Origin of the sequence: Bacillus sp. RO2 (genome assembly GCF_012911845.1) — a bacterium.
Lineage (GTDB): Bacteria > Bacillota > Bacilli > Bacillales > Bacillaceae_I > Sutcliffiella_A.
Map to the genome: position 1 here is coordinate 115,343 of NZ_JAAXCU010000043.1, position 57,671 is coordinate 173,013.

The 57,671-nt window shown below is 40.6% G+C and carries 58 protein-coding genes (1 of these 58 cut by a window edge); 50 read left to right on the forward strand and 8 right to left on the reverse strand.

Going from position 1 to position 57,671, the window contains the following annotated elements; translation table 11 throughout:
- From HF078_RS12275 to HF078_RS12360, 18 genes are all read left to right on the forward strand, one after another.
- A protein-coding gene (locus HF078_RS12275; protein ID WP_169291410.1) for an NADH-quinone oxidoreductase subunit D crosses the window boundary here: on the forward strand, positions 1-733 show its 3' portion. The gene continues 368 nt to the left of window position 1, outside the view; only the last 733 of its 1,101 coding nucleotides appear in the window; its start codon lies beyond the left edge, outside the window; it ends in the stop codon at positions 731-733.
- Positions 733-1,743, forward strand: a complete 1,011-nt coding sequence (nuoH, locus tag HF078_RS12280; protein ID WP_169291411.1) for an NADH-quinone oxidoreductase subunit NuoH — start codon at positions 733-735, stop codon at positions 1,741-1,743. Before HF078_RS12275 ends, nuoH begins: the two co-directional genes overlap by 1 nt.
- Positions 1,744-1,976: 233 nt before the next feature.
- On the forward strand, positions 1,977-2,396 hold the full coding sequence (gene nuoI / locus HF078_RS12285) for an NADH-quinone oxidoreductase subunit NuoI (protein WP_148987225.1): 420 nt from the start codon (positions 1,977-1,979) through the stop codon (positions 2,394-2,396).
- Positions 2,393-2,932: an NADH-quinone oxidoreductase subunit J gene (locus HF078_RS12290; RefSeq protein ID WP_169291412.1), complete on the forward strand. Its 540-nt coding sequence runs from the start codon at positions 2,393-2,395 to the stop codon at positions 2,930-2,932. Before nuoI ends, HF078_RS12290 begins: the two co-directional genes overlap by 4 nt.
- Complete coding sequence (nuoK, locus tag HF078_RS12295) at positions 2,929-3,243, forward strand: NADH-quinone oxidoreductase subunit NuoK (RefSeq protein ID WP_010200357.1); 315 nt, start codon at positions 2,929-2,931, stop codon at positions 3,241-3,243. The genes HF078_RS12290 and nuoK overlap by 4 nt, the downstream gene beginning before the upstream one ends.
- Before the next feature lie 322 nt (positions 3,244-3,565).
- Positions 3,566-5,434, forward strand: coding sequence for an NADH-quinone oxidoreductase subunit L (nuoL, locus tag HF078_RS12300; protein WP_169291482.1), 1,869 nt, complete (start codon positions 3,566-3,568; stop codon positions 5,432-5,434).
- On the forward strand, positions 5,431-6,969 hold the full coding sequence (locus HF078_RS12305; RefSeq protein ID WP_169291413.1) for an NADH-quinone oxidoreductase subunit M: 1,539 nt from the start codon (positions 5,431-5,433) through the stop codon (positions 6,967-6,969). Before nuoL ends, HF078_RS12305 begins: the two co-directional genes overlap by 4 nt.
- A 7-nt stretch (positions 6,970-6,976) precedes the next feature.
- A complete protein-coding gene (nuoN, locus tag HF078_RS12310) occupies positions 6,977-8,506 on the forward strand; it encodes an NADH-quinone oxidoreductase subunit NuoN (protein WP_169291414.1) in 1,530 nt (509 codons plus the stop codon).
- 205 nt (positions 8,507-8,711) lie between these two features.
- Entirely contained in the window at positions 8,712-8,942 is a 231-nt protein-coding gene (locus HF078_RS12315; protein WP_169291415.1) for a DUF1146 family protein, read from the forward strand.
- 206 nt (positions 8,943-9,148) lie between these two features.
- Positions 9,149-9,982: a YwmB family TATA-box binding protein gene (locus HF078_RS12320; protein ID WP_169291416.1), complete on the forward strand. Its 834-nt coding sequence runs from the start codon at positions 9,149-9,151 to the stop codon at positions 9,980-9,982.
- Between the two features lie 32 nt (positions 9,983-10,014).
- Positions 10,015-11,319: a UDP-N-acetylglucosamine 1-carboxyvinyltransferase gene (gene murA, locus HF078_RS12325; RefSeq protein WP_060664595.1), complete on the forward strand. Its 1,305-nt coding sequence runs from the start codon at positions 10,015-10,017 to the stop codon at positions 11,317-11,319.
- Between the two features lie 414 nt (positions 11,320-11,733).
- Positions 11,734-12,762 (forward strand): stage II sporulation protein D, encoded by a 1,029-nt coding sequence (gene spoIID, locus HF078_RS12330; protein ID WP_169291417.1) that lies wholly within the window; start codon positions 11,734-11,736, stop codon positions 12,760-12,762.
- Between the two features lie 257 nt (positions 12,763-13,019).
- Complete coding sequence (gene spoIIQ / locus HF078_RS12335; protein WP_169291418.1) at positions 13,020-13,859, forward strand: stage II sporulation protein SpoIIQ; 840 nt, start codon at positions 13,020-13,022, stop codon at positions 13,857-13,859.
- Positions 13,860-14,296: 437 nt separating this feature from the next.
- Complete coding sequence (locus HF078_RS12340; protein WP_169291419.1) at positions 14,297-14,893, forward strand: transposase; 597 nt, start codon at positions 14,297-14,299, stop codon at positions 14,891-14,893.
- Positions 14,894-14,951: 58 nt separating this feature from the next.
- On the forward strand, positions 14,952-16,568 hold the full coding sequence (locus HF078_RS12345; protein ID WP_169291420.1) for a gamma-glutamyltransferase family protein: 1,617 nt from the start codon (positions 14,952-14,954) through the stop codon (positions 16,566-16,568).
- A 154-nt stretch (positions 16,569-16,722) separates the two neighbouring features.
- Positions 16,723-17,286 (forward strand): chromate transporter, encoded by a 564-nt coding sequence (locus HF078_RS12350; RefSeq protein WP_169291421.1) that lies wholly within the window; start codon positions 16,723-16,725, stop codon positions 17,284-17,286.
- The gene (locus HF078_RS12355) at positions 17,286-17,813 is read left to right on the forward strand and encodes a chromate transporter (RefSeq protein WP_169291483.1); all 528 of its coding nucleotides are present in this window, start codon (positions 17,286-17,288) and stop codon (positions 17,811-17,813) included. The genes HF078_RS12350 and HF078_RS12355 overlap by 1 nt, the downstream gene beginning before the upstream one ends.
- Before the next feature lie 100 nt (positions 17,814-17,913).
- Positions 17,914-18,567: a pyroglutamyl-peptidase I gene (locus tag HF078_RS12360; protein ID WP_169291422.1), complete on the forward strand. Its 654-nt coding sequence runs from the start codon at positions 17,914-17,916 to the stop codon at positions 18,565-18,567.
- Positions 18,568-18,636: 69 nt separating this feature from the next.
- Here HF078_RS12360 and HF078_RS12365 read toward each other — a convergent pair whose 3' ends face one another.
- Positions 18,637-21,243 (reverse strand): calcium-translocating P-type ATPase, PMCA-type, encoded by a 2,607-nt coding sequence (locus tag HF078_RS12365; RefSeq protein WP_169291423.1) that lies wholly within the window; start codon positions 21,241-21,243, stop codon positions 18,637-18,639.
- Positions 21,244-21,536: 293 nt separating this feature from the next.
- On the opposite strand from HF078_RS12365, the gene HF078_RS12370 reads away from it, so the two are divergent.
- From HF078_RS12370 to HF078_RS12390, 5 genes are all read left to right on the forward strand, one after another.
- Positions 21,537-22,043 (forward strand): hypothetical protein, encoded by a 507-nt coding sequence (locus tag HF078_RS12370; protein WP_169291424.1) that lies wholly within the window; start codon positions 21,537-21,539, stop codon positions 22,041-22,043.
- 436 nt (positions 22,044-22,479) lie between these two features.
- Positions 22,480-22,662 (forward strand): hypothetical protein, encoded by a 183-nt coding sequence (locus tag HF078_RS12375; protein WP_169291425.1) that lies wholly within the window; start codon positions 22,480-22,482, stop codon positions 22,660-22,662.
- A gap of 106 nt (positions 22,663-22,768) precedes the next feature.
- On the forward strand, positions 22,769-23,071 hold the full coding sequence (locus HF078_RS12380; protein WP_169291426.1) for a DUF4212 domain-containing protein: 303 nt from the start codon (positions 22,769-22,771) through the stop codon (positions 23,069-23,071).
- Between the two features lie 158 nt (positions 23,072-23,229).
- On the forward strand, positions 23,230-24,882 hold the full coding sequence (locus tag HF078_RS12385) for a sodium:solute symporter family protein (protein WP_169291427.1): 1,653 nt from the start codon (positions 23,230-23,232) through the stop codon (positions 24,880-24,882).
- Positions 24,883-25,023: 141 nt separating this feature from the next.
- The gene (locus HF078_RS12390; RefSeq protein ID WP_169291428.1) at positions 25,024-25,194 is read left to right on the forward strand and encodes a hypothetical protein; all 171 of its coding nucleotides are present in this window, start codon (positions 25,024-25,026) and stop codon (positions 25,192-25,194) included.
- Positions 25,195-25,387: 193 nt separating this feature from the next.
- Here HF078_RS12390 and HF078_RS12395 read toward each other — a convergent pair whose 3' ends face one another.
- The gene (locus HF078_RS12395; protein ID WP_169291429.1) at positions 25,388-25,726 is read right to left on the reverse strand and encodes a BsuPI-related putative proteinase inhibitor; all 339 of its coding nucleotides are present in this window, start codon (positions 25,724-25,726) and stop codon (positions 25,388-25,390) included.
- Positions 25,727-25,877: 151 nt separating this feature from the next.
- Entirely contained in the window at positions 25,878-26,630 is a 753-nt protein-coding gene (locus HF078_RS12400; RefSeq protein ID WP_169291430.1) for a DUF4309 domain-containing protein, read from the reverse strand.
- 445 nt (positions 26,631-27,075) lie between these two features.
- Between HF078_RS12400 and spoIIID the strand changes: the two genes are divergently transcribed.
- Both spoIIID and mreB read left to right on the forward strand, forming a co-directional pair.
- Entirely contained in the window at positions 27,076-27,339 is a 264-nt protein-coding gene (spoIIID, locus tag HF078_RS12405; protein WP_010200304.1) for a sporulation transcriptional regulator SpoIIID, read from the forward strand.
- A 348-nt stretch (positions 27,340-27,687) separates the two neighbouring features.
- Positions 27,688-28,689 (forward strand): rod shape-determining protein, encoded by a 1,002-nt coding sequence (mreB, locus tag HF078_RS12410; RefSeq protein ID WP_169291431.1) that lies wholly within the window; start codon positions 27,688-27,690, stop codon positions 28,687-28,689.
- A gap of 27 nt (positions 28,690-28,716) precedes the next feature.
- Here mreB and HF078_RS12415 read toward each other — a convergent pair whose 3' ends face one another.
- The gene (locus HF078_RS12415) at positions 28,717-28,998 is read right to left on the reverse strand and encodes a hypothetical protein (protein ID WP_169291432.1); all 282 of its coding nucleotides are present in this window, start codon (positions 28,996-28,998) and stop codon (positions 28,717-28,719) included.
- On the opposite strand from HF078_RS12415, the gene HF078_RS12420 reads away from it, so the two are divergent.
- The 6 genes from HF078_RS12420 (at position 28,985) to HF078_RS12445 (ending at position 34,442) form a co-directional block, all read left to right on the forward strand.
- Entirely contained in the window at positions 28,985-30,994 is a 2,010-nt protein-coding gene (locus HF078_RS12420; protein ID WP_169291433.1) for an acyltransferase family protein, read from the forward strand. The two genes, HF078_RS12415 and HF078_RS12420, sit on opposite strands and share 14 nt — an antisense overlap.
- A gap of 408 nt (positions 30,995-31,402) precedes the next feature.
- Positions 31,403-32,224 carry a flagellar hook-basal body complex protein gene (locus HF078_RS12425; protein WP_169291434.1) on the forward strand — a complete coding sequence of 274 codons (822 nt, stop codon included), beginning with the start codon at positions 31,403-31,405 and terminating at the stop codon, positions 32,222-32,224.
- 27 nt (positions 32,225-32,251) lie between these two features.
- A complete protein-coding gene (locus tag HF078_RS12430; protein ID WP_169291435.1) occupies positions 32,252-33,094 on the forward strand; it encodes a flagellar hook-basal body protein in 843 nt (280 codons plus the stop codon).
- A gap of 201 nt (positions 33,095-33,295) precedes the next feature.
- The gene (locus tag HF078_RS12435) at positions 33,296-33,595 is read left to right on the forward strand and encodes a DNA-directed RNA polymerase subunit beta (protein WP_169291436.1); all 300 of its coding nucleotides are present in this window, start codon (positions 33,296-33,298) and stop codon (positions 33,593-33,595) included.
- Positions 33,596-33,675: 80 nt separating this feature from the next.
- Entirely contained in the window at positions 33,676-34,107 is a 432-nt protein-coding gene (fabZ, locus tag HF078_RS12440; protein WP_169291437.1) for a 3-hydroxyacyl-ACP dehydratase FabZ, read from the forward strand.
- Positions 34,108-34,226: 119 nt separating this feature from the next.
- On the forward strand, positions 34,227-34,442 hold the full coding sequence (locus tag HF078_RS12445) for a hypothetical protein (RefSeq protein ID WP_169291438.1): 216 nt from the start codon (positions 34,227-34,229) through the stop codon (positions 34,440-34,442).
- 55 nt (positions 34,443-34,497) lie between these two features.
- On the opposite strand, the gene HF078_RS12450 is transcribed toward HF078_RS12445, so the two are convergent.
- Positions 34,498-34,785, reverse strand: coding sequence for a hypothetical protein (locus HF078_RS12450; protein WP_169291439.1), 288 nt, complete (start codon positions 34,783-34,785; stop codon positions 34,498-34,500).
- Between the two features lie 476 nt (positions 34,786-35,261).
- On the opposite strand from HF078_RS12450, the gene HF078_RS12455 reads away from it, so the two are divergent.
- From HF078_RS12455 to HF078_RS12520, 14 genes are all read left to right on the forward strand, one after another.
- On the forward strand, positions 35,262-36,008 hold the full coding sequence (locus tag HF078_RS12455; RefSeq protein ID WP_169291440.1) for a YveK family protein: 747 nt from the start codon (positions 35,262-35,264) through the stop codon (positions 36,006-36,008).
- Positions 35,932-36,708: a CpsD/CapB family tyrosine-protein kinase gene (locus HF078_RS12460; protein ID WP_169291441.1), complete on the forward strand. Its 777-nt coding sequence runs from the start codon at positions 35,932-35,934 to the stop codon at positions 36,706-36,708. Before HF078_RS12455 ends, HF078_RS12460 begins: the two co-directional genes overlap by 77 nt.
- Before the next feature lie 90 nt (positions 36,709-36,798).
- Positions 36,799-38,634, forward strand: coding sequence for a polysaccharide biosynthesis protein (locus tag HF078_RS12465; protein ID WP_169291442.1), 1,836 nt, complete (start codon positions 36,799-36,801; stop codon positions 38,632-38,634).
- 17 nt (positions 38,635-38,651) lie between these two features.
- Positions 38,652-39,545 (forward strand): UTP--glucose-1-phosphate uridylyltransferase GalU, encoded by an 894-nt coding sequence (galU, locus tag HF078_RS12470; protein WP_169291443.1) that lies wholly within the window; start codon positions 38,652-38,654, stop codon positions 39,543-39,545.
- A gap of 198 nt (positions 39,546-39,743) precedes the next feature.
- On the forward strand, positions 39,744-40,364 hold the full coding sequence (locus tag HF078_RS12475; protein WP_169291444.1) for a sugar transferase: 621 nt from the start codon (positions 39,744-39,746) through the stop codon (positions 40,362-40,364).
- A gap of 47 nt (positions 40,365-40,411) precedes the next feature.
- The gene (locus HF078_RS12480) at positions 40,412-41,602 is read left to right on the forward strand and encodes a glycosyltransferase family 4 protein (protein ID WP_169291445.1); all 1,191 of its coding nucleotides are present in this window, start codon (positions 40,412-40,414) and stop codon (positions 41,600-41,602) included.
- Complete coding sequence (locus HF078_RS12485) at positions 41,603-42,622, forward strand: polysaccharide biosynthesis protein (RefSeq protein WP_169291446.1); 1,020 nt, start codon at positions 41,603-41,605, stop codon at positions 42,620-42,622.
- Positions 42,622-43,731, forward strand: a complete 1,110-nt coding sequence (locus HF078_RS12490) for a capsular polysaccharide biosynthesis protein CapF (protein WP_169291447.1) — start codon at positions 42,622-42,624, stop codon at positions 43,729-43,731. The genes HF078_RS12485 and HF078_RS12490 overlap by 1 nt, the downstream gene beginning before the upstream one ends.
- A 3-nt stretch (positions 43,732-43,734) precedes the next feature.
- Positions 43,735-44,862 carry a non-hydrolyzing UDP-N-acetylglucosamine 2-epimerase gene (wecB, locus tag HF078_RS12495; protein ID WP_169291448.1) on the forward strand — a complete coding sequence of 376 codons (1,128 nt, stop codon included), beginning with the start codon at positions 43,735-43,737 and terminating at the stop codon, positions 44,860-44,862.
- Entirely contained in the window at positions 44,862-46,073 is a 1,212-nt protein-coding gene (locus HF078_RS12500; protein ID WP_169291449.1) for a glycosyltransferase, read from the forward strand. The genes wecB and HF078_RS12500 overlap by 1 nt, the downstream gene beginning before the upstream one ends.
- Entirely contained in the window at positions 46,070-47,224 is a 1,155-nt protein-coding gene (locus HF078_RS12505; protein WP_169291450.1) for a glycosyltransferase family 4 protein, read from the forward strand. Before HF078_RS12500 ends, HF078_RS12505 begins: the two co-directional genes overlap by 4 nt.
- A gap of 155 nt (positions 47,225-47,379) precedes the next feature.
- On the forward strand, positions 47,380-48,681 hold the full coding sequence (locus HF078_RS12510) for an oligosaccharide repeat unit polymerase (RefSeq protein WP_169291451.1): 1,302 nt from the start codon (positions 47,380-47,382) through the stop codon (positions 48,679-48,681).
- A gap of 51 nt (positions 48,682-48,732) precedes the next feature.
- Positions 48,733-49,953, forward strand: a complete 1,221-nt coding sequence (locus HF078_RS12515) for a lipopolysaccharide biosynthesis protein (protein WP_169291452.1) — start codon at positions 48,733-48,735, stop codon at positions 49,951-49,953.
- A 58-nt stretch (positions 49,954-50,011) separates the two neighbouring features.
- On the forward strand, positions 50,012-51,178 hold the full coding sequence (locus HF078_RS12520; RefSeq protein ID WP_169291453.1) for a nucleotide sugar dehydrogenase: 1,167 nt from the start codon (positions 50,012-50,014) through the stop codon (positions 51,176-51,178).
- 150 nt (positions 51,179-51,328) lie between these two features.
- On the opposite strand, the gene HF078_RS12525 is transcribed toward HF078_RS12520, so the two are convergent.
- The gene (locus HF078_RS12525) at positions 51,329-51,523 is read right to left on the reverse strand and encodes an ankyrin repeat domain-containing protein (RefSeq protein ID WP_169291454.1); all 195 of its coding nucleotides are present in this window, start codon (positions 51,521-51,523) and stop codon (positions 51,329-51,331) included.
- Positions 51,524-51,698: 175 nt separating this feature from the next.
- Here HF078_RS12525 and HF078_RS12530 point away from each other — a divergent pair, with 175 nt between their 5' ends.
- Positions 51,699-52,313, forward strand: a complete 615-nt coding sequence (locus tag HF078_RS12530; protein ID WP_169291455.1) for a hypothetical protein — start codon at positions 51,699-51,701, stop codon at positions 52,311-52,313.
- A 149-nt stretch (positions 52,314-52,462) separates the two neighbouring features.
- Entirely contained in the window at positions 52,463-53,086 is a 624-nt protein-coding gene (locus tag HF078_RS12535; protein WP_169291456.1) for a hypothetical protein, read from the forward strand.
- Positions 53,087-53,563: 477 nt separating this feature from the next.
- Here HF078_RS12535 and HF078_RS12540 read toward each other — a convergent pair whose 3' ends face one another.
- Entirely contained in the window at positions 53,564-53,716 is a 153-nt protein-coding gene (locus HF078_RS12540; RefSeq protein WP_205831605.1) for a hypothetical protein, read from the reverse strand.
- Between the two features lie 786 nt (positions 53,717-54,502).
- Here HF078_RS12540 and HF078_RS12545 point away from each other — a divergent pair.
- The 3 genes from HF078_RS12545 to HF078_RS12555 all read left to right on the forward strand — a co-directional run bounded on the left by HF078_RS12545 (position 54,503) and on the right by HF078_RS12555 (position 57,117).
- A complete protein-coding gene (locus HF078_RS12545) occupies positions 54,503-54,718 on the forward strand; it encodes a hypothetical protein (RefSeq protein ID WP_169291458.1) in 216 nt (71 codons plus the stop codon).
- A 629-nt stretch (positions 54,719-55,347) separates the two neighbouring features.
- Positions 55,348-56,280 carry a S8 family peptidase gene (locus HF078_RS12550; RefSeq protein ID WP_169291459.1) on the forward strand — a complete coding sequence of 311 codons (933 nt, stop codon included), beginning with the start codon at positions 55,348-55,350 and terminating at the stop codon, positions 56,278-56,280.
- A gap of 18 nt (positions 56,281-56,298) precedes the next feature.
- Positions 56,299-57,117 carry an SAR2788 family putative toxin gene (locus HF078_RS12555; protein ID WP_169291460.1) on the forward strand — a complete coding sequence of 273 codons (819 nt, stop codon included), beginning with the start codon at positions 56,299-56,301 and terminating at the stop codon, positions 57,115-57,117.
- Positions 57,118-57,287: 170 nt separating this feature from the next.
- Here the strand turns inward: HF078_RS12555 and HF078_RS12560 are convergent, their stop codons facing one another.
- Positions 57,288-57,563, reverse strand: a complete 276-nt coding sequence (locus HF078_RS12560; protein WP_169291461.1) for a CPCC family cysteine-rich protein — start codon at positions 57,561-57,563, stop codon at positions 57,288-57,290.
- Positions 57,564-57,671: the final 108 nt, after the last annotated feature.

The window sequence follows — 57,671 nt, forward strand, 5'->3', positions numbered from 1 at the left end:
GGTAAGTCCGTTCCTATATGCGTTCCGTGAGCGCGAAATGATTATCAATCTATTAAATGAGCTGTCAGGAGCCCGTCTAACTTTCAACTACATGCGAGTCGGGGGCGTGAAGTGGGATGCGCCTGAGGGCTGGATCAAAAAAGTAGAAGAATTTGTTCCATATATGAGGGAGCAGCTGAAGGGCTACCATGACCTTGTGACAGGCAATGAAATTTTCATGAGCCGTGTGAAAGCGGTTGGCCGTTACACGAAGGAGGATGCGTTTGCGTACTCCCTGAGTGGTGCAAACCTCAGATGTACCGGAGTGAAGTGGGATCTTCGTAAAGATGAGCCTTACTCCATCTATGATCGCTTTGACTTTGACGTTCCAACACGTGAAGGCGGGGATGCATGGGCGCGTTACCACTGCCGCATGGAGGAAATCGAGGAATCCCTGAAGATCATCGAACAAGCTGTCGAACAATTCCCGCAAGAAGGCGAGATCATGGCAAAAGTGCCAAGGATCATCAAGGCGCCAAAGGGAGAGGCATATGTGCGCATCGAATCCCCGCGCGGTGAGATCGGCTGCTACATTGCCAGTGACGGAAAAAAAGAACCATATCGCTTAAAATTCCGCCGTCCGTCTTTTTACAACCTGCAGATCTTACCGAAACTTTTAGAAGGCGAAAACATGGCAAACCTGATCGCCATTTTAGGGGCAATTGATATTGTCCTCGGGGAGGTGGATGGCTAATGATGGAGAGCTTGTTGCATTCATCACCATCCTGGACGAACTTTTTCATCTTTTTCGGATTGGCAACGGCCTTGCTTCTTGCCGTCCTTGGCTTTGTAACGTACGGAATTCTTGCCGAACGTAAAGTCATGGGCTTCATGCAGGGACGTATGGGACCGAATCAGGTCGGGGGCTCCTGGGGCTTGCTCCAGACAGTAGCCGACGTGTTGAAGCTTCTTATAAAAGAAGACACCATCCCGAAACTCGCGGACCGACCGTTATACATTATTGCACCAGTTATCGCCTTCACACCGGCGTTCATGGTGCTTGCCACCATCCCGTTCACCGACCGCTTTCAATTTGCGGACATCGGGGTCGGCTTGCTCTACTACATCGCCATTTCCGGCATCACAACGGTTGGCGTCGTAGCGGCAGGGTGGGCATCAAACAACAAGTATTCGTTACTTGGAGGAATGCGTGCAGCGGCCCAGATGATTTCCTATGAAGTGCCGCTTGTCATGTCGGTAATCGGGGTTGTCCTCTTGGCAGGAAGCCTGAACTTAAACGAAATCGTTGCCGCTCAAAGCGAAACATTTTGGTTCATCATTCTGCAGCCGGTTGGATTCCTAATTTTCGTCATCGCTTCTGTCGCAGAGTTGAACCGTACACCATTTGACTTGCCAGAAGCAGAATCAGAGCTTGTCGCAGGGTACCATGTCGAATACTCCGGCTTCCGCTGGGCATTCTTCATGCTAGCAGAATATGTGTACCTGTTCGCGATGGCTTCCCTTACCACCGTCCTGTTCCTAGGCGGATGGCTGCCACCATTCGAGTTCCTCGGATTCATCCCGAGTGCCGTCTGGTTCGCACTAAAATTCAGCGTAGTCGTATTCGTGCTCATCTGGATCCGTGTCACCTTCCCGCGTCTGCGTGCAGACCAACTTATGGAATTCGGCTGGAAGGTATTGTTGCCGGTAGCACTAGCGAATATCTTTTTCTCAGCGATTATGAAGGAACTGTTTTTTAAATAGGGGGAGAGTTTTGGGCATTAAATATATGAATCGCCCGAAACTAGTGGAAAATCGCCCGTATTATTGAAAAGTCGCCCGAAACCAACGAGAAATCGCCCGTAAATCTGAAAAATCGGCGAAACCAACCGGGAATCGCCTGTAAAATCTAATTATCGCCCGATTCCCCAAATAGCTCGTATGACAGTTAGTCTCTTAATAAAAGAAAAGTAACGGAAGAATAGGGGTGAAGCGAAATGCGCGGTCTTGCAAAAGGTTTAAAATATACCCTACAAAACTTAACGAAGAAAAAAGTAACCTATGATTACCCAAACGAACCGCTTCCACTACCGGACCGGTTCCGCGGCATCCAGAAATTTTACCCGGAAAAGTGCATCGTCTGCAATCAGTGCTCCAACATCTGTCCGACAGACTGCATCCAACTTACTGGAAAAAAACATCCGGATCCAACGAAAAAAGGGAAAATCATCGACACATACGATATCAACTTTGAAATTTGCATCCTCTGCGACCTCTGCACAGAAGTCTGTCCGACAGAGGCCATCATCATGACCAACAACTTTGAGCTTGCCGAATACAGCCGCGATCGACTTTTCAAAGACCTGCAATGGCTCGACGAAAACGATACGAACATCAGAAGGGAGAATAAAGCATGACGATAACCGGTGAATTTATCGCATTTCTTTTCCTAGCAATCGCTGCGATCGCCGGTGGAGTGCTTATGCTGAACCTGACAAAGGTCGTTCACATGGTTGTAGCCCTAGTGTTCACCTTCATCAGCATCGCCGGCATTTACGTCATGCTCTCCGCTGAATTCGTAGCGGCCGTACAAATACTCATCTATTCTGGGGCCATCACCATTATTATGCTGTTCGGAATCATGCTGACCCGTCACAACGATGAATCCGAAACATCCGGACTTGGCCGAAAAATATTTGTCGGCGCAGGGGTGCTCGGCTTTGCAGCAGTCATGTACTTCGGACTGTACAGCCTTGATCTTGGATCACAAGATTCAGCCGACCTGCATGTGAACAACACCGAACAGATTGGTGTAGCCATCTATTCAAAATATGTCATTCCATTTGAATTGACCTCCGTGATCCTGCTCGTAGCGCTTGTAGGAGCCATCATTTTGGCAAGACGAGATGACGAAGATGCGGATGTTGTAAAAGAGGAGGCGACCAAGGAATGAGCGGAGTTCCATTATCAGCCTACCTGGTACTAGCACTTATTTTATTCTGTATCGGACTTTACGGTGCGCTCACCAAACGCAACACCGTCATCGTCCTGATCTGTATCGAACTCATGCTGAACGCCGTCAACATCAACCTTGTCGCATTCAGCAAATTCGGCATCGCACCGTCCATTACAGGGCAAGTATTCTCCCTGTTCACCATCACCGTCGCAGCAGCAGAAGCCGCAGTTGGCCTGGCTATCCTCATAGCCCTCTACCGCAACCGCCGCACCGTTAACATCGACGAAATGAATACGTTGAAGAACTAAAACCTTTCCGTTGATTCTAGTCTAGTGCGCAGAACATTAACGGTAATTAATGAATTTTATAAAAAAGATACTATGAATACAATTCCAGTTCCCCCTGATGATTGGAGTGCAAGGTGTGAGACTCCTGCGGGGGAGTAACGGTTGGTTGAGACCCCTGAAGCGTTGTGAGGAGGCTCAAGCACCGTCCCGCGGAAAGCGAACACTGGAACGGAAATCAACAGGGAGTTATCGAATTACCAAACTAAATTCTACCTCCGCAGCCAGCTTGCACAAAAACGCAGCCACCAACACAAACCTGCGTAAAAGAAGGGGACTTGATACGATGATGGAGAATGCCTGGATCATCCCGCTTTTTCCGCTGATCTCCTTTATCCTACTACTGCTTGTCGGCAAAAGAATGAAAGAATCGAGCGCATTCCTCGGAATCGCACTCATTGCTCTATCACTCATCTTTTCCCTCACAGCACTATGGGAGCGGTTTTCAGCACCAACCTTCAAAGCCACATTCGACTGGCTCCAAATAGGAGACGTCGTACTGACGGCGGGATATGAAGTCAATCAATTAAACGCCTTGATGCTTGTCGTAGTATCACTTGTGAGCTTACTCGTACATATTTATTCCAAAGGATACATGCATGGAGACGACCGTTTCCACGTGTTCTACGCCTATCTTGGCCTGTTTACCTTTGCCATGCTGGCACTTGTCATGTCACCAAACCTGCTTCAGCTCTATATTTTCTGGGAGCTTGTTGGAGTGGGATCATTCTTGCTCATCGGGTTCTATTTTTATAAAAATGAAGCAAAAGCCGCTGCCAAAAAAGCGTTCATCATGACACGTATCGGGGATGTCGGATTATTCATCGGGATCATCCTATTATTCTGGCAGGTCGGCAGCTTCGAATATGATGTTATTTTTGAAGCAGTCAATGCAGGAACAATATCTGCTGGAATGCTGACCCTCATTGCCATCCTTATTTTCATTGGGGCAATGGGAAAATCCGGTCAATTCCCATTACATTCCTGGTTGCCTGATGCGATGGAAGGTCCAACACCAGTGTCCGCCCTCATCCACGCCGCAACGATGGTTGCAGCAGGGGTGTACTTGGTCGCGAGCCTGTTTCCACTGTTTAATGCGAGTGAAACAGCGCTTATGACGGTCGCAATCGTTGGTGCATTTACGGCTATTTTTGCGGCGTCTATTGGCCTTGTACAAAAAGATATTAAGAGAGTGCTAGCCTACTCCACCGTCAGTCAGCTCGGCTTCATGATGCTTGCTCTCGGATCGGCAGGCTATGTGGCAGGGGTTTTCCACCTCACCACACACGCTTTCTTCAAAGCTTTGCTGTTTCTTGCAGCAGGAAGCGTCATCCATGCCGTCCACACGCAAAACATCGACGAGATGGGTGGACTTTGGAAAAAAATGCGCACCACTGGAATCTTATTTTTAATTGGAACCCTTGCGATCACAGGTGTTCCGTTGTTCTCCGGGTTCTTCAGTAAAGAGGAAATCCTCCTTGCTGCCTGGGTAAACGGAAATCCTTTTCTTTTCTTGCTAGCTCTGATTGCCGCATTTTTCACGGCATTCTATATGTTCCGTCTGTTCTTCTTAGTTTTCACCGGGGAAGCACGCGGGGACCAGCGTCATGTTCATGAATCGCCATCCGTCATGACTATCCCAATGATCGTGCTTGGCGTCCTTGCCGTCGTGGCCGGTTACATGAACACCCCTTGGTTCGGCCATTTTCTCGGAGACTGGCTGACAGAAGGGACCACTATGTATGGCGCGTCCCATATTAAGGGGCCAAAATGGATCATGGCAGCTGCCATTCTTGTATCAGTTGCCGGAATCGGAATCGCCTACCTGATTTACTTCCGACGCTCGATTGCGCGCGAAACATTCAGTCAAGGTGTACCGCATCTTTACAGCATTTTACGCAACAAATACTTTGTCGATGAAATCTACATTATGACATTCGTCTACGGAACAAAAGTAATCAGCCTGTTCCTGAAGTACATCGACGAGTTCCTTGTCCACGGAACGATGAAGGGGATTGCCGCGGCATCTCAACAAATCGGTAGACTAGGAGCGAAAGTACAGAACGGTCAAACCCAGACATACGGAGCAGTCGCGTTTGTAGGGCTCGCCATTCTCATCATCATTTTCGTCTTCACAGGGGGGTACATCGGATGAACAGCCTATTTCTGACAGCCTTAATCTTTGCCCCTCTTTTAGGTATCTTGGTTCTTCTTTTTACACCAAAAACAAATGTGGAAGCCATTAAAATGGTTGGGTTCCTAGCTACCTTGCCGTCCTTGATCCTCGCGCTCATCGCTTTCTGGCAATACAAAGCGGGAGCGGGGCTTGAGCAGTACGCGGTGAAACTAGAGTGGATCACTTTTGGTAATAAAGATCTGACCAAAGAAATTTACGGAGCTCAAGTCTATCAGCCGATTTCTTTCGAGCTTGGCATCAACGGCTTCTCGCTTGTCATGATATTACTGACGGCAGTGCTTTCGACCCTAGCAGCCATCGCAAGCATCCATATAAAAAAAGAATGGAAAGGCTATTTCATTCTCTTTCTACTTTTACAAATTGGAATGCTAGGGGTCTTTGCAGCGGAAAACCTGCTCTTATTCTTCTTTTTCTTTGAGCTCACCTTGATCCCGATGTTCTTCCTCATCGGTAAGTGGGGTTATTTTGAAAAAGAAAGTGCAGCCTACCGATTCCTTATCTACAACGGACTTGGTTCTGCCATTCTATTAATCGTTTTCGTTGTCCTTTTCACCAAAACAGGAACAATGAATATTGCGGAAATAACGGCCATGTTCACCGGCAACAGCGACACCATGTTCCTTGGCGAAGTTTCAGATGACCTACGCATGGGACTGTTGATTGCATTGCTTGTGGCATTCGGGATTAAGTTGCCAATCGTGCCGCTTCACAGCTGGATGCTGAAGGTTCACGTGCAAGCACCGCCATCCATCGTCATGCTGCATGCCGGGGTTCTTTTGAAAATAGGGGCATTCGGTCTCATCCGTTTCGGCGTTGGAATCTTCCCGGAACAATTCGACCAACTCGCTTTCATTCTAGCAATCTTGGGAGTTGTGAACCTCCTTTACGGAGCGTTCCTCGCACTCATCCAAACAGATTTCAAAATGGTGCTGGCCTACTCCAGTATCTCGCATATGGGAATCGTCCTGATCGGGCTTGCGGCCCTGAACGAAGCGGGAATCCAAGGCGCGATCTTCCAGGTGGTCTCCCACGGATTCATCGCAGCACTCTTGTTCTTTTTGATCGGAGTGATGTACGAACGCACGAGCACGACCGAAATTGGCAAGCTTGGCGGTCTCGCAAAAGCAATGCCACTTACAGCCGGCTTCTTCCTTGTTGGCGCCATGGCCTCACTCGGCCTGCCAGGCATGTCCGGATTTGTCAGCGAATTCCTTGCCTTTATGGGACTTTTCAATGACATGCCAGTGGTCGCAGCAGTCGGAACACTCGGAATCATCTTAACAGCGGCATACCTGCTTCGCGCCGTGCTCGGTATGACTTTTGGCACGAAAGCGGCAGGATATAGCGAGAAAGTAGTGGACCTGCGCGGGCTCGAATACATTCCCGTATTTGTCATGCTATTCTTCATCATCCTGATCGGAGTATACCCTAGCATTCTCGCACAACCGCTGCAAGACACCATTAACGCCATTATTTTAGGGATAGGGGGGTGAACAGGAGATGGATTTAGAAACCTTACTCAGCTTTGATTGGAGTGTCATGGCACCAGAATTCATCATCCTTGGTGTAGCAACCCTTCTCTCACTACTGGACTTATTTTTACCAAAAAAAATAGACAGGAGACTGCTTGGATGGCTAGGATTCGCCAGCATCCTGGCAGCCCTCGGATTCTTGGTGGGCATGTACGACAAGGGCCCGACAGAAGTCACCACGATTTTATACGAAACATACCGACTCGACAGCTTCGCGATGGCCTTCAAAACGTTGATTTTAGTAGGAGCCGCCTTCGTCACGCTTATGGCAATCAGCTACGAGCCAAAAGAAGGTATGGGGGAGTACAGAGGAGAGTTCTTCTACCTCTTGCTGCTAGGCGTCCTCGGGGCCATGATTATGTCCTCAAGCGGCGACCTCATAACATTGTTTGTCGGACTTGAACTATTATCCCTGGCTTCTTACATCTTGGCAGGCCTTCGCAAAAAGAACCTGCAATCCAACGAAGCGGCCATGAAATACGTAATCAACGGCGGAATCGCTACCGCCATTACACTGTTCGGAATGAGCTATGTGTACGGACTTACAGGCACAACCAACCTGCAGGAAATGTGGATATCACTATCGCAAATCAACGCTATTGACATGCAATACTTACTGGTCATTGCCTTCATGATGATGTTCGTCGGCTTGTCCTTCAAACTAGCAACCGCCCCATTCCACATGTGGGCACCGGACGTCTACCAAGGTGCGCCGACACCAGTAACGGCCTTCCTTGCAGTCGTGTCCAAAACAGCAGGCTTCATCATCGTCCTGCGCCTATTCGTGACACTGTTCTTCCCAACGCGCTCAGCAGAAGGCTCGTCCATGCTGTTCTCCATGGGGGAATTCATCGCGGTACTAGCCGTGGCATCCATGATCATCGGTAACTTCGTTGCTTTGCGTCAGCGCAACGTCAAGCGGATGTTCGCCTACTCTGGAGTCGCGCACGCCGGTTACTTGCTGGTGCCACTGGCCACCGTTAACTTCATCTTCATTTTTGAAGCAATGTGGTTCTACCTGGTTGCCTACTTGTTCATGAACATCGGGGCACTTGCGGTACTGCAAGTCGTCACCGCACAGGATGACTCAGAGGATTTAAGCCGATTCGCCGGACTGTACCAGCGCTCACCTTTGCTTGCGGTGTTAATGTCAGTGTTCCTGCTTTCGTTGGCAGGCATTCCGGGAACAGCCGGATTCATCGGAAAATTATCAATCTTCGTCGGTGCCATTTCCGAACCAACTAACGCCTATGTCCTGGCATCCGTCTTGATCCTAACCACCGTTGTTTCATACTTTTACTATTTCGGTATCATGACACAAATGTTCTTCCGCCCAGCCGCAAGCCAGGAAAAAATCCTCGTTCCCGTTGGAATCAGGATTACGGTTTTAGTTTGCGCGGTTGCTACATTGGCCCTAGGAATCTTCCCGGGCCTTGCCATAGACATGTTCGGAAGCAATTTTGATATTTTATTAGATATCTTCGAAACAGACAACTAACCGATTGTCACCGTTAAGAGGTATATGATTTAATAAGAAAGAAGGAGTTCCTATGCTCCTTCTTTTTTGCGGATTACTATAGGAAGAAACTAATGAAGTAAGGTATCTTGAGCTGGTGATTGGAGCTCAAGCACAATCCCGCGGAAATCAACAGCGGCGTATACCCTAAGCTTTAATTTGAAATAAAGAGGAGGCTGCTTTCACAATGATCGATTTCGGAGTACAAGCACTCGTCAGCATCATCTCCCACCTACTATTCATCAGCATCACCTGGTGGGCACTACAAGCCATCCAATACGAAAAATGGATGAAACCAAACAAAGTCGTCCAAATCAAACTGCTACTAATCCTCATCACCATCGCCATCGGATCCACAGTCAGCAACTTTTTCCTAGACTACCTGTTCCTATCTCAAAGACTGCCGATGATTTGGTGAAAATAAGTATAATTAAGCAAACGAACCAGGGGAGAGTCCTCTGGTTTTTTTGCTGCCGTCTACATAAGAACAAAAATTCCTGCCGGGGTCTGACCCCAAAAATAAAATATATATATAAACCACAAAAATTTTGACGAACATTTCTATGTATCTCTTACTTGCACATTGGCCACACTGACTAGTAACAAACAAAGGGGCGTGGGGATATGTTTAAGATGGAGAATGCGGGTAAGGGCTTGATTACTAATACTAAATATACAGAAAAAAAGTGGAAACTTTATATTAATAGATTGCTAGGACTATTTTTTATTTTCGTAATATGTTTTACTGGGGTAATTCTTGGGAATGAAAGAAGCAGAGCTCAATTACCAAACGATATCAGTACTGAGATACTTGAAATCGCAGAAGTTTTTCAGAAGGAGAAAATAAATGTTCAAGAATGGAAACTTTATGGGCGGAAGAACGTCTATAAAATTAGGGATTTAGTCACTTTTCAAAAAGAGGTAAATCGTTTAAAACAGAGTATGGGCCATCTTAGTTGGAACGTGATGGAAGAAGAGGATCAATGGAAGGCAGTTGGAACTTATTATAATGACTTACTAAAGCAAGAAGAGACTCTTCAGCTCATCACTAACCACACAAACTCATCCCAAACATCGTATTTATTATATGAGGTAACTGGATATGGTTGGGAAAAGCCTGTAGCAACAGAAATAATAAACAACTTCCATTCTAATCTTACCAAAATTTCTCATGAAGACTTTGAAATATTTAGTTGTATGACTGGCGATTTCAGTGCTAAAATTGAAGATGGTTTGCAAAATACGACAAATATTTTGCTAGACGCATTTTCAGCACAAATAGTTGAAGAGATTCAGGAAGATACCTTTGTATCCGTTTCAGCATATACTGATGCATGGAATAATGTTCTTCCGACAAATCAGGGTAAGATGAACTTACAAATTGGGTTACGAACACAAGGAATGGGCGATAAGACTACCGTGATTGTAGGCACGCCAATTATTACTGTTGAATATTAATATATAGAATAAAAGACGCGGAGGGGAACGTTTTGGAAAAAATCATCGTCCGCGGCGGACAAAGGTTAACAGGTACTGTTAAAGTAGAGGGAGCAAAAAATGCAGTACTACCTGTCATCGCCGCAACTTTATTAGCTAGCAAAGGCAAATGCGAAATCTTAGATGTACCTGAGCTCTCCGACGTTTATACGATTAACGAGGTTTTGCGATATTTGAATGCCGATGTTGATTTTGAAAATAATCGTATAATTGTCGACGCAACAAGAGAGCTTCATACGGAAGCACCGTTTGAATATGTAAGAAAAATGCGCGCATCTGTCCTAGTAATGGGATCATTGCTTGCACGTAACGGAAAAGCACAAATTGCTCTACCTGGAGGCTGTGCAATTGGATCAAGACCAATCGATCAGCATTTAAAAGGATTCGAAGCGATGGGTGCGAAAGTAAAAGTTGGAAATGGTTATATCGATGCCGAAGTAGACGGAAGATTACAAGGCGCGAAAATATATCTTGATTTCCCAAGTGTGGGAGCAACAGAAAACATCATGATGGCTGCAACACTTGCTGAAGGTACAACAATCATGGAAAACGTTGCAAAAGAACCGGAAATCGTGGACTTGGCGAACTTCTTGAACTCCATGGGAGCGAAAGTTCGTGGAGCAGGTACAGGTACCATCAGAATCGAAGGGGTTTCCGAATTACACGGATGCCAACACAACATCATCCCTGACCGCATTGAAGCAGGTACATTCATGGTAGCAGCTGCAATCACAGGCGGAGACGTTATTGTGGAAGGCGCAGTGCCGGAACATTCCAGCTCTTTAATCGCCAAAATGGAAGAAATGGGCGTTAAGTTTGAAGAAGTAGAAAACGGATTACGCGTTATCGGTCCAGAAAAGCTTAAGTCAATTGACATCAAAACGATGCCTCACCCAGGATTCCCAACAGATATGCAATCCCAAATGATGTCTTTATTATTGGCAGCTGAAGGCACGAGCATGATTACGGAAACAGTATTTGAAAACCGCTTCATGCACGTTGAAGAGTTCCGTCGTATGAACGGCGACATCAAGATCGAAGGACGTTCCGTTGTCATCAATGGACCATCGAAATTACAAGGCGCAGAAGTGGCGGCAACAGATCTTCGTGCAGCAGCAGCATTAACCCTAGCAGGATTAATCGCAGACGGATACACTCGTGTAACCGAGCTAAAACACCTAGACCGTGGATACGTAAACTTCCACAACAAACTAGCAGCACTAGGCGCAGACATCGAACGCGTAAGCTCCATGGAACAAGAACAAACAGTAATCCTAGAGCAAATCAAAGAAGCCTAAACACAACAAAACAGCCAATCATTTATTTATATTCTACATTGAGGGTCAGACTCCTTTAGGGGTCTGACCCTTTTTTTAACTTTTTTTGTGAGCCTTCGACATGAGGGCGGAAATTCCTGCTGGGGTCTGACCCCAGCACAGCATTTTTTTCACTACTTATTAATATTCCACCTTTTTTTCTGTGAGACCATTTTTTTGTGGGGATATGGAATTGTTTTCTGATAGTTGTGGGTTATGTGTATATAATATAGAAGTTTATAGGAGTTTTTTAGGGTTTGAGGCTGCTGCAGGATCTCTAGAAACCTGCCCATATTTTAGTCATAATTGCTTGTCCACTTCCATAAGAATGAAGAGTAAAGGTATCCAACCATCAGCAAACAACTACTACTTTATTGTTATCGGAGGCTCGGCGCTATGAGAAACTTGAAACCAATCATCGTACTCACATCTATTCTATTTGTCATGGTATTAATGGTACCAACGTTATTAGTCATGCCGTTTGTCGATAAGGAAAGCGGCCAGTTAGCAGAAGAACTCCAACCGAATCAGCAAATCCAAAACCAAGTGGATTCCATTGACTCTCCGATTGATGTAGCCGTCTATCGACACAAACAGGAGATGATTGAAAAGATACCGCTAGAGGATTATATTGTTGGCGTTGTCGCTTCGGAAATGCCGGCTGACTTTGAGCTAGAGGCGCTAAAAGCACAGGCTTTGGCAGCGCGGACGTATATTTTAAGGCAGCTAATGGCGGAAGAAAAACTAGGCACACCAGAAGGCGCCGATGTGACAGACACCGAACAGCATCAGGTTTATAAAAGTCCAGAAGAACTTAAAACAATCTGGGCGGAGGAAGACTTTAATTGGAAGATGGAAAAAATAAAACAGGCGGTCGCGGAAACAGCCGGATCCGTCCTTACCTATAATAATGCACCAATTGATGCAAGCTATTTCTCCACAAGCAATGGCTTCACAGAAAACTCAGAAGAATACTGGCCAAACGAAATCCCATATCTACGAAGTGTAGAAAGCCCGTGGGATATAGATTCTGAAAAATACTTAAGTCAAGTATCATTGCCGGTACAAGAGTTTCAATCCAAACTTGGTGTAAGCCTGGGAAGTGACGGTGCGGTAGGGAAAATCATCGCCCGTACAACTGGGAATCGAGTGGAGACGGTAGATATTAATGGGAAGACGCTGAGTGGAAGGGAAGTGCGTGACATCCTTAAGCTGCGATCTAGCGACTTTACATGGGAACGTAAAGGAGACAACATCGTCATCACCACCAAAGGCTTTGGTCACGGAGTCGGGATGAGCCAATACGGCGCCAACGGCATGGCCCTAGAAGGCAAAAACTACACCCAAATCATCTCCCACTACTACAAAGACGTCCAAATCGCCAGCGCAGAACAATACTTAAATAAAGTGACAGCGAAGAGATAGAGAAGGGGAAAACTTTTTTAAAAAAATTACCCTTTGGGGGTCAGACCCCCGAAGGGTTTTCCATCTCCACGTCGAATAAAGGTTCACCCGTCAGACCCCGGTTCCTGCCGGGGTCTGACCCCTTTTCAAACTTTTTTTCAAAAACCATGCATAATTCCCCCTCTATTGAAGGAAAATAAGCATTTCAAAATTTTTTTTAGCCTGGATGTATATTATTCTGTGAATCTGTTCAGAATGATTGCTGAGGTGATGATACAATGAGAGAGGAAGAAAAGAAACGGACTTCTCAAAATTCAAATTGGCAACGCTTAATGAAAAAGCGTTGGGTGTTCCCAGCAATCTATCTTGGGTGCGCAGCAATCATTTTGACAGCGGTTTTAGTATCCCAATCAGGTAATGAATCAGAAGGTAATCCAGGAAACACAGAAGGGCAAGGACCTACCACTTCTTATGGTGATCAAGATTCCATGGAAGTAAACAGCCCGGTAGAAAACTTTGTAATGCCGGTAACAGATGTTAACTCTTCTGTCATCCAAAGACCATTCTGGGATGCAAATGCATCTAAAGAAGAACAAGAAGCAGCTTTCATTGAGTACAATGGCATTTACCAACCAAACACAGGTATCGACATTGCAATGAAAGACGGCGAAACATTCGAAGTAGTCGCTTCTTTAAGTGGAACTGTAACGCATGTTGAAAATGATCCATTACTAGGAAACGTCGTAGAAATTGAGCATTTGGATGGTGTGAAAACAATCTATCAATCACTGACTGACGTAAAAGTCAAAGTCAACGATTTCGTAGAGCAAGGTGAAACAATCGCCAAAGCACACACAAACCAACTGAACAAAGACGCAGTACATGTTCATTTTGAAATCCGCAAGGACAATGTAGCAGTGAATCCGAGCAGCTTTTTTAACAAACCAGTCACTTCGCTTCTAGAGGAAGAAGGACAAGCTTCTGAAGAAGGAAGCGAGCCAGCTGGTGAACAAGAAGAAACTCCTGCAGAAGGCGAAGACAAGCCTGAAGATGGAGAAGACAAAGACGGCGACGAAGGATCTTCTGACGAAGAAGAATCCGTTAGCTATCTAACATAATCTAAAGTCTTGTTAATAAAATAAATGCTAGAACGATAAACTCTATTGAGCCAAAGAGCAGCTTACAAACGGGAAAAACAACTCCGGAAAGCTGCTCTTTTTCTATGCAAAATTTTTATCTACTTCCATACAAAACCAGGAATAAAACCAAGCCACCCTGGGTATACTAACAATACCGATACACAAACAACACAACAGCGCAAAACAAGAGAATGTCAAAACCGCCAAACGCAGGTACCGTTTGGCGGTATTTTTTTGTTTCAAAAGAATTTTTTTCAAAAGGGGTCAGACCCCTAAAGGTGTTTTCCACTTCATGTCGAATACTATATAAGTTGGCCCACTCCAACGATTCCTCCACAACAAGACCTCCGCACTTTCCGCTTAGCCGCACGCCAACAACGAATCCAAATCTCACACTCGAAAGGAGCACCACTCAAATGCCCAGAAACCCAAGAATCTGGTTCCCCGGAGCCATGTATCACATCACCACCAGAGGAAACCGCCGCAGCATCATCTTCTTCGAACCAAATGACTACCACACCTACAAGCGCATCCTCCTCGAAATCAAACACAAATACCCATTCAAACTACACGCCTACTGCCTCATGACCAACCACACCCACCTGCTCATCGAAACCGAAACCATCAACATCAGCCTGATCATGCAAAAAATCAACACCAAATACGCCCAGTACATCAACCGTAAATACCGACTTACCGGCCACCTCTTAGAAGGAAGATTCAAATCCAGCATCATCCACGACATCGACTACCAAATCGACGTCAGCAAATACATCCACCTCAACCCGGTCGCAGCTCAGATAGTTCACAACCCCGAAGACTATCCATTCAGCAGCTATAAGCAATACCTCTACAACAACCAACATGACCCACTCGTCACCACAAAAGACATCCTGAAATACTTTTCTACCACCCACTACGAAGACTCCTACCCACACTACGTCAACACCCCAAACACCAGAATCCACTTCACCCCAAACAACAAAGCAAAATTTCTTATTTTGAAAAAATAAAGAAAATTACGTATAATAGAAAATAATTCGCATAACGAAATAATAGGGGGATCAACACATGACACTCAAACTCGACTATCTCAACAACCCATATCCATCACAACGCAACACCGTCTTTGCTCAAAACGGCATGGTTGCCACATCCCAGCCACTAGCTGCACAAGCAGGCCTTGATATCCTGAAAAAAGGAGGAAACGCCATTGATGCCGCCATCGCAACAGCAGCCTGCCTTACCGTCGTGGAACCAACCTCCAACGGAATCGGCGGCGATGCATTCGCCCTCGTCTGGACAAAAGGGGAACTTCACGGTCTCAATGCAAGCGGACCAGCACCTCAATCCATCTCCATCGAAGCGGTAAAAGCAAGAGGTCACGACACGATACCGAAAATGGGCCTAATCCCAGTCACCGTTCCTGGCGCACCATCGGCCTGGGCAGAGCTTTCAAAGAAGTTTGGCAAACTATCACTCTCAGAAGTGCTGCAACCTGCCATTGACTACGCAGAAAAAGGTTACCCAGTCTCCCCAACACTCGGAAAGTACTGGAAGGGCGCCTACAATGCCTATAAAAAATTCTGCACAACCGAAGAATTTACTCACTGGTTCGAGACCTTCGCACCAGACGGACGTGCGCCGGAAATCGGCGAAACATGGTCCTCCAAAGGCCATGCCGACACCTTAAGACAAATCGGTGAAACAAACGGGGAAGCATTCTACCGCGGCGAACTAGCCCACAAAATCGCTGACTTCTCCAAACAGCACAATGGCTTCCTTACATACGATGACCTAGCAGCCTACCAACCGGAATGGGTGCAGCCAATCAAGGTCAACTATAGAGGTTACGACGTCTGGGAGATCCCGCCGAACGGCCAAGGAATCGTCGCACTCATGGCACTTAACATGCTAAAAGAGGACACCTTCACCGAACGCGACAGTCTTGAAACCTATCACAAACAAATCGAGGCAATGAAACTCGCATTTGCTGACGCCAAAAAATACGTGTCAGATACAACGACCATGACCCACACCGCAGAAGAATTGCTGTCCGATTCCTTTGCAAAAGAAAGAAGGGGCCTCATCACCGACACGGCCCTCACGCCAGAACCGGGAACGCCGCCAAAAGGGGGAACTGTCTACTTGGCAACCGCCGATGGGGAAGGGAATATGGTATCCTTTATCCAGAGTAACTACATGGGCTTCGGATCAGGCGTCGTCGTACCAGGAACCGGGATCGGACTGCAAAACAGAGGACATGACTTCTCCCTTGATCCAGAACACGAAAACGCTCTGGCACCAGGGAAGAAGACATACCACACCATCATCCCGGGCTTCCTGACAAAAGACAACGAAGCAGTCGGACCATTCGGCGTCATGGGTGGCTATATGCAGCCACAGGGCCACATGCAGGTCGTCATGAACACTGTGGACTTCCACCTCAATCCGCAGGCAGCCCTGGACGCACCAAGGTGGCAATGGATGGAAGGCAAAACGGTACATGTCGAGCACCACTTCCCGCAACACCTGGCTCAAGCACTCCAACGCAAAGGGCATAACATCCAAATCACACTCGACGGAGGCAGCTTCGGCCGCGGCCAAATCATCTGGCGCGACCCAAAAACCGGCACCCTCACCGGAGGCACCGAACCAAGAACCGACGGATGCATTGCGTCGTGGTAATGAGGTAAAGACGTAAACGATTAAAGAGGGGTCTGACCCGCTCTCCGTTAAAGCGCTAAAGAACTAAAGAGGGGTCTGACCCTCACTCCACTAAAGCACCAAAGCAAAGTAGAGTCAGTCAGCCCCCTCCTCACAAAGGAGGAAACCATACACCATGAAGCAATGGGACTTATTTATCGCATTCTTCCGTGTTGGAATGCTCGGCTACGGCGGAGGTCCGTCCAGCATTCCGCTTGTACATAAAGAGGTAGTAGGCAAGTACAAATGGCTCTCAGACGACGATTTCTCTGACATCCTGGCACTCGCCAACACCCTGCCCGGACCAATCAACACCAAGATGGCCGGTTACATCGGTTATCGCGTCGGTGGCTACACAGGCATGATGAACGCTATCCTAGCCTCCACCATCCCGACCATCATACTCATGATCGTCCTGCTCACCACCCTTACAAGTTTCAAAGACCAAGCGTGGGTGCAAGGCATGACCAAAGCAGTACTGCCTGTTGTCGGCGTCTTACTTGCCGTCCTTACATGGGACTTTCTATCAAAATCACAAAAAGGACTAGGGTGGCCAATAGCCATCTTCCTAATCCTAGCTAGTTTTCTATTCATCGAGATTCTAGGCATCCATCCAGGAATCGTCATTGCACTATTACTTGCAGCTGCCGTCCTGAAAAAAGACAAACCAAAACCGGAAAAAGGAGGGACCCAACCATGATGATCTATTGGGAGATCTTCCTCGCCTTTTTCATACCGGGCATCCTGGGGTACGGCGGAGGCCCCGCATCCATTCCGCTAGTGGAAAACGAGGTCGTCCACCGCTACGGTTGGCTGTCCGTCTCCGAATTCAGTGAAGTACTCGCACTCGGAAACGCATTGCCCGGACCAATTGCAACCAAAATGGCCGGTTATATCGGCTACGAACAAGCAGGAATTCTAGGCGCAGCCGTCGGCGTATTTGCCACCGTCGCACCATCACTCATCCTGATGATTGCACTCATGAGCCTGCTCTACAAATTCAAAGACTCACCAAAAGTAAAACGAATGTCCAACTACGTGCGACCAACCATCGCACTCCTTCTTGGTGTCATGGCCTTTCGATTCTTCGCTGAATCCTACCAAGCAAGCGGCACCATCCAAACAGTGTTTCTAATTATCGCAAGCTACCTACTTCTTGAAAAATGGAAAGTGCACCCCGCATACGTCATTGGGGGAGCATTAATTTACGGAGCAATATTACTTTGAATAAGCAGGTGGGACGGTTCACTAGCTCCTTCGAACATCGATCGAGACACCAAAAGCAAAACCGTCCTTTCGCTTACAAAATATAAGGAGGTCTTCCATCATGACCAAAACCCTACTTCTAACAGGTTTTGAACCGTTTTTGAATTTTAAGATCAATCCAACAGAGGAGATTGTGAGAGAATTGGACCAACAGATGATTGGTCAATACCAAGTCATAAGCCGGGTGCTGCCTGTTGATTTCACCGAATCGGAAAAGTTGTTATTGGAGTATATGGAGGAGCTACAACCAGATGCCGTGGTTTCCCTTGGGCTTGCTGCGGGTCGGGCGCACATAACACCTGAGCGAATTGCAATCAATTGTAAGGATGCTGGTGGTGCACCTGATAATAATGGAGTAGTGCTTCAGGATGCCCCAATCAACCCAGATGGCCCCGACGGCTACTTTTCCACCTTGCCGATCCGCGCAATGGTTAACCACTTAAATGAAAATAATTTTCCTGCAAAAATATCCAATACAGCAGGGACCTACCTATGTAATAATGTCATGTACGCGGCCTTGCACAAGCTAGCGCAACAGGGGGCAGACCCAGCGACTAACCATATTAATACAGATGAACCGAACACAGCCCAGATCCCGGCAGGCTTCATCCACATTCCAGCCTCACACCAGCTCGCGACCCAGCTCAACAACACACCAAGCTGGTCCCAGACTGACCTGACTGCAGCCATCAAACTGACAATTGAAACGATGTAAGGGAAGGCACCAATCAGCGCAAAAAAACCTGTATTCCTTGTGGGATACAGGTCATTGCACATTCCTCTTTCAATCTTTTACAAATATCAACTTATACAGTTGAATCAGCACAAGCGGCATTAGTGCAAGAGCATAGACATAGCCGAACTGGGCAGAAGTTAGTGTGGCAACTTCAAAAATCCCCTTTAAAGGATCAACCAGCAGAACAAGCTGCAAGAGCGCGATGCCTAAGACGACTGCCCCTATCAAGTAGAGGTTGGAAAACAAACCCACTTTGAATATCGACTGTCTGGAGCGTGCGTTGAAGCCATGAAACAGTCGGGCAAGACATAGTGTGGAAAAAGCCATGGTACTGGCTGTCAAAGGGTCGTCCATGGTTAGTCCGATATGAAATGCAATCAGGGTAGCCACAGCAATTAAGAATCCTTCGCTTAGGAGCCGGGCTGCAAACACTTTATTGAGAAGCGGAGTTTCCACATCCCTCGGTTTTTCATCCATCACTTTTTTATTATGAGGTTCAAGTCCAATTGCAATCGCCGGCATGCTATCTGTCAGCAAATTGATGAACAGCAGATGCACTGGCGCAAATGGAACAGGTAATCCGCCTATAGCAGCATAAAGAACAGATAGAATTCCTGCGGTGTTACCGGCAAGCAGGAACCGGATGGAATTTTTGATGTTGGCATAGATGCTTCTTCCATTGGCAATCGCCTTAACGATGGTGGAAAAGTTATCATCTGTCAAGACCATAGACGAGGCATCCTTGGCCACTTCTGTTCCTGTGATTCCCATGGCGATTCCAATGTTCGCCTGTTTCAATGCAGGACCATCGTTAACACCGTCGCCGGTCATTGCAACGATATTCCCTTTTTCCTGCCAGGCTCGGACAATCCGTATCTTATGCTCTGGAGATACTCGTGCATAGACGGAGATGTCCTCCACCATGCCTTTTAAGTCCTCGTCATTTATCTTTTCGAGTTCAAATCCTTCCATTGCTTTATCGCCATCTCTGAAAATCCCGATCTCCTTTGCAATCGCAGAAGCAGTTATTTTATGATCTCCTGTAATCATCACCGGTTTGATGCCTGCTGAAATGCATTGTTCGACCGCTTCCTTAGACTCCGCACGGGGAGGATCCATCATGGCAGTCAGTCCGACAAATATTAAGTCATGTTCATCCTTTGTCGAGATATCCTCATAATTGTCCACCTCTTTATAAGCAAAGGCTAGCACACGCAGTCCGCTTTCTGAAAAGGAATGATTCACTTCGTTGATTTTCTTCCTGTCTTCTTCTGAAAAATTGGATATACCATCTGAAGTTTCTACTTTAACCACCCTATCCATCAAAACATCGACGGCACCCTTAGTAATCAGTACCTGTTTGGAATCTAGGGTATGGACAGTACTCATCAGCTTTCTGTCAGAGTCAAAAGGGACTTCCTTCAGTCTAGGGTAAAATTTTCTTGTTTCCATTTCGTCCAATTCATAAATTTCTTCCCCGAAATCCACCAAGGCAATCTCGGTGGGATCTCCAATCTCCTTATCCTTGGTGGTCTCTGCATCGTTACACAAAAGCTGCATAAGAAGGAATTTTTCGTGCAGCTTCTTGTCCAGCCTCAATTTGTCATGCTCGTGGACCTCTGAATCCAGAAACACTTTCTGCACGGTCATTTTATTTTGTGTCAGAGTACCGGTCTTATCTGAACAAATGACAGAGATGCTTCCTAGACTTTCTACTGCGTGAAGCTTTCGGATAATGGCATTTTCCTTTGCCATCTTTTGTGTGCCAAACGCAAGAACGATGGTCACGATGGAGCTTAATGCTTCTGGTATGGCCGCGACTGCCAGGGCAACGGCAAACATGAAGGAGTCAATCAATGTACGTCCCCGAATGATATCAATCGCAAAAATAAGAACAGCAATGATGATAATAGCAATGGCGAGCTTTTTACCAAAATTATCAAGATTCATCTGAAGTGGCGTTTTCTTCTCTTTCGCACTTTCCATCAAGTTGGCGATTTTACCGATTTCCGTTTTCTCTCCGATTTCTGTAACCACAATTACAGCTCTTCCATATGTGACAAAGCTCCCGGAGAATACCATATTCGTCTTGTCGCCAATGGAAACATCGTCCTCATCAATCGGATCAAGGGTTTTATGTACACTGATGGATTCGCCGGTCAAGGAGCTTTCATTGACTTGAAGGCTGTGGGTTTCAATAATTCTGCCATCCGCACTTATGTAATCCCCTGCATCAAGGTAGAGTATATCTCCAACCACGACTTCCTTGGAAGGTATTTCAATTTTATCTCCATTTCTTAAAACTTTAGCAGTGGGAGAGGACAGGTTTTTCAGACTCTTTAGCGATTGCTCTGCTTTAACATGCTGAACAGTTCCAAGAATGGCATTGATGATAACCACGACCACAATTACGATGGTGCTTTCAAATTTTCCTAAAAAGGCAGATAGTAAAGCTGCTACTATAAGAATAATGACAAGAAAATCCTTGAACTGTTCCATAAAGACTTGAAAGGTGCTTTTTCGCTGATCTTCTCCGAGTTCATTAAAGCCATACTGTTCCTGTCTTTTTTTCACTTGCGAATCAGTAAGGCCATCCTTTGAAACCTCGATAGTCTTCAGCACTTCTTCAAAGGGTAACTTATAGAATTTATCCATATATAGCTCCTTTCTTAACAGATTTATTCTGTCTATACCCGAACTTTAATCACTACATACTATTCCTAAAAAAATAACTGTTATACACATATGAAAATGGTGTTAACTTGAAGTCACAGCACGTAATAAAGCTCTGCATCAAAACGCTCGACTAACCAAAAGAGGTGGCCCCATAACCAAACGGGACCACCTTTTTTAAACCCAAAAAAGTACAACACCCTCACATGCTAAAAATCGTCCACCCCGAATACCATATTAGAGTGTCAAAAACAAACACCCGTGGAGGACCCATCATGACAAAAACAACGATGAAAAAATTCCTGTGCTCCCTGGCAATCCTGTCCCTTTTAACACTATCAGCCTGCAGCGCCGACCCCGTCCAAGAAGACCTCATGACCTATGTAAACGAAGACTTGATGAGCATCTTTGAACTAGAAGCAGAAGCCGTTGATTCCTACTCCAGCGTTTCAGGCAACAACTACACAGACGACTGGACCATGTATGAAACGATGGACACCGTCACCATTCCCGCCTACACCGAATTTATTGAAAAACTAGAGAACATCCGACCAAAAACAAAAGAAGTACGCGAAGTTCACGAAATTTACATCGACGCCAGCAACACCCAATTCCGTGCCATGAAAATGATTCTAATCGCACTTGAACTTCAAAGCTACGACAAAATCCTAGAAGCCAACGAACTCCTCGACGAGGGCCGCGCTAAACTCCGCCAATTTCAAGACGAACTAGAAGAACTAATGGAAGCCCACGAGGTTGAATGGGAAGAAGAAGTTTTATAACACACAAAGCCACCACATCAACATGATCTGGACTGGAGCGCCCGATACGCCAAAAGCGCTCCAGATCATATCGCCTGCCGATACATTCAATTCCCCATGTAGAAAAAAACTTTTCTTCCCAATCAAACGACTCCCATATTGATAAAAATTCTACTTAACTAAATCAAAAGACTAAGATAATTTACATATTTAACTAATTAACCATTTCTTTAAAACTAATAAACGTATTGTACTAATACACACCAAAAAACAATCCTCGAAATTTGTAGATTTCTATTCCTAAACAAACAGTTGACTAGAAACCACCCATATACCATAATCTAATTATTAGAATTATTATAAAATTCTGTCTTAATACAGAATAAACCGTGCAGCAAAAGGGAGGGATATTCGACACAAAAAACTAAAGCGCTTACAAAAAGGAGACAAACACGACATGCTATTATTCTACTTATTCTTAATCATCACCGTCACAAGCATCTTCCTAGCAATCAAAAAACAAAAACCGATCCTACTATCAGTCCCAATAGCAACCCTAATCACCTACGCCGTCGTGGAAATCGCCCTAGTACCAACACCCTTCCTCGACACCATCAAATTCATCTTCAGCCTAAGATAACGATATTAACGAATGTAAAAAAATTTAACCCAAAAGGGGTCAGACCCCGGCAGGAATTTCGTCAACCACGTCGAACCCCACTCCAAAACTTTAAGGAGGCTAACCTTTGAAAAAAATCGAGAAGTCTGTTGCTGATGCTTATTTTCGCGAGAAGAACAAGTTCATCTTAATCTATTTAGCTATCTGGCTTGGCGTTTCATTTGGCATAGTGCTGTTTGCCGAATCCCTGCAATTCACCATTTTCGGAGGCTTCCCATTCCATTACTTCATGGGCGCTCAAGGATCGATAATTGTCTTTATCATTCTATTATTCGTTAACGCCAAAGTCAGCGACAGAATTGACGCAAAATACGGCATCGACGAAAAGGCCAACGAAGTCCTAAGCGCAGGAAGAACACTAGATCACTAATCCGACAAAAAAGACCACACCACACCTCATTCACCTCACCTAGAATCTCACATGAAACATTTTTACACCCAGAATTCTCACATCCAAGAATCTCACAAAAATACACACTCAAGCACTCATATAAAGATATCTCACTTAACCCAAAGGGGGCCCAACGTTTGGACAATCAGTTTATCGTCTCACTCACCCTAATCCTGATCACATTCGGACTCTATATCGGAATTGCCATCTACAATAAAGCACGCCAAACCTCCGACTTCTACGTGGCAGGCCGCGGCGTTCCACCGATTTTTAATGGAATGGCCATCGGCGCGGACTGGATGAGTGCAGCCTCATTCATTGGACTTGCTGGAACGATCATGCTACTCGGCTACGACGGACTTGCATACATAATGGGTTGGACAGGCGGTTACCTGCTTCTTACCTTCCTTCTTGCACCACAACTGAGAAAATACGGCCGCTATACCGTGCCAGAATTCATCGGTGACCGTTTTAACAGCCATACCGCTCGTGTCATCGCGGCAATCTGTACCATCATTATCAGTTTCACCTACTCTATCGGTCAACTTTCTGGTTCTGGTGTAGTAATCGGCCGCTTGCTAGAAGTAGACGCAAGAATCGGCACCTTAATTGGGGTAGTCCTAATTGCATTCTACGCCGCATTCGGTGGAATGAAGGGAATTACCTGGACACAGGTGGCACAGTATATCATCCTAATTATCGCTTACCTGGTCCCTGTAATTTTCATGTCCCTGCAACTGACAAACAACCCATTACCATGGCTGACCTACGGAAACCTTGTTAGCGAATTAGGAGAACTCGACCGTGAACTCGGGTTATCCGAATACTTTGCACCGTTCACAAACGGCACCAAATGGCAGTTCCTAGCACTCATGTTTACACTGATGGCGGGAACAGCAGGTCTGCCACACGTTATCGTACGTTTCTACACCGTTTCCACTATGAAAGCAGCTCGCTGGTCAGGCGCATGGGCCCTACTTTTCATCGGTCTTCTTTATCTGTCCGCACCGGCATATGCGGCATTTTCTCGCTTCATCTTGATGAAACAAGTAGCAGGCAGCCCAATTGACCAGCTTCCGGCATGGACACAATCCTGGGTCAACACAGGAAAACTTCAGCTCGCTGACACAAATGGAGATGGTGTCCTGCAATGGACCGAGCTGATCATTGCAAATGACATCGTCGTAATGGCCACACCGGAAATCGCCAACCTTGGAGTTTTCGTCATCGGACTCGTAGCGGCAGGCGCTATGGCAGCAGCACTATCCACAGCAGGAGGACTAATGATTGCTATCTCATCCTCATTCGCACATGATATCTATTACCGTGTCATGAGACCGAATGCAACCGAAAAGAACCGTCTTATGGTGGGTCGTGTCACCATCGTCACCGCAACCGTCCTAGCGGGTCTTGTAGCGCTTAACCCACCAGGGGCCATCACCCAGATCGTCGCATGGGCATTCGCGCTCGCATCCGGAACCTTCTTCCCAGCACTCCTCCTTGGAGTATGGTGGAAACGTGCCAACGCAAAAGGAGTCATCGCCGGTATGCTTGTAGGACTTGCCGTCACGTTATCTTATATTTTCGCGGCAAAATACGGCGGCTTTACCGTCCTTGGCATTATCGACACAGGAGCAGGTGTCTTTGGAGCGACGGCAGCCATCATCACCATCATTGTCGTATCGCTTAGAACAAAAGCGCCATCACAAAAAATTCAAGACGAAGTAGTCGACCTTCGCTATCCAGAACAAATGTCATACAAAGATGGAAACGTCTGGATCGACAACTAAATCGTAAAGAAGGGGGGAGTAGCGTACAACTACGCTACTCCTCTTTTTGCAATTAGACTTTCGTATCGCTACCCGATACATAGCGGTATAAAAAGCCATATATATCCAAAGCGCCTAAACTTAAGGAGGCACCAACAAAATATGTTTTCATTCGCAAAAAAGCATTATTTCCCGAGCAATTTAGCAGAAAACATTCCATTTTCCACACCTGTCGACAAACTGGAAATCGTCATCTTCGCTAAAGATACCACAGGTTTCAACTTGGCTAGTTATGACAGCCGTGAAAATAAAGAACCTTCAAATTATCGATGACAGCGTCTTCTAAACATACATCAACCCGAATCGACAAATTTCTCGGGAAATTACCGAGCGCAACTGTTGTCACTTATTACAAATCCACCTACATCTATCTTCTAACGCTAACAATTAATAGAGAAGGGTAACTCGAAACAGCTACGCGTATATAACATAAAAAAACCCGTCCTCAACGACGGGTCCCACACTCTTAAATATCAAACTCCAACCGATCTCTAACTCCTGGCCAAGCGGAGTCAGCCAGCCACACAATCACTTTATGATGACCAGGCTGAAGGTCCTTTAACGGAATGTCAAAACTCAATTCTTGTCCTGGCTCAACGATGATTTCTTCATAAATCATCGTAAACATTTTCCCTTCAGAAAACTGTTCCACCCGTACTCCATCCCGATACAAGATATAATCATATCGCTGCCCGCTACGGAAGGTTACCATCTCGGAAACGTCACCATTATTTTCTACGACAAAATGCAACATTACTGAATCGGGACCACTTTCTGAATACGTCAAATTTGCTTCCAAACCCATGCTACAACACTCCCATCGCAATCTCATCCTCTACTAAACTATTCGACAAAACTAGGACTATACCTTTAATGATTGGAGAATAGGAAAAAAGGGTTGAAAAGTAGCAATATAGTAAAACTGATGCAGCTTTTGTAAGCTGTATTTTTTTTGACTACATCAGCTTTAACTCCCGTAAGTGGAAGCGTAATAATGTTTTTTCTTCTGGTAAGAAATCGAAATACAACTCATATTCATCGTCAATCGTGTAGTAATAGAAATATAGACCCTCCATTTCGTTTAGTCCTTCTTGTTCCGGCTCACCCATCAACTTTTTAACATCCTCTGGTGTCAGGGGTTCAGGGCGAATGACTGTCAGCAATCCGACGGTATTTTCGCCTCCAGCTGTGCCGTAGCCGGTATTGGAATAAATATGATAAAAGGCTTCATTTCGCTGAATCTCGCCATCTGGTTCACCCAGCTCATTGATGATCGTCCTAATTGGTGTTCCGATACCATAACCATCTGGAGTAAACTTGCCTTCTTTTATGCTTGCTAAGAAATGCTCATCTATAACAAAGGTTTCCGCAGGGGTAAAAGAATGGTTGAAATCGACCGTAAGCACAGGATCAGCACATTCCTCCGACTCTTTCACTTTTATACCTTCTGCACCCATTTGAAAAGTGAGCACACAGCCATTTTCTTTTTTTTCAGAAACGGCAACGGGTCCATCCTTTTTCGCGTATCCACCTAAACTCTTAAAGGAAACGATAAGTTCGGAAGAATCTTCAGATTTTGGAGTAAGCTCATCATTGGATACTTCTATAATAAAAGAAAAGCCTTCCTCCGTTTCTTCATATGTAGTTAATTGGCCAACGATGGCTGGTGGGGAAGAAGTAAACCAATCACCATGCCAATTATCGGTCAAGGGAATATCCTCCTGTAAAGTAGTTTCCTTTCCCGCTACTGGAACCACCTCACTAGAAGCCCCCTGACAACCCGCGAGAAACAACATTGAACAACACAACGGAACGAATAATCTATATATAACAAGGACCCCCTAAATATTGGTTTTCGACCCAATTATAGCACTTGGAGACGTCAAATGGATCCATTTTCAAAAAAATCAAACAAAAGCCTTGTCCCTCAAGACATTTCTGGCATAAACAACCAACCAAGCTAATAAACTGATACAAACCAAACATACAAAGAGAGTGTTTGAGGTGAGGGATCGTAGATTGTCTCGAAGAATTACACCAGCCATCCTACTTTTGTTTCCTATACAACTATAAATATATGCACTTCGTTACATCGGTATAAGCGAGTCTCATTTCACACTTCTCAACATCCACAATTTAGGGAGGGCGAGTGGTGTGCACGATTACATCAAAGAGAGAACTATCAAGATTGGAAAGTATATCGTGGAGACAAAGAAAACAGTTCGCGTGATAGCGAAAGAGTTTGGCGTTTCCAAAAGTACTGTCCACAAGGACTTGACCGAAAGGCTGCCAGAGATCAACCCAGACTTAGCAAACGAAGTCAAAACAATCCTTGATTACCATAAATCCATCAGGCATTTACGGGGCGGCGAAGCAACCAAGATGAAGTACAAGAAAGAGGAAGAAGCCGTAAAATAAAGCAGAAATACCAGGGCGAAGGAGAAGCTCTGGTATTTTTGGTTTTCCCTGCCTAGGGGTTAAAAAGGAATTTGGCACAAATTCGATGCATTTCCGCACGAACTCATCACATTTTCGCACGAACTTTTAGAGTGTCGTAATTCGGAAAGCCTCAAGCAATCCCCTTTCGACAAAATACTCAAAAAAATGACACCAATCCACTGTTAAATATCACCTTTATTTAGTAAAATGTGATAGAATATACAATTAGGACTAAAGATAGTGTTCATTAGCAATTAAACAATCAAAGAACATTCAGATAAAAAGTCGCGAGTATAAAAGCATATGTGCAAGGAGGAAAAAAGTAAGATGTTTGCAAGGGATATTGGAATTGACCTGGGTACGGCGAACGTACTCATCCACGTAAAAGGAAAAGGCATCGTCCTAAACGAGCCATCCGTAGTAGCACTGGACACGAACACTGGAAAAGTATTGGCGGTAGGGGAAGAAGCTCGCAAAATGGTCGGGCGTACTCCAGGAAACATCGTAGCGATGCGACCGCTAAAAGACGGAGTGATCGCAGACTTCGAAGTTACAGAAGCAATGCTTAAACACTTCATCAAAAAATTGAACGTAAAAGGCTTCCTATCCAAGCCCCGCATCCTTATTTGCTGCCCAACTAACATCACGTCCGTTGAGCAAAAAGCCATCAGAGAAGCGGCAGAAAAGAGCGGCGGAAAAAAAGTCTACCTTGAAGAAGAACCAAAAGTAGCAGCAATCGGAGCGGGCATGGATATCTTCCAACCAAGCGGAAACATGGTTGTCGACATCGGTGGCGGAACAACAGATGTTGCTGTCCTTTCCATGGGCGACATCGTAACAGCTTCTTCTATTAAAATGGCCGGCGACAAATTCGACGCGGAAATCCTTCAATACATCAAAAAGAAGTACAAGCTTCTTATCGGTGAGCGCACAGCCGAAAATATCAAAATCGAAATCGCAACTGTATTCCCTGGCGGACGTGAAGAGTCCATCGACATCCGCGGACGCGACATGGTAAGCGGACTTCCGCAAACCATTACCGTCAAATCCGCTGAGATCGAAGAAGCACTACGCGAATCCGTTCAAGTAATTGTCCAGGCGGCAAAAAGCGTCCTAGAACGCACACCGCCAGAACTATCCGCAGACATCATCGACCGCGGCGTCATCCTAACAGGCGGAGGAGCACTCCTGCACGGAATGGACCAACTCCTAGCAGATGAACTAAAAGTCCCAGTCCTAGTAGCAGAACAACCAATGGACTGCGTAGCAATCGGAACAGGCATCATGCTCGACCACATCGACCGCCTACCATCCAAAAGCTTCGCCTAAAAACAACAAAAACAAAGGAGCACCCACTCAGGGCAGCTCCTTTTCTCTTTCTAAAACTAAAATCAAAAGCAAAACTAAAGGGGGGGTCTGTGGGGTCTGTCCCCCCAAAAAAGAAACCACAAAATAATTAAATCCCCCTCGCGGGGGACTGACCCCGCTCTTGAGCTCTTCCATATATTCAATACAACACCAAACAACACCCCAGTTTACACCCAACAAAATCTCCGCTATCATAAAATTAATAAAACAACCCAAAAATGTTGTTCCCAGAAGTCCTATAAAAAGGAGCACCACCATGCCATCCATCAACCAAACCAAACCACTAACACCAACCAAAAAACGATTCCGCACCGAAATAGAAGGGCTTCGCGCCGTTGCGGCCCTCCTAGTCGCAATCTACCATATATGGCTAGGCAACGTCTCAGGAGGAGTAGACGTCTTCTTCGTTGTCTCTGGATTCCTAATCACAACGTCCCTAATAGGCAGAGTCCAAAGAGAAGGAAAAATCGACATCAACGACTTTCTCCTAGGCCTAGCAAAACGCCTGTTCCCAGCAGCTTTCTTTGTCCTGCTTGTCGTAACACTAGCAAGCATACTCTGGCTCCCGCAAGTCCAGTGGGCACAAACACTCCAAGAAATATTTGCGTCCGCTTTCTATTACCAAAACTGGCAACTTGCCTTTAACGCAGTCGACTATCTCGCACAAAACAACGAAGCAAGCCCAGTCCAACACTTCTGGGCGATGTCCATCCAAGGACAATTCTACCTACTATGGCCGACCGTAGTTTTCGGACTTGCCCTACTAATGAAGAAAATAACCAAAATAAACTTCAAAGCAACTCTAACTACAGCACTACTAACTGTTTTCACAGCATCACTAACCTATTCCATCTACCTCACATCCACCAACCAAGCATTTGCCTATTTCCACACCTTCACACGAGTATGGGAGTTCGCACTTGGTGGAATAGTCGCCGTAATTGGTTCGCAGATTGTCTTACGTAAATCCATCAGCTTTATTCTCGGTTGGATTGGATTAATTGCCATTGTCTTATGTGGCATTATCCTTCAAGTATCCACCGTATTCCCGGGATACGCCGCACTTTGGCCGACCCTTGCCGCCATCTTCATCATCTTGGCCGGCAACAATGGAGGAAGTTTTGGCGTTCACAGATTTCTAAGTCTGAAACCACTAACAAGCCTTGGCAATCTTTCTTACGCCCTCTATCTCTGGCACTGGCCAATCTTGGTCTTTTATTTCATCTTAACAGGCAAAGAGACAGTTCCATTACTAGAAGGACTGGCAATCATATTTACATCCATAATATTGTCATACGTTACAACCAAACTAATTGAAAAACCAATTCGATCAATGAAAAAAGAAACACCTAAATGGAAGCGCGGATCAGTAGTCATTGCCTGTATGCTGCCAGTTGTGTTTACCACATCAATTTGGGCCAACCAAATTCATAACGCAGAAGCGGAACTAGCTAACCTAATTCAGAACGAGGAATACCCTGGAGCACTTGCAGTCTTCTCCAATAACGTAGTGGAAGATGTCCCTGTACTGCCAACACCACTACAGGCACAGAACGATCTTCCGAAAGTATATAAAGACCAGTGTCATCAAAATTTAGAGGACTCAGAAGTAATCGCCTGCGAATATGGCGCAACCAATAACCCAATTTATACAGTCGCTCTTGTTGGCGGATCGCACTCCGCTCAATGGCTACCTGCACTAGAAGTATTTGCTCAAGAGGAAAAAATAAAGGTCATAAACTATACAAAAAGTTCTTGCCGTTTCACAGCAGAAGAAGTGAACCCTGCCACATCAGAATCCTGTTACAAATGGAACAAGGAATTAATACAAACACTCCTATCAACCAAACCAGATATTGTCTTCACCATTGCAGATGTTGGTCGTAAAGCAGAGGTCCCCCAGGGATTCGTCCAACAGTGGGAAACGCTAAACAAAGCAGACATCCCCATCTTTGCGCTAAGAGACAACGCCTGGTTCGAATTCGATGTTCCGTCTTGTGTGGAAGAAAAGGGAATCAATTCACTAGAATGTGCACAAGAAAGGGAAAATGCATTGCCATCTGAGAGTCCGTTCAGTAAATTGGAGCACGTTCCAGCAAATGTGAACTATGTGGACCTTACCAACTATCTGTGTGATGAGGACTATTGCAAACCTGTAAAAGGGAATGTCCTTGTCTACCGTGACAAACACCACATTACAGCGACATATGTGAAAACGATAGCTCCTATCCTGAAAAAAGAACTCATAACTGTGCTCAACAAGTAAATCAGAAGTCTAATCTTTAAATTCTTGAATTCCACCCTCTCATGTTACAAATCCTCCACGAAGGGTATAGAAAGATTACATCACAAAACCGTGGAGGTGCATCATCTTATGTACCAAAGAATCATGAGACAGTGGCATTCTTACAGAGCAAGTTACCATGAAATTCTCATTGACGATTGTTTAGATGAATCAATACGCAAAACTTTAATTAGTAAACTCAACTACCATAAACAAAAACTAAATGAAATGCACCAACTAAGCCCCTACCAGTAATGGTACTGGGGTTTTTGTTTGTTATCTTCCTAAAAAATCCAATAATCATAAAATTACATATATCGACAAACTCACATTTGTACTATAATAGAAATTAGAAAAATCTGTACGTTAAAAAATTTGAGGTGAAGTCGAGTGTTACGTGGATTCTATACTGCAACAGCGGGGATGATTTCCCAGCAGCGCCGCATGGAAATGATGTCGAACAATCTGGCAAATGCAAATACGCCTGGATATAAAGCAGACCAAGGAATATTAAGATCCTTTCCTGACCTACTCTTACAACGGATGGAACAAACAAACGGTACGAAAACATTCAGTCCTATGTCAAACCCGAATGACCCAGTCCGCCTAAGCACAGGTGTGTACCTGCAAGAGACAAAACCTAAGCATACACAGGGTGACTTGCGTCCAACTGGAAATGATACTGACCTTGCAATCCTAAATCAAAACCTGCCTGAAAATGCATCGGTGTATTTCACAGTCGAGCAAGTAGACGGTACACCTCGCTATACAAGAAACGGGAACTTCTCCATTGATCCTGAAGGCTATTTAACAACAAACAGCGGGCTTTATGTGCTTGATGAAAATAGTAACCGAATTCAGATTAGATCCCGTTCTATGCTTGTTCAACAAGACGGTACAATACTTGAAGGAGATATCCGAAATTCCCGTCTTGGAATGGCTCTTGCAAACAACCCGGATGAGCTTGTACGTGAAGGGAACGGACTTTACCGAACTGCAGAAGGCGTAGCACCTCTTCAAGATGCTACTGGAGCGGCTGGAGTGAACTATCAAGTGTCACAAGGACATATCGAACGCTCGAATGTGGACACGGCTCAAGCGATGAGTGATATGACCGCTGCATACAGAGCATTTGAAGCTAATCAAAAGGTTATTCAAGCGTATGATATGAGCATGCAAAAAGCAGCAAATGAAATCGGCCGCATCAACTAAAAAGCCCTTAACGGAGGGAGAAAATAAATGAATAGAATCATGCTCAATGCAACTAATACAATGAATCAGCTTCAAAAGCAGTTAGACCTAATCTCACACAATGTGGCGAATGTAGACACAGTCGGATACAAACAAAGAAGTGCCACCTTCCAAGAACTGCTTGCCCAACAAACAAACAACCAGCCACTGGCACAATATGATAACCAAACGGCACGTCAATCAGAGCTTGGGATCCGCGTTGGCTCAGGAACAGGCTTAAGTAAAACACAACTTCACCTAACACAGGGACCTATGAAAGCCACCAATCGTATGTTAGACTTCGCGCTGACAAAGGAAGACCAATTCTTTACGGTTCAAGTAACGGAAAATGGGCAAACTAGTACACAATTTACACGAAATGGTGTATTCTATTTGTCGCCGATCAATAATGCCGAAGTGATGCTTGTTACTTCTGAAGGACATCCGGTGCTAGATAGTGACGAACAGCCCATCATCCTCCCGGAAAATGTAAAAGAAGTCAAACTTCAAGGAAGTGGTATTCTATCTGCCGTAATGACAGATGGACAAGCCATCGCACGTGAACTTGGAGTGGCAGAAGTCATTAGACCGCAAATACTAGAGTCAAGGCCTGGTTCTCTTTATGCAATACCACTTGCCAATATACAGGATCCAGAAGCGATAGTAGGCTATTTACAAGGAGGAGCACGCCAAGGTATCAGCATGCAACAAGGTATGCTCGAGCAATCCAATGTTGACCTTGCATCAGAAATGACGGAACTAACCTTAATGCAACGTTCCTACCAATTCAACGCAAAATCCGTCCAATTCGCAGACCAAATGATGGGCCTAGTGAACGGACTGAAATCTTAATTTAAAAATTGATTCAGATCCATAGCTGGTGATTGGAGCAAAAGGCGAAGACTCCTGAGGGAGATAGCGGTAGCTTGAGACCCCGCAGCGGAGCGAGGAGGCTCAAGCACCGCCCCTAGGAAAGCGAAGCCATTTGCGGAAATCACCAGCGGTGTTTATAGACAAAATTAGTAAATCCAACGAAAAAGGAGAGGTTGCGCAATGGAGCAAGAAACAGGCAAAAAGAGCTTAACAAGGGAAGAATTGCGCAAAGCTCAAAAAAATAAAGAAAGCCAACAAGAAGAAATAAATGCAACTCAAGAAGAAAAACCAAAGAAATACAAATTTCGAATCCGCCTCATTCCAATATGGCTTCGCCTCATCATCCTCGTTATCGTCATGGCAGTAGCTGTCGTTGCCGGCGCCATGTTCGGTTACGGCGTACTCGGTGGCGGTAATCCAATGGATGTGCTCGAAAAAGAAACCTGGCAGCATATATTAGACCTGGTCAACAAACAATAAGGGAGTCCGACAAAGGACTTCCTATTTTTTATGCCTTCCTATATAATTATAAGTAACTATTAGTAGGAGGTCACAAAAATATGCTTGATATTAACCAAATCAAAGAAATCATTCCACATAGATACCCATTCCTTTTAGTCGACAGAATCATCGAACTAGAAGAAGGCCAACGCGCAATCGGCATCAAAAATGTAACAGCCAATGAAGAGTTCTTCAACGGACATTTCCCTGAGTTCCCAGTTATGCCTGGCGTACTTATAGTAGAAGCACTAGCACAAGTCGGAGCGGTAGCGATGCTTAAAAAAGAAGAAAACAAAGGCCGCCTTGCGTTCTTCACAGGAATCGACAACTGCCGATTTAAAAAACAAGTAGTGCCTGGGGACCAGCTGCGCCTGGAAGTCGAAATGACCCGTGTACGCGGAAGTATCGGCAAAGGAAAAGGTACCGCAACGGTTGACGGACAACTTGTCTGCGAACTGGAAATGATGTTTGCGTTAGGACCAAAGCAGTAATTTGAAGAAATTTGCAAGAATCATGCAAGCTTTCTCGAAAAATGGGGAATATAAAAAGGGACCAAGCAACTTGAGCTGAAAAGGTCTTGAAATTCCATTTACGAAAGGAGAAGGTTTATATGAACAGCAAATGGTTATTAAAATTAACTGGTACTGCTTTAGCAGCGATGCTAATTACAGGATGTGCAGCAAACAATCAGGATGTTCCTCCGCCAGAAGAAGAGCCACCAATGGAAGAACCTGCAGATCCTGAAATGGAAGAAGATATGGAGCAAGACGAAGAGAACATGGAAGAAGATATGGAAATGGAAGAGGAAAAAGAAGACGGGCAGTAATCTCTTTCATACATTGGGGGACAGTTCATGCTGTCCCTTTTGTACGAACAAAACCTTACTTCTTATAGTCCCACACTATCCGCCACTCGCCGTCTTCCCGCACAACATAGACATATTGCACAAACACAAAATGACCATACTTCCCGTGGTAATCCTGCTTCACTTCAAATTCATAAGCAGACCCAAATGCCTCTCCGCTCTTATCCATCTTCCAATTCTTTATTTTCCGCGCATCCCCAATATCAAAGTCGAATGTATCTGCACCGAAATGACCGTTAAACACGTGTGCCCGGTCCTGTAAATATACACTACGTTCGAATCGTATGTGCATCTTTTCATGCAATAGCTCCCATGACCTCCCGTAATCTCCATTGTTCTCGTAAACATAAAACTGCTCAACCACATCCCTAGCTTGTCTTTCTGCGTTTAGTAATAAGGAAATAACTAAATATAAAAGTAGGAGCAATATCCCTAAACTTATGATGCAAGTAACTACAAAGCCGAAAGTACGCCTTCTTCTTAAAATAAAATCGCCTCCAAACCTCGTCCATTCCATATTCAAATATATGCATATAATCAGACACTATAATACATTCGACAAAATACCCATTTCATTCGACAAAAGTCGATTTAATTGTAAAAAATTACACAGGACTTTATGACGATTTGAAGGAAATTCCTCTTTTATTACAGGGAAATTACAATTATTATGTAGATATATGTAGCGAATTGACCTATAATAGTTCAGTATGGAAATAAAAGAATATATTTGTAGAAAAAATAAACTTTACCAGTAACGAGTAAATTTCGGAGGTTAACATGGAAGAAACTATCAGTCTCAAAGAATTATTTCAAACCATAAAGAAACGTTTTTCGCTCATCGTCCTCATTACGGTTGTTCTAACTACAGCAAGCGGACTTGTGAGCTACTTTTTATTAACGCCAATCTACCAATCTTCTACTCAGTTATTGGTAAACCAAGAAAAAACAGATCAAGCCGCCTATAATACGGGCGACATTCAAGCCAATATCCAGTTGATTAATACATATAATGTCATTATCAAAAGTGCAGCAGTCCTTGATCTAGTAAGTGAAGAATTAGAAGGTGTTTACAGTGCATCTCAACTAAACAGCATGATTACCGTAGGAAGCGTTCAAAACTCGCAAGTATTGACGTTAACAGTGGAAAGCACTGACCCTATAATGGCAGCAAATATTGCCAATACAACAGCGGAAGTTTTCAAAAAGCAAGTCGTTTCCATCATGAATGTAGATAATGTTAATATCTTGGCCTCGGCTCAAGTGGGGGAAAATCCATCACCTGTTAAACCACAGCCAGTATTGAATATGGCCATAGCTTTCGTAGTAGGGTTGATGGCTGGTGTAGGTCTGGCATTCTTACTGGAATTCCTAGACAATACCGTGAAAACAGAACAAGACATTGAAAAACTACTAGGTCTTCCCGTATTAGGAACAGTAGTTCTAATAGATGATAAAGATATCCAAGAAGCACAAAGAATCGCTAGAAAAGCTACAAGAACGAGAGGTGAGACCGTTGGCTCTTAAGAACTTAAAGAAAAAACAAAAATCAATCGCAACTACTAGTCGCCACCTGATTGCAGACAAATTGCCGAAGTCACCGATCTCTGAGCAATACAGAACAATCAGAACCAACATCCAGTTCTCATCTGTAGACACAAATCTTCGTTCTATTATGGTGACATCTTCTGGTCCATCGGAAGGAAAGTCTACAACGGCAAGTAATATGGCGGTAGTTTTCGCGCAACAAGGCAAGAAGGTATTATTTATCGATGCTGACCTACGTAAACCGACAGCGCATTACACTTTCCAGCAGAATAACGTAACTGGTTTTACTACGGTTCTTACTAGACAATCGCTACTACGTGAAACGATTAACACAACAAGAATTGACAACCTAGACATCCTAACAAGTGGTCCAATTCCACCAAACCCTGCCGAACTTCTAAGCTCTAAAGCTTTAGAGGAAATGTTAGCAGCTGCATATCTACAGTATGATATGGTTATCTTTGATACCCCGCCTGTACTTGCAGTAACAGATGCTCAAATTCTAGCAAACAAATGTGATGGAACGATCATGGTTGTTGCAAGTGGTGCAACGGAAAAAGATAATGCACAAAAAGCCAAAGAATTATTGGACTCAGCCCAAGCTAAATTACTAGGCGTTGTGTTAAATGGTAAGAAGAAATCGGACGGTGCACTCTACTATTATTATGGAGGGAAATAGCCAATAAGGGCTATTCCTCTTCTTTTTATGAGTAAATAGTGACTTTAAACCTATAAATATTACAAAAAATACAAAAAAGGAGGTTCCACCTTGACGTACAAAAAACGGCTTTCATTTCTGATTTTGGTTGATTCCCTAATTGTCCTGTCTTCAATTTATGTGAGTTTCTGGATGCTGATACCCGATACCAATATCTTTAGTTCCAAAACATTATTATTAAGCTCCTTATCCCTTATCATTTGGCATCATCTATTTGCTTATACATACAAGCTTTATCACAAAGCATGGGAATATGCGAGTATAGGTGAATTAATGGGAATCCTGAAAGCTGTCACCTATTCAGTAGCAGTCACTGGTTTTGTCCAATTGTTAGTAGTAGGAAATGTATATGGAAGAGCACTACTTATCACGTGGATGCTACACATGATACTTATTGGTGGTTCCAGATTTTCCTGGAGGGTCTACCGCGATTTCTACTATAAAAAATCAACAGACAAGAAACGCACTTTAATTGTAGGGGCCGGAGCGGCAGGAAGCATGGTCGCAAGGCAATTGCTGCAAAATAGAGAAGCAGAGTTATTGCCAGTAGCTTTTGTAGATGATGATGAAAAAAAACATAAACTTCAAGTGTTGGGTATTCCAGTACTGGGTAGTGTGAAAGATATTGAAACAATAGTAGGTAATCTGGATATAGAAAATATTATTATAGCTATCCCATCACTCGGTAAAAAAGATATCAATACTATCTATCAAGAATGCGTGAAAACAGATGCGAAAACCAAAATCATACCAATGCTAGAGGATCTTATGTCCGGCAAAATATCTGTTAATGAATTTCGTGATGTTGAAGTAGAAGACCTTCTTGGAAGAGACCCAGTAAAATTAGATATGGAAAGCATCTCAGAATCTATTACAGGAAAAACAGTTTTTGTAACAGGAGCAGGGGGATCAATTGGGTCAGAAATCTGTCGCCAGATATCTAACTTCACTCCTAAAAACCTTATATTACTTGGACATGGAGAAAATAGTATCTACACCATCGAGTTGGAGCTTCGTGCCCAGTACAAAGATAAAATCAATATCTTCACAGAGATAGCGGATATCCAAGATAGAAATAAAATCTTCACTATTATGGAAAAATACCGACCAGATGTTGTGTACCATGCGGCAGCTCATAAGCATGTACCGCTAATGGAACGAAACCCGGAAGAAGCTGTAAAGAACAATATCTTCGGTACTAAAAATGTGGCAGAGGCAGCTGACACATTTAGTGTAGGTACATTCGTCCTTGTTTCCTCTGACAAAGCGGTTAATCCAACCAACATTATGGGATCTACGAAACGTTTCGCAGAAATGGTGGTTCAGCAACTAGCGCAGGAGAGCAATACAAAATTTGTAGCGGTCCGTTTTGGAAATGTACTCGGAAGCAGAGGTAGTGTTATCCCACTATTTAAAAAACAAATACAAGCAGGTGGGCCGGTGACAGTTACTCACCCAGACATGACACGCTACTTTATGACAATTCCAGAGGCCTCAAGGCTTGTCATACAGGCTGGAACATTGGCACGTGGTGGAGAGGTCTTCGTCCTAGACATGGGAGAACCGGTCAAAATTGTCGACCTTGCTAAGAACCTTATTACCCTATCCGGTTACTCTATTGATGAAATTGGTATCAGGTATTCAGGCATAAGGCCTGGAGAAAAAATGTATGAGGAACTTCTTAACGAAAACGAAATTCATAAAGCGGACATCTTCCCAAAAATCCACATAGGGAAGGCCCCACTAAAAGATAAAGAAGTTTTAAATTACTTCTTAACAAATTTCGAATTGATGAGTGAAGCTGAATTGAGAAGCTATCTACTATCAGTTGCCAATAACCAAGAAGAAAAATTAGGTCATTTATTTAGACAAAAATTATCCGTTTAAAAGAAGGGGATCAGAGCATGCAAAAGGTAAGAAAGGCAATAATTCCAGCGGCTGGTTTAGGGACAAGATTTCTTCCGGCAACAAAAGCCCAGCCAAAAGAAATGCTGCCGATCGTGGACAAGCCTACTATACAATTCATCATTGAAGAAGCGGTTGCTTCTGGAATTGAAGATATCATTATTGTCACCGGTCGTGGAAAGCGTGCTATTGAAGATCATTTCGATAAATCCTATGAATTAGAAGAGACCTTAGCGAAAAAAGGTAAATTTGAACAACTTGAGGAGATTCAAGAAATCTCCGAACTGGCAAACATCCACTATATTCGTCAAAAGGAACCACTAGGACTTGGACACGCGATTGGATGTGCTAAACGCTTCATTGGCAATGAACCTTTTGCAGTACTCCTTGGGGATGATATTGTATACTCTCCTGAGAAACCATGTCTGAAACAGTTAATTGAAGTTTATGAGCGTTTTAATTCTTCCGTTTTAGGTGTCCAACAAGTGCCAATGGAGGATGTATCGAAGTATGGTGTTATCTCCAAGAAATATGGAGAGATAGATGAGCATTGCTTCCATATTGATAGTTTGGTAGAAAAACCAAAATTAGAAGACGCTCCTTCTAACCATGCGATTATGGGAAGATACATTCTTCGTCCAGAGATTTTTGAAATTCTAGAAACTCAAGCACCAGGTGCTGGTGGAGAAATACAGCTAACAGATGCAATAAAAGAATTAAACCATAAACAGATGGTAGTTGCTTATGAGTTTAGTGGAGTACGCCATGATGTTGGAGATAAATTTGGATTTATTAAGGCCCAGTTAGATTTTGCTCTGGAACGAAAAGAGTTAAGAGAACAAATTATAGAATACATGGAACAATTATTAAAGAAAGCTAAAAGTGTAATTTGACGGGTGATGTCTTCCTACCTCTAACAGTGGAGTAAATAAATTGAACTGTAGGTAGGAGGAAATCCCTTATTTTTTGTAGCAAGCAATTTAAACACAAAATTAAATTAGACTCTTACCCTAATTTAGTGTTAAGTACTTTCCTGGAGTATATACTTTCATTTTTTAATACTAAAAATTTATATGGGAGAGATGCATAAAATGTATATTAAGGTAAAAAGGTTTTTAGATATAATTCTTTCTTTAATTGGTCTTATCATATTATCACCTATCTATTTTTCTTTAATAATTGCAATAAAAATTGAATCAAGAGGTCCGGTACTTTTCAAACAGAAACGGATAGGTATTAACAAGACATATTTCGAAATCTTGAAGTTCCGTACTATGAAAATAGATACACCTAAGGATACACCCACTCATCTATTAGAAAACCCAGATCAGTATATTACTACTGTGGGTAGATTCTTAAGAAAAACTTCTCTTGATGAGCTACCACAGATTTGGAACATCTTTGTAGGGCAGATGAGTATAATCGGGCCACGACCAGCATTATGGAATCAGTATGACTTGATAGCTGAACGTGATAAGTATGGCGCTAATGATGTTCCTCCTGGATTGACTGGATGGGCACAAATTAACGGTAGAGATGAGCTTCCTATTGAGATAAAGGCAAAGTTAGATGGGGAATACGTTGAGAAAATTAGTCTTAAAATGGATGTTAAGTGCTTTTTTGGGACAATAATAAGTGTGGTTAAAAGTGACGGGGTTGTTGAAGGTGGTACAGGAACTAAGAAAGGAATTGCTGTTACCAAGGAAAACTAAATCTATAAAAGTATTTGTTTAATAGAAACACGGGGGAAAATCTATATATGAAAATACTTGTTGTTTGCCAATATTACTACCCTGAACCTTTTAGGATCTCAGATATATGTGAAACGCTTGTTAAAAACGGCCACGAAGTTACGGTGTTAACAGGTCTTCCTAATTACCCTGAAGGGAGAATCCTTGATGATTATCGTAATGGTAACAAAAGAAGTGAAGAAATAAACGGTGTTAAAGTTATTAGATGTTTTGAAATAGGTCGAGGGAACGGTAATTTGCAACTTTTCTTGAATTATCTTAGTTTTTCTGTATCAGCATCGATTAAGGCTCTGTTACTAAAAGAAAAGTTTGATGTTATATTTGTTAATCAGCTATCTCCAGTAATGATGGGAATTCCGGCAATATTTTATAAGAATAAGCATAACAGAAAAATGTTACTATATTGTCTCGATCTATGGCCTGATAGTTTGGCTGCTGGTGGTATCAAAGAAAGTTCAATAATTTATAAAGTATTTAAAAAGCTATCTAAATGGATTTATAGTTCAGCTGATTCCATTGCAGTTACCTCAAACATGTTCAAAGAATACTATAAAAATACACTTGGAGTGAACACAGATAGTATTATACATTTACCACAGTATGCTGAAGATTTATTTTCTGAAAGTGTTGAAGTCACTAAAGAAAATAAATTTAATTTTGTTTTTGCCGGTAACATTGGTGATATGCAAAGCGTCGATACAATCATTAAGGCTGCTAACGAATTGAAAGAGCGTACTGAAATAACTTTTCATATAGTTGGGGACGGGTCAAAATTAGAAGAATGTAAGCTACTAAGTGAAAAATTGAAACTTGAAAATATTTTATATTATGGAAGACGACCTGTGAGTGAGATGCCGAAGTATTATGGATTAGCAGACGCAATGTTAATTACATTAAAGGATAATAAGAACATTTCTTACACTTTGCCTGGAAAAGTTCAATCTTATATGGCTGCTAGCAAACCAATAATCGGTGCTATTAATGGAGAGGCTAATCAGGTGATAACTGATGCCAAATGCGGATTAGTGTGTTCCGCTGAAAATTATAAAGAATTAGCCAATTTAATAATAGAGTTTTGTAATAGTGATAAAAAAGAAGAAATAGCAAAGAATTCATATGATTATTATGTTAGTCATTATAGTAAAGAAAAATTTATTTCAAAATTAGAAAACACCTTGATAAATTTAGGAGGCAAATAAATGTTTAAAGATAAAACACTACTCATTACAGGTGGGACCGGTTCCTTTGGCAATGCTGTAATGAAAAGATTTTTAGATACAGATATAAAAGAGATTAGAATATTTTCTAGAGATGAAAAAAAACAAGATGATATGAGAAAGCAATATAAAAATGAAAAGCTTAAGTTCTACATAGGGGATGTAAGAGATTTGGCAAGTGTTAAAAATGCTATGTACGGTGTAGATTACATCTTTCATGCAGCTGCATTAAAGCAAGTACCTTCTTGTGAGTTCTTTCCATTAGAGGCTGTTAAGACTAACGTAATTGGAACAGAAAACGTTCTTAATGCTGCTATTGAAAGTGGAGTTAAGAAGGTAATATGCCTTTCTACAGATAAAGCAGCATATCCTATAAACGCAATGGGGATTTCCAAAGCAATGATGGAAAAGGTGTTTGTAGCAAAAGCAAAAACGGTAGATCCAGCGAGGACATTAATTTGTGGAACCCGTTATGGAAATGTAATGGCTTCTAGAGGCTCTGTAATTCCATTATTTATAGATCAAATTAAAAGTGGACAATCTTTGACAGTTACTGATCCTAATATGACAAGATTCCTTATGAGTTTGGAAGAGGCTGTTGAGCTCGTAGTATTTGCTTTCGAAAATGCTGAAGCGGGTGATATTATGGTGCAAAAGTCACCAGCATCTACTATTGGAGATTTAGCGCAGGCACTCAAAGAATTATTTAACGTTGATAATGAAATAAAAGTTATTGGTACACGTCATGGTGAAAAGTTATACGAAACATTGCTAACAAGGGAAGAGCATGTAGTTTCTAAAGATTTAGGGGGGTTTTATCGAGTTCCTGCAGATAAAAGAGACCTTAACTATGGAAAGTATTTTGAAGAAGGGGACCAAAAGTTATCTTCTGAAGAAGAATATAATTCTCATAACACAGAGCGGCTAAGAATTGAAGCGATTAAAGATAAACTCTTAATGCTTGATTATGTTCATGAAGAATTGAAAGGTTGGAATAAATAATGAAGGTATTAGTAACTGGATCTAAAGGTTTTATTGGTAAAAATCTCATATCAGAGTTAAGAAACCGAAACTACACAGATATCTATGAATATAGCAGGGACACAGATCCAGTTCTACTTGATGAGTATTGTAAAGATGCGGATTTTGTTTTTCATCTTGCTGGGGTAAATCGCCCTAAGGATCAATCTGAATTTATGGATGGGAATTATGGTTTTACATCTATATTATTAGAAACTTTAAAAAAGCACCAAAACACCTGTCCAATAATGATTTCATCTTCTGTTCAAGCCAATTTAGAAAACCCTTATGGTATTAGTAAAAGAGCAGGTGAAGAATTAATTTTTCAATACAGTAATCAAACAGGAGCAAGGGCACTGGTATATCGTTTTCCTAATGTCTTTGGGAAATGGTGCAAGCCAAATTATAACAGTGCAATAGCTACATTTTGTCATAATATTGCTAATGGGTTACCCATCAATGTAAATGATCCGAACGTCAAAATGAATTTAGTATATATTGATGATGTTATTGAAGAGCTTATTAATGCTTTAAATCGTAATGAAAATAAAATTGATGAATTTTGTGAGGTTCCAGTAGTTCACACTATCACTCTAGGTGAAATTGTTGATTTAATCTATTCTTTTAAACAAAGTCGAGAAGAACGAACAATACCTGATATGTCAAATTCAATTTCGAAAAAATTATATAGTACTTATTTGAGCTATTTGCCAGAAGACCAATTTAGTTATCACCTAAAAATGAATGTAGATAATAGGGGTTCATTTACAGAGTTTATTAAGACTCCAGAAAGAGGTCAAGTTTCAGTTAACATTTCTAAAGCTGGTATTACAAAAGGTAACCATTGGCACCATACAAAGAATGAAAAGTTTTTGGTTGTTAGCGGCCATGGAGTTATTCGTTTTAGAAAAGTTGATTCTAATAAAGTTATTGAATATTATGTCAGTGGGGATAAACTGGAAGTAGTGGATATACCTACTGGTTATACACATAACATTGAGAACATGGGTGATACCGATATGGTCACTATTATGTGGGCAAATGAGCTATTTGATCCAGAGAAGCCAGATACTTACTACCTGGAGGTTTAATATATGAAAAAGTTAAAAGTTATGACAGTCGTTGGAACTAGACCAGAGATTATTAGATTGTCAGCTGTGATTAATAAATTGGAAGAATCAAATGCTATAGAACATACACTCGTTCATACAGGGCAAAACTATGATTATGAACTAAATGAAGTTTTCTTTAAAGATTTTAATTTAAAGAAACCCGATTATTTTTTGAATGCAGCTAACGGCACTGCTGTTGAAACAATAGGTAATATTCTAGTGAAAATTGATCCAATCATGGAAGAAGTACAACCAGAGGCTTTATTGGTACTTGGAGATACAAACAGTTGCTTGTGCGCAATAGCTGCAAAGAGAAGGCACATACCAATTTTCCATATGGAAGCTGGAAATAGATGCTATGATCAAAGGGTGCCAGAAGAAACAAACAGAAAAATTGTGGACCATACTTCAGATATTAATTTAACATATAGTGATATTGCAAGAGAATATCTTTTAAGAGAGGGATTACCTGCAGATAAAATCATTAAAACTGGTAGCCCTATGTTTGAAGTTCTCAATTCAAGAAAAAAAGATATAGAGAAATCTGATGTATTAGAAAGATTAGATTTAGAAGAAGGAAATTATTTTGTGGTCTCCGCTCATAGAGAAGAAAATATTAGTTCGGAGACTAATTTTCAAGATTTAGTTGATAGTTTAAATGCAATTGCGGAGAAGTATAACTTACCTGTCATTATCAGTACGCATCCTAGAACTAGAAATATGATTAATGCTAAGGGAATAAAGTTTAACCCTCTAGTAAAAACCTTAAAACCACTAGGATTTAATGATTATGTAAAACTTCAAATTAAATCTAAATCCGTGTTAAGTGATAGTGGAACTATAAGTGAAGAGTCTTCTATTCTTGGTTTTAGAGCTCTTAATATAAGACAAGCTCACGAAAGACCAGAAGCTATGGAAGAAGCATCCGTTATGATGGTAGGACTGAAGAAAGAGCGAATCCTTCAGGGGCTTGAAGTATTAGAATCTCAGATAGAAGGAGATTTAAGGGAGGTTGCAGACTACAGTATGCCTAATGTATCGGATAAGATACTTAGGATTATTTTATCTTATACCGATTATGTTAATAGAGTTGTTTGGGGGCAAAAATAGTGAAAGTTTTGCAAATTAACTCCGTATGTGGGGTAGGTAGCACAGGTAGGATTGCAACGGATATTCACAAACTTCTAAATGACCAAGGCTATCAAAGTTATATTGCATACGGGAGAGAAATACCATTAAACTGTGAAAATGCAATTAAAATAGGCGCAAAGTATGACAATTATACCCATGTAGCATTAACTAGAGTATTTGATTTACACGGTTTCGGATCAATTAAGGCAACACTAGATTTTATTAAAAAGGTTGAACTACTTAATCCTGATGTTATTCATTTGCATAACATTCATGGTTATTATATTAATATTAAAATCCTTTTTAATTATTTAAAAAGAAGTAATAAGCCTGTAGTGTGGACATTACATGATTGTTGGGCATTGACAGGACACTGTGCTCACTTTGATTATTCAGGTTGTAATAAATGGATAACAGGTTGTGGTAAATGCCCACAAAAAGGGGAATACCCAAGAAGTAGTTTGAGGGATAATTCACAACTAAATTATATAAACAAAAAGGAACTTTTTACTGGCTTAAAGAATTTAACTATTATTACTCCTTCAAAATGGCTTGCAAACATAGTTAAAGAATCTTTTCTTAAAGAATATCCTATTAAGATAATAAATAATGGAATAGATATAAATGTTTTTAAACCAACAATAGGAAATTTCAAATCAAGGTATGGTTTAGAAGGTAATTTTATTATTTTAGGAGTTGCAAGTACTTGGAGTACTAAAAAAGGATTTAACTATTTTCTAGAGCTATCTACTAAATTAGAAGTTGATGAAAAAATAGTTTTAGTGGGTTTATCAGAAGCTATGAAGAAGAAGTTACCAAAAAATATCATTAGTATTACTAAGACTAATGATATTGTTGAATTAGCAGAAATATATTCTTCGGCAGATGTTTTCATCAATCCTACTCTTGAAGAAGTATTAGGGTTAACTAATTTAGAGTCATTAGCATGTGGAACTCCTGTTATTACATTTGATACAGGTGGTAGCGTAGAATGTATAGATGAATTCACAGGCATAGTTGTAGAACAGGGTAACATTTATAAAATGATTGAAGCAATTAACCATATAAAAACAAAAAGCAAAATGTTTTATAAAGAGAATTGCATTGACCGTGTATATAAGCTGTTTAGAAAGGAAGATAAGTACAACGAGTATATCGAATTATATGGAAAAGCGCAGGTGAAACTATGAAAATTACACATGTATGCTTATGTGGACCGGTTACTGATAATTGGACTTATCAAGATAATCTACTTCCTAAGTATCATAAAGTAAATGGTAATGAAGTCAGTGTCATTACTTCTCAGTATATATGGAATGATTCAGGGAATTTAGATATGGACAAAAGGAAATTATATTATAATGAATATGGAATTAAAACTATTAGAATCGAAAATAAGTTCAATACAAACATTAATTCTAAACTCAAAATATATAATGATTTATATTATACAATTATTAATGAAAAACCGGATGTTCTTTTTATTCATGGTATTCAGTTTTTAGATGTGTTAACTATAGTCCGCTATTTAAGAAAACATCCTGAAGTCACCGTTTACATTGACAATCATGCTGATTATTCAAACAGTGCTCAAAATTGGTTCTCTGAAAATATACTTCATAAATTGATTTGGACATTTTGTGGAAAATTAATTGAACCTTATACTAAAAAGTTTTATGGGGTGTTACCTGCTAGAGTTAATTTTCTTAAAGAAGTATATAAACTACCCGACAAAAAAATAGAATTGTTAGTCCTAGGAGCTGACGATGAAAAAGTTAACGCGGCAAAAGCAAACATTGAAAAACTAAATATTAGGGAAAAGCTTCAGATAAATTCGAGCGATTTTTTAATAGTTTCTGGGGGGAAAATTGATTCTGCAAAGAAACAAATTCTACTATTAATGGAAGCGGTTAATAGAATAAGAGATATAAATGTTAAGCTTGTAGTATTCGGATCAGTTTCACCTGAGATTAAAGAGGAATTTAATTTGCTAGTCGATAATGTTAAGATCAAATATATTGGATGGATTTCTCCTGATGAAACCTATCAATATTTTGCATCAGCTGATTTAGCTGTCTTTCCAGGAAGACATTCTGTTATATGGGAACAAGTTGTAGGAATTGGGATTCCTTGTATATTTAAGCATTGGGAAGGAACAACTCACGTTGATGTTGGTGGGAACTGTCAATTCATATACGAAGACTCTTTGTCTGAGATTCAAGATAAGATCGAAGAAATTATAAATAATCCCAAATTATATAATTCTATGAAAAATAGTGCAGAACTACTGGGTATGGACAATTTTTCTTATTCAAAAATTGCTGAAAAAAGTATCCAATAAATCTTTTTCCGTATCAAATATTTTAAAACCATAACAATTATTATATGCACAGTTATTTAAATGAAAATTGATTTCTTATGTCCTTAGAAACGTAAGGGGAATTTAGTGTTGTTTAATTATAATAATAAACACTAAGCCATAGAGGTGAAGTGAGTTTGAAAATTGAAAAATATGTAGATAAATTAAACCTTATAAAATTATTTATGTATGTGTTTATATATAAAACAGTAATTGAGCTAATTTACATTTATAGGATTTCACCTCTGTATGATTATACAGGTTTGACTTTAGACATTAGTGTTATAGCCTACTTTGTATCATTACTGTACCTTATACTTTTAATTATGTTGTTACCTAAAGATAAAACAAGGCCCTCAACATACCTTTATTTAATATTTATTATTTTTTTGGTAGTGCCATTGTTGTCTTTTTATTGGTTAAATAATAAAAGTATATATTATATTAGTTTTGTAATATTAGCTTGTTTAGTAATCTCTTTTTTTCTCAGATTAGTAAAGCCAATATACTTTTTTGAAGAAATTAAATCAGCAAAATTCCTATTAAGTATTTTATTTATTCTCTATATTCTTATAACCATATATTTAATTGTAAAGAGAGGAGGAATAGATTTAAGGGCATTTGATTTTGGTTCTATTTATGATTTGCGTTCAGAAGTCCAATTCTCTGGTATATCAGGTTATTTACTAAATTGGTGTGCGAAAGTATTTTGCCCATTTTTCTTTGCGTATTTTCTTTTCAAAAATGAAAAAGGGAAAATGTTAATTGCACTTATTCTTCAACTCTTACTTTATTTAAGTTTTGGTTTTAAAGCGTATTTATTTTCTATTGGGATGCTAGTAATGGTGGCCATTGCTGTAAAAAGGAATAGATTTGAACGAGATTTCACTTGGGGTTTCATTTGTATAATTGTAGCTTCATATGCACTTGACATTCTTAACATTACATCCTCTCTTAGAAATTCTATACCTTTTAGAATGGTATATGTTCCAGCTCAAATTCAATATCAGTATTATGACTTTTTTGAAAACAGGGACAAGATGTTTTTTGCGGATGGTATTATCGGAAAAATATTATCCGTTGAAAGTCCATTTAATCAACCTGTTCCATTTATTATTAGTAGTTACTTTCACAATGGCGCTGTGTCTAATTCAAACACGGGGATCTTTTCTGATGCTTATGCAAATGGTGGCTTTTTTAATATGATATTCTTTGCATTATTACTTGCCATGATATTTTATTTAATTGATTCACTAACTAGAAGAATTCCTAAATATATAGTGGTGGCTGCATTTAGTTATATGATGTTTGTATTAAATGATAATTCACTTCTAACTGCCTTCCTTACAGGAGGAATAGGGTTAATGCTTATATTATTATTGTTATTTAATTCCAGCCTTAATGAAAACTATGAAACCAAATGGCGAAGGAATACTTAAGTGTAAAAGCGGGATATAGGCAATAAGTTTGTACCAAAAAGAGGTAGAAATATGTTTTCATTTTTTAAAAAAAATATTTTTAAAGATTCATTTCTTAATATTATTGCGTCATTAGTTTTAACTTCAGCTGTTCAATTGCTTGCATATCCCTATATTGGAAGGGAATTCACTGCATCGGAATATGGATTAATTCTTACATTGATGGGTGTGGTTAATGCTGTGGGAGTTTCCCTTGGAAATTCTTTGAATAATACAAGAATATTGCTCCAATCAGAATACAAAGTAAAAGGATTTAATGGAGATTACAATCCCATATTCGTTGGTATAACATTACTTGGTGCAATTATTGTAACAGTAATTTCTTCAATAGTATTGGGTGAATTTAACGTAACAATAATTGGTTGTATTTCTATAACCTGTTTAATTATGCTTAGGGCTTATTACTCAGCTAGTTTTAGAATAGATATAAATTACAAAAAGGTGCTCATTTCTAATATATTTGGATTCTTCGGATATATTTTGGGAATAATAATTACCCATGTTACTGGTTATTGGGTATTCTTGTTTGTTTTTGGAGAATTATTTTCTTGTATTTATATAATGTTTTCGTCCCATATCGTAAGGGATAATTTTATATTAACACCTCTATTTAAGAAAAGTTTTAGAAAATTCTCATATATTATGTCTGCTTCAGTTTTGTCTACGATGATGATGTATATGGATCGTTTTTATATTTATCCTTTTTTAGGAGCGGAAGAGGTTTCGTTATATATAGTTGGTTCATATTTAGGTAAAACAGTGGGGATTATTTTTATTCCTATTTCTGGAGTTTTACTTACTTATTATGCAAAAAAAGATGAGATTACAATAAAGGAGTTCTACAAACGTACGTGTTTTTTTGTTGTATGTTGTTTTGTTCTGTACATTGGGATAATCTTTTTAGGTGTCCCTATCATGGAATTATTATATCCTACAATTATCAGTAGTGCACTCCAATATTTTCACATTGCTAATTTAGCTGCCATTGTTTTTATATTAGGAACAACAATTCAACCTACGCTGATAAAATATTGTGAAGACAAATGGTTACCTTTAACTCAAGGGATATATTTTATAGTATATTTAATATTGGGTTATTACGGTATGCTTCACTTTGGTTTGCTAGGATTTTGTTATGCAGTATTAATATCAAATACTTTTTTAATTATATTAATGTTAATTATAGTCACTGTATCTTTATTTAAGAATAATGAGGTTTCAATAATTGAATGAATTTTGTTAGTTTCTTTTTGGATAGTTGCAGATTTTATGGTCAAAGGGGGAAAAATATATGAAAATCACAATAGCTGGTACAGGTTATGTGGGATTATCTAATGCTATATTACTAGCCCAACAAAATGAAGTGATAGCACTTGATATTATCCAAGATAAAGTTGATATGATCAATAATAAAAAATCTCCTATAATAGATGATGAGATTGAAGAATTCCTAGCAACAAAAGAACTGAACTTAACTGCAACTACGGACAATTATAAAGCATTTAAGGATGCAGAGTACGTAATTATTTCTACACCTACAAATTACGACCCAGAAAAGAATTACTTTAATACTCGATCTGTTGAAGCTGTTATTGCTAATGTATTATCGATAAATCCAGATGCAGTGATGGTTATTAAATCTACAGTTCCGGTTGGTTATACAGAAACAATAAGAGAAAAATTTGAGACGAAAAATATCATCTTTTCACCTGAATTTTTAAGAGAAGGAAAAGCGTTATATGATAACTTGTACCCTTCAAGAATTGTTGTTGGTGAACAGTCTGAAAGAGCAAAAGTTTTTGCAGACTTACTAGCGGAAGGTGCACATAAAGAAAATATTGACATCTTATTTACGAACTCCACAGAAGCAGAAGCTATTAAATTGTTCGCAAATACTTATCTAGCAATGAGAGTTGCTTTTTTTAATGAGTTAGATTCTTATGCAGAGATAAGAGGTTTAAATACCAAGCAAATCATCGATGGCGTTGGTTTAGATCCTCGTATTGGAGATCACTATAATAATCCATCCTTTGGATATGGTGGTTACTGCCTACCAAAGGATACGAAACAGCTCTTAGCTAACTACGAAGATGTACCTAACAACATTATGGGAGCAATTGTAGATGCCAACAGAACAAGAAAAGATCATATTGCAGATATGATAATAAAAAGAGCTCCTAAGGTTGTAGGTATCTATAGGCTTACAATGAAAATGGATTCAGATAATTTCAGACAATCAGCTATTCAAGGTGTTATGAAGCGGATTAAAGCTAAAGGAATTGAAGTAGTTGTGTATGAACCGGCTCTTCAAGAAGAGACATTCTTTAATTCAAAAGTAATCAACGACTTCGAAGAGTTTAAGACTGTGTCAGACGTAATTGTAGCAAACAGACTATCTGATAATTTACGTGATGTAGAGGAAAAAGTGTATACGAGAGATCTTTATAGTAGAGATTGATAAATGAAAAAAGGATCGAGGTGAGAGGAACCTCGATCCTTTAATATTTCCTGCTGCAAAAAAACTAGGATAACATAGTAATTTACTAAGTAACCCAGAAGGTATCCCCATCAATGTCAACAGACTTCATTGAACATGCACACACTACATTTAGTGCTTTAATTTGATTCCACTCTTTTGCTTTTTATCCACAGCAGTTTCTCCATAATTATTCTTTAATGTAACGTTAGTGCTCCGTTCTACCAGTAGTTCTACAGCTGCAAAGTCTGTGTTTCTCGCTGCTCTTATCAGGGCAGTACCCTTTTGAACCCTTAACCTCTTCGTCCCAGACTTTCTATTTTTCATCCTGTTCATGCCCTTTGTCATTGGGATTTATGGGTTTGCGGTTGTGGTTAGGAGAGAAAGGTGTGGAGAAAGGTTAAACGATTCGACCCCTGATATTATATGACATAAATGGAATATAATAGTTATGATATGGTAGGTAAATAGTCTTGAATATACTAATTAAAGGGGGACCACTATGAATAGATATAGAAAATCTTTACTTGGTATTATTATTATTGTTGTACTTTCTCTAATTGGTTGCAACCAAACGGACGTTATACATAATGAAAGTAATGTAGAGTCATCGGTCGAGACTACGCATACAAGCAATTCTTCTGAAGACGAAGCACCTAGACCTTATACTGAAACTATTACCATGGATGATGTGGTTGGGTATTGGCATGGAAGATTAGGGAATTTGATTATTTTCCTTTATGAGGGGACAAGCGGTGAAATTCAATTCTTGGATAACCACGGTTCGGCATATTTAATATTTGAAAAATATTCGAATGAAGAAAATGGTCTTGTGTTTGATGTCAATCCAGCAAGTACTGGTTATGAGAATGTGAACGCATTTCCTATTACTATTTTTAAAGTAGATGGAGAGACATTGGCCGTTAGAATTGGGGAAGTGACGCACGAATTCAAAAAAATCAATGAAGATGAGTTTTTTGAGGATCAGCCTATGGAATATTTCGGTGAGGTCGATATACCAGCTGAGGAAGAGCCTGTACTATTTCTTCAGGACGAATTAATGAGCTTGTCGGACGATGAAGTAGAAGTAGGAACGCTTATGAATAACTATGATTAAACGAATACCGTATATACAAGCATTACCTACAAAGGGATGAATGAATCTCCTGAACACATTCGAGAATCGATTATTGAGAAGGTAAAAGAAATGAACAACATTGCAAATCAATATCGTTGGTTGGAGACTTTTGTGTCATTAGTGCCTACTTGAATAATGGTGTACCTGGAGAAACGGAGAAAGATAAGCAGGTAAATACCTTAACACCTGATCGTTTGGAAAATCAAGAAAATAGGGCATTCTTTATTGCCACTTCCCCTGAGGACAGGTGGGTACTTAGCAAAAAGAACGTATCATCCGATAATTTTGCAGGATATACCCTAACATTTAAAAGTAACAAGGTTTTTGAAAAGGACAGGGATCAGGAATTGCAATCTCGGCACCGTTATTCTCTATATACATTAGAAAACATCAATGGTCTTACTGTTCTATTAGAAGCTTACACAAAAGGTATTTTGACAGATGTACATGATGAAATTGATTCGAACAATTACATACTGGAAACATCAACGATCAAAAATTACCTAGGTTATTGGCATTACAAAGAAATGAATCAGTACTTTGAAATTACATTTGATGAGTTTGGTGGGATGATCCATGAAAGTACTGGTTATGGCTACTCCTTCACTATTACCAATGAAACTAACAACGAAATAGAACTTGCATTAGGTACCGGGGAGACATGGAAGGTAACCAAAGACGGAGATTCCCTGTTGGTAGGAAAAAGCGATGGATATGATATGACATTGCATACAGCCACAAAAGATGAATAAGAAATCCTCCTCTCTACACGTTTGCGTTTATATAAAATGTGTTACTATGAGTTGTCTCAATTTTTGCCGACATAGAATCAGTGAGTATTGCGGAAGGAAAAAGCCAGCAGTGTGGAGTTTGGAGCCACCAAATGCGGATGATAGAGGCACTTAATGCAAGACTGGGAGTAAGTTGTATGTACAATCATTAAAATAAGCCATCGATTTTAGATGCTTCGATGGCCGTTTAAACTATTTAAAACTGATATCTTTCGGTTAGTTAAAATTTCACCTTCAAGCACTGTTTAAATCAGTGATGAAGTCATTGACGATGTTAATCGTTTTATAGACAGGATCTCCAACGAAAAAGTAGATTTAAAAGATCTTGCAATTAGAACTGCTAGTTTGGAGAATTGCTTGATAGAACAAGAAAACTTATATAAATAAAAGAAGCGGGGGGAAGGACCCTGCTTCCACTTATTATAAAGAAAACACTTACTATTTGCGTTTGTCAGCTTCTTTACGAATTGTCCCAATTTTTTTATCGCTTCTTGTATCTCGCCCATTCGAATTTCTTATTGTTCCTGCGGGTAAACCATGTTTTTTCTCGAAGGTACCAACTGTGCAATCACTTCGTGTTTTTCTAGTCAACCTAAATTCCCCCTCATTGTTTTCATATTTTATATATACATATAATACCATAATAAATTGGTTATAAATGTAATGATTTTACCGTTATGCTTATTTATTTTCCAGCTATCAGGTATGGGATTTAGGGTACGGTCCTCTGCTTTATAGTAGTTTATGTTTTAATCATAAGTAACTGACAGACCAAAGTGGATATTTAATCACTTATACTAATAATTTATCCCACATAGTCCAAACCTCCCATTATCTAACCCCGTGCAGGAATTTAGCTGTTTGGAATCAGCTATGGCTCGCAATGATTGCATATGGCATAAGTGAACTGAGTATACTACGAAGTGAAGGGTGAGGGAGAACCGATCTTATTTTTACCCGGGATTGGCGCAACTTGCAGCATGTTTCGTCCTCAAGTTGATTTCCTTAAGAGAAACTATCATACAATTACTATTGATATGTTGGGAGCAGGAAAGTCCCAGTCATTAAAAGTATACAATCCATGGGGCTGCATTGATCTACAGGCACATAACTTATCCATCATTTGAAATTGAAAACAGTTACTATTTTGGGAGTATCATATGGAGGGATTGTCGCACAAAGCATTTCCTTCTTAAGTAAAGACCTAGTAACAAAATTAATTCTGGTTGATTTATGGACACATCTTTCCTAGAAATTATCCAGGAGTTTAAAGTATTCCTATTTGACACCGTCGTCACCCTCTCAACTTGGTTCCCCTGCACTTGGTCAAAGCTCCTATTTTCAAATTATCAAAAATGGGATATAGCATATGCTGAAATGATACAAGTCAAAGAAAGTAGAAACGCATTTGCTGTCACGATGCAAATGCTCGGCTGCCTTGGCTTTAACCACATACCTCTATTAAAGCAAGTAGACGTACCTGTCCTAGGCATTGTCGGGGATGCGGTACCTGTAGTCATAACAAAAACAAAAGAAATAATAGAAGCAGTTCCAAATGGTGAAATACATATCGAAAATATGCTTTTGACCTAAGCAACCTCTGCCAACCGGATAAGGTTAATCATGCGATTTATACATTTTTCGAGAGGAGAGTGGACAGGCATGTTAAACCGATTGTGCTTTAAGAATAAAACTATTTGACAGAATTTCCTGCAAATCTTCCAAACGTTTCTGGCAAACTTTCAATCTAAGCTTCAACAACTGCAAATAGAACTCGATGAGTTTGAAGGAAACTCCCACGGTTTTATCGACGAAGGTTTCTAATTAGCCCACTATTAGTATCATAAATATTTTCTAATCTCGCATGGTATATCAAGTTAAAAAAACAGGTCCGTCACCCCTTGGGCAACGGACCTGTTTCTTATTCCACTTCCATAAGCATACCATCTAACGAACGGCCGATAGTAGTTCTTTAATGACTCGAGTAGTTTGTCAAGATCAGTATTCGTCCCAACTCCCAAACAATTTTTTAACTATAATAATTGCCGATATACATTTAAAGGCTCAAGAAGTTCATTTCAAATATGAAATTTGATACCAATACAGTTAAAAAATATAACTGAAATAGAATTATTTAACATAAATAATAAAATAATCTTTCAATTTCTGCAAATATTTTGTAAAATTAACCTGTTCATAAATAATCGTAAAGGAGTAACGAGTTGCATAAGAAAGTTATTTTCGTTATATTATTATGTTTTTTTGTTTTTGGTGGGATAATTTACATTTCTTATAATCGAGCTGATCATTCTGAACTCACACTTTCTGATCTCGATCATAATCAAATGTTGCCTAAAGCTTTTGAAATGATGAATATTTCTGAGGATGAACTGAAAATTAAGGATGATAAGAAAGTTAAAATAGCTATTATAGACAGTGGCATTTCCAAAAACCATCCAGATCTAGACATAGCAATTGAGAATTCAATAAATTTTATTAATGAAGATGAATCAGTTACTGACGAATATAATCATGGTACAGCAATTGCGGGTATTATTGCTGCAAAAGATAATAATATTGGAATAGTAGGTATAGCTCATAATACAGAAATATTTGATCTTAAGGTGTTGAATAAAGAAGGAAAAGGTGAAATAAAAAATTTAGTAGAAGCTTTAATATGGTGTATAGAAAATAACATAGACATTGTAAATATTAGTTTTGGTTTCCAAAATCATAATGATGAATTGCTTTACACTATAGAACAAGCAATAGAAAATAATATTATTGTTGTTGCTGCTGCTGGTAATACATATGGTATAGATGTAGATTATCCTGCTAAATATGATAAGGTTATTTCAGTTAATAGCATTGATTACAATAATACACCATTAAATTCTTCAGGATCTGGAAAAATAGATTATGTTGCACCTGGATTGGAAATAATTTCAACAGATAATAAGGGGAGCTATTCCAGTTTCACAGGTAATTCATTTTCTACAGCATATGTAACCGCAATAATAGCAAATTTAATGTCACAAAACTTACTAACTACAAATAATGGATTAACCGATTTAAAGAATTTCTCTCACGATATTTATGAACCAGGTTTTGATAGTTTCACAGGCAATGGGATACTTAAATTAAGCTTAAAATAAAAAAACGAGGTGACTCAATTGTACAAAAAAATAATAAGCTCTTTTATTATCTTCACTTTAGTTGTTTCATTGTTTAGTGGTGTTGCATCAGCTCAGGATAATTCATTAACCAATCAACCTCACCTAGAAGAAAACGTTCAACAAGAATTAGAGAACATATTGGGGGAAGAAATTGCTGAGAATTTTGAGACAGAAGTAGAATTTGATAATGAAAGCAATGAGCATATAATTCAAATTGAAAATTCACAAAAAAATATTTCACCACTCAGTTCTGAAGTAATAATTGATGAAAACAACAACTTGGAAATCTATGTAGAATACTTAGATGATTTTAATAATGAAATCAAGGCAACTTATAATGTACTCCCAATTAAAATTAGCGAAGAAGAATTTGTAGCGGAGATAGTAGATATAAATACAGGAGAGACTTATCTACTAGATTCTAATGAGATGAATGCTTCTGTGGTTCCTATTATAATAGCCCATATTATACGAATAGGAGTTACTGCGGCAATCGGAATAGTAGGAAAAGCTTTAATTAAATCTGCTGTTAAAAAATTGGCTTTTAGAAGTCAAAAACTATTAGATCAACATTATGATAAACATGTTATTAAACAAAAAGAATATGGTTCCATTACAAAAAACCAATATTTAGAAAAAGCCCAAAATCTAATTGGCTCTGATAGCTCTAATGTACTTTCTAAGAAAAGGTCAGATGGATCTCGAGTATTTTATAATAAATCAACAAATGACTTTTCAATCCTAAGTAAAGATGGATTTATTCAAACTTTATTCAAACCAACTGATAAAATTAATTATTATAATAGACAAAAGTAAAATGATATAAGGTAGGTTGGTATTCAGAATGGTGTTATTCATGATTACCTTATGTAATTCTTAGGGTGAAAAATATTTTCAAGAATACTTAAGGCTCTTCGGGAAAAAGAAAGACTGTAGACAAATATAAGAGTTTTGCCTACAGTCTTATGAATAATTTAGTACTTACTTCATTTGATAATTTGGAAATTTGAATCCTTGATATCTTCAACAGTTGGCTTACGAACTGATTGAAGATAACTTTCGTTAGCTGCCCCAAACTCTAAAAAATTTCTCTGTGCCTGATATAAGGAAACTTCATTTGCCCCACCTTCATAATGAGGATCATCATATTGAACATTATCATCTTCCCAATAACAAATCGAACAAATCTCAAACGAACCTGGAGACTCACTCTCTAACGATTTATACCCACAACATGGACATGTATAAAAATTATTGTTCATTTACAAATCCTCCTAAATGCAGTTAATGATAATAAAATTATTATATCCTTTTTATTGTCAGAATTGTAGTAGTATAACCTGAGCCTCGCCGATATGTCTTGTAAATAC

Bases quoted from the DNA above. Each gene is read 5' to 3' on its own strand.
- HF078_RS12445 (WP_169291438.1), top strand. From the start codon at position 34,227: ATGAACAGCAAATGGTTATTAAAATTAACTGGTACTGCTTTAGCAGCG.
- HF078_RS12365 (WP_169291423.1), bottom strand. From the start codon at position 21,243: ATGGATAAATTCTATAAGTTACCCTTTGAAGAAGTGCTGAAGACTATC.
- HF078_RS12545 (WP_169291458.1), top strand. From the start codon at position 54,503: ATGATACAAGTCAAAGAAAGTAGAAACGCATTTGCTGTCACGATGCAA.
- HF078_RS12345 (WP_169291420.1), top strand. From the start codon at position 14,952: ATGACACTCAAACTCGACTATCTCAACAACCCATATCCATCACAACGC.
- HF078_RS12375 (WP_169291425.1), top strand. From the start codon at position 22,480: ATGCTATTATTCTACTTATTCTTAATCATCACCGTCACAAGCATCTTC.
- HF078_RS12360 (WP_169291422.1), top strand. From the start codon at position 17,914: ATGACCAAAACCCTACTTCTAACAGGTTTTGAACCGTTTTTGAATTTT.
- HF078_RS12370 (WP_169291424.1), top strand. From the start codon at position 21,537: ATGACAAAAACAACGATGAAAAAATTCCTGTGCTCCCTGGCAATCCTG.
- HF078_RS12560 (WP_169291461.1), bottom strand. From the start codon at position 57,563: ATGAACAATAATTTTTATACATGTCCATGTTGTGGGTATAAATCGTTA.
- HF078_RS12520 (WP_169291453.1), top strand. From the start codon at position 50,012: ATGAAAATCACAATAGCTGGTACAGGTTATGTGGGATTATCTAATGCT.
- HF078_RS12490 (WP_169291447.1), top strand. From the start codon at position 42,622: ATGAAGGTATTAGTAACTGGATCTAAAGGTTTTATTGGTAAAAATCTC.
- HF078_RS12485 (WP_169291446.1), top strand. From the start codon at position 41,603: ATGTTTAAAGATAAAACACTACTCATTACAGGTGGGACCGGTTCCTTT.
- nuoK (WP_010200357.1), top strand. From the start codon at position 2,929: ATGAGCGGAGTTCCATTATCAGCCTACCTGGTACTAGCACTTATTTTA.
- HF078_RS12395 (WP_169291429.1), bottom strand. From the start codon at position 25,726: ATGGGTTTGGAAGCAAATTTGACGTATTCAGAAAGTGGTCCCGATTCA.
- mreB (WP_169291431.1), top strand. From the start codon at position 27,688: ATGTTTGCAAGGGATATTGGAATTGACCTGGGTACGGCGAACGTACTC.
- HF078_RS12430 (WP_169291435.1), top strand. From the start codon at position 32,252: ATGAATAGAATCATGCTCAATGCAACTAATACAATGAATCAGCTTCAA.
- HF078_RS12305 (WP_169291413.1), top strand. From the start codon at position 5,431: ATGAACAGCCTATTTCTGACAGCCTTAATCTTTGCCCCTCTTTTAGGT.
- HF078_RS12340 (WP_169291419.1), top strand. From the start codon at position 14,297: ATGCCCAGAAACCCAAGAATCTGGTTCCCCGGAGCCATGTATCACATC.
- HF078_RS12355 (WP_169291483.1), top strand. From the start codon at position 17,286: ATGATCTATTGGGAGATCTTCCTCGCCTTTTTCATACCGGGCATCCTG.
- HF078_RS12315 (WP_169291415.1), top strand. From the start codon at position 8,712: ATGATCGATTTCGGAGTACAAGCACTCGTCAGCATCATCTCCCACCTA.
- HF078_RS12480 (WP_169291445.1), top strand. From the start codon at position 40,412: ATGAAAATACTTGTTGTTTGCCAATATTACTACCCTGAACCTTTTAGG.
- HF078_RS12350 (WP_169291421.1), top strand. From the start codon at position 16,723: ATGAAGCAATGGGACTTATTTATCGCATTCTTCCGTGTTGGAATGCTC.
- HF078_RS12525 (WP_169291454.1), bottom strand. From the start codon at position 51,523: ATGAAAAATAGAAAGTCTGGGACGAAGAGGTTAAGGGTTCAAAAGGGT.
- spoIID (WP_169291417.1), top strand. From the start codon at position 11,734: ATGAGAAACTTGAAACCAATCATCGTACTCACATCTATTCTATTTGTC.
- fabZ (WP_169291437.1), top strand. From the start codon at position 33,676: ATGCTTGATATTAACCAAATCAAAGAAATCATTCCACATAGATACCCA.
- HF078_RS12390 (WP_169291428.1), top strand. From the start codon at position 25,024: ATGTTTTCATTCGCAAAAAAGCATTATTTCCCGAGCAATTTAGCAGAA.
- HF078_RS12420 (WP_169291433.1), top strand. From the start codon at position 28,985: ATGCCATCCATCAACCAAACCAAACCACTAACACCAACCAAAAAACGA.
- HF078_RS12475 (WP_169291444.1), top strand. From the start codon at position 39,744: ATGTATATTAAGGTAAAAAGGTTTTTAGATATAATTCTTTCTTTAATT.
- nuoL (WP_169291482.1), top strand. From the start codon at position 3,566: ATGATGGAGAATGCCTGGATCATCCCGCTTTTTCCGCTGATCTCCTTT.
- HF078_RS12320 (WP_169291416.1), top strand. From the start codon at position 9,149: ATGTTTAAGATGGAGAATGCGGGTAAGGGCTTGATTACTAATACTAAA.
- HF078_RS12290 (WP_169291412.1), top strand. From the start codon at position 2,393: ATGACGATAACCGGTGAATTTATCGCATTTCTTTTCCTAGCAATCGCT.
- HF078_RS12505 (WP_169291450.1), top strand. From the start codon at position 46,070: ATGAAAATTACACATGTATGCTTATGTGGACCGGTTACTGATAATTGG.
- wecB (WP_169291448.1), top strand. From the start codon at position 43,735: ATGAAAAAGTTAAAAGTTATGACAGTCGTTGGAACTAGACCAGAGATT.
- HF078_RS12515 (WP_169291452.1), top strand. From the start codon at position 48,733: ATGTTTTCATTTTTTAAAAAAAATATTTTTAAAGATTCATTTCTTAAT.
- spoIIQ (WP_169291418.1), top strand. From the start codon at position 13,020: ATGAGAGAGGAAGAAAAGAAACGGACTTCTCAAAATTCAAATTGGCAA.
- HF078_RS12460 (WP_169291441.1), top strand. From the start codon at position 35,932: ATGATAAAGATATCCAAGAAGCACAAAGAATCGCTAGAAAAGCTACAA.
- nuoH (WP_169291411.1), top strand. From the start codon at position 733: ATGATGGAGAGCTTGTTGCATTCATCACCATCCTGGACGAACTTTTTC.
- nuoN (WP_169291414.1), top strand. From the start codon at position 6,977: ATGGATTTAGAAACCTTACTCAGCTTTGATTGGAGTGTCATGGCACCA.
- HF078_RS12530 (WP_169291455.1), top strand. From the start codon at position 51,699: ATGAATAGATATAGAAAATCTTTACTTGGTATTATTATTATTGTTGTA.
- galU (WP_169291443.1), top strand. From the start codon at position 38,652: ATGCAAAAGGTAAGAAAGGCAATAATTCCAGCGGCTGGTTTAGGGACA.
- HF078_RS12435 (WP_169291436.1), top strand. From the start codon at position 33,296: ATGGAGCAAGAAACAGGCAAAAAGAGCTTAACAAGGGAAGAATTGCGC.
- nuoI (WP_148987225.1), top strand. From the start codon at position 1,977: ATGCGCGGTCTTGCAAAAGGTTTAAAATATACCCTACAAAACTTAACG.
- HF078_RS12455 (WP_169291440.1), top strand. From the start codon at position 35,262: ATGGAAGAAACTATCAGTCTCAAAGAATTATTTCAAACCATAAAGAAA.